Origin of the sequence: Peribacillus sp. NJ11 (genome assembly GCF_030348405.1) — a bacterium.
Taxonomy (GTDB): Bacteria; Bacillota; Bacilli; order Bacillales; family DSM-1321; genus Peribacillus.
Window position 1 is genome coordinate 2709782 of the sequence record NZ_JAUCFO010000001.1, and the last position, 57671, is coordinate 2767452.

The 57671-nt window shown below is 41.8% G+C and carries 56 protein-coding genes, 1 tRNA gene, 1 pseudogene, 1 riboswitch and 2 other annotated features (1 of these 61 cut by a window edge); of the genes and pseudogenes, 53 read left to right on the forward strand and 5 right to left on the reverse strand.

Annotated elements, in window-relative coordinates; all coding sequences use genetic code 11:
- The 5 genes from glcD to QUF86_RS13385 all read left to right on the forward strand — a co-directional run.
- Window positions 1-1389, forward strand: the 3' portion of a protein-coding gene (gene glcD / locus QUF86_RS13365; RefSeq protein WP_289334612.1) for a glycolate oxidase subunit GlcD. It extends 24 nt beyond the left edge of the window; 1389 of the gene's 1413 nt are visible here — the last part of the coding sequence; its start codon lies beyond the left edge, outside the window; its stop codon occupies window positions 1387-1389.
- Window positions 1386-2711, forward strand: a complete 1326-nt coding sequence (locus QUF86_RS13370) for a (Fe-S)-binding protein (protein ID WP_289334613.1) — start codon at window positions 1386-1388, stop codon at window positions 2709-2711. Before glcD ends, QUF86_RS13370 begins: the two co-directional genes overlap by 4 nt.
- Before the next feature lie 244 nt (window positions 2712-2955).
- The gene (locus tag QUF86_RS13375) at window positions 2956-3885 is read left to right on the forward strand and encodes a YsnF/AvaK domain-containing protein (RefSeq protein WP_289334614.1); all 930 of its coding nucleotides are present in this window, start codon (window positions 2956-2958) and stop codon (window positions 3883-3885) included.
- A 179-nt stretch (window positions 3886-4064) separates the two neighbouring features.
- The gene (locus tag QUF86_RS13380) at window positions 4065-4835 is read left to right on the forward strand and encodes a YflT domain-containing protein (protein WP_289334615.1); all 771 of its coding nucleotides are present in this window, start codon (window positions 4065-4067) and stop codon (window positions 4833-4835) included.
- 330 nt (window positions 4836-5165) lie between these two features.
- Window positions 5166-5558 carry a general stress protein gene (locus tag QUF86_RS13385; RefSeq protein WP_289315414.1) on the forward strand — a complete coding sequence of 131 codons (393 nt, stop codon included), beginning with the start codon at window positions 5166-5168 and terminating at the stop codon, window positions 5556-5558.
- Between the two features lie 33 nt (window positions 5559-5591).
- On the opposite strand, the gene sspI is transcribed toward QUF86_RS13385, so the two are convergent.
- The gene (gene sspI, locus QUF86_RS13390; RefSeq protein WP_057911488.1) at window positions 5592-5801 is read right to left on the reverse strand and encodes a small acid-soluble spore protein SspI; all 210 of its coding nucleotides are present in this window, start codon (window positions 5799-5801) and stop codon (window positions 5592-5594) included.
- A gap of 122 nt (window positions 5802-5923) precedes the next feature.
- Between sspI and QUF86_RS13395 the strand changes: the two genes are divergently transcribed.
- The 3 genes from QUF86_RS13395 to pheT all read left to right on the forward strand — a co-directional run bounded on the left by QUF86_RS13395 (window position 5924) and on the right by pheT (window position 10509).
- Window positions 5924-6682 (forward strand): TrmH family RNA methyltransferase, encoded by a 759-nt coding sequence (locus QUF86_RS13395; protein WP_289315415.1) that lies wholly within the window; start codon window positions 5924-5926, stop codon window positions 6680-6682.
- A 43-nt stretch (window positions 6683-6725) separates the two neighbouring features.
- Window positions 6726-6967 (forward strand) — a binding site (T-box leader).
- Window positions 6968-7025: 58 nt separating this feature from the next.
- Entirely contained in the window at window positions 7026-8066 is a 1041-nt protein-coding gene (gene pheS / locus QUF86_RS13400; protein ID WP_098370018.1) for a phenylalanine--tRNA ligase subunit alpha, read from the forward strand.
- Window positions 8067-8094: 28 nt separating this feature from the next.
- The gene (pheT, locus tag QUF86_RS13405) at window positions 8095-10509 is read left to right on the forward strand and encodes a phenylalanine--tRNA ligase subunit beta (RefSeq protein ID WP_289334616.1); all 2415 of its coding nucleotides are present in this window, start codon (window positions 8095-8097) and stop codon (window positions 10507-10509) included.
- Between the two features lie 41 nt (window positions 10510-10550).
- Here pheT and QUF86_RS13410 read toward each other — a convergent pair whose 3' ends face one another.
- Window positions 10551-10811: a hypothetical protein gene (locus tag QUF86_RS13410; RefSeq protein WP_289334617.1), complete on the reverse strand. Its 261-nt coding sequence runs from the start codon at window positions 10809-10811 to the stop codon at window positions 10551-10553.
- Window positions 10812-10896: 85 nt separating this feature from the next.
- Window positions 10897-11856 carry a ribonuclease HIII gene (gene rnhC / locus QUF86_RS13415; RefSeq protein WP_289334619.1) on the reverse strand — a complete coding sequence of 320 codons (960 nt, stop codon included), beginning with the start codon at window positions 11854-11856 and terminating at the stop codon, window positions 10897-10899.
- A 172-nt stretch (window positions 11857-12028) separates the two neighbouring features.
- Here rnhC and zapA point away from each other — a divergent pair, with 172 nt between their 5' ends.
- The 13 genes from zapA to QUF86_RS13480 all read left to right on the forward strand — a co-directional run bounded on the left by zapA (window position 12029) and on the right by QUF86_RS13480 (window position 27373).
- On the forward strand, window positions 12029-12289 hold the full coding sequence (zapA, locus tag QUF86_RS13420; protein WP_048678967.1) for a cell division protein ZapA: 261 nt from the start codon (window positions 12029-12031) through the stop codon (window positions 12287-12289).
- 4 nt (window positions 12290-12293) lie between these two features.
- Window positions 12294-12839, forward strand: coding sequence for a CvpA family protein (locus QUF86_RS13425; protein ID WP_289315420.1), 546 nt, complete (start codon window positions 12294-12296; stop codon window positions 12837-12839).
- Window positions 12840-13048: 209 nt separating this feature from the next.
- Complete coding sequence (polX, locus tag QUF86_RS13430; protein ID WP_289315421.1) at window positions 13049-14767, forward strand: DNA polymerase/3'-5' exonuclease PolX; 1719 nt, start codon at window positions 13049-13051, stop codon at window positions 14765-14767.
- A gap of 35 nt (window positions 14768-14802) precedes the next feature.
- A complete protein-coding gene (locus QUF86_RS13435; RefSeq protein WP_289315422.1) occupies window positions 14803-17157 on the forward strand; it encodes an endonuclease MutS2 in 2355 nt (784 codons plus the stop codon).
- A gap of 64 nt (window positions 17158-17221) precedes the next feature.
- A complete protein-coding gene (locus QUF86_RS13440; RefSeq protein ID WP_137019456.1) occupies window positions 17222-17629 on the forward strand; it encodes a DUF350 domain-containing protein in 408 nt (135 codons plus the stop codon).
- 467 nt (window positions 17630-18096) lie between these two features.
- Window positions 18097-19794 (forward strand): AMP-binding protein, encoded by a 1698-nt coding sequence (locus QUF86_RS13445; protein ID WP_289315423.1) that lies wholly within the window; start codon window positions 18097-18099, stop codon window positions 19792-19794.
- A gap of 201 nt (window positions 19795-19995) precedes the next feature.
- Window positions 19996-20583, forward strand: coding sequence for a fatty acid metabolism transcriptional regulator FadR (locus QUF86_RS13450; protein ID WP_289315424.1), 588 nt, complete (start codon window positions 19996-19998; stop codon window positions 20581-20583).
- 123 nt (window positions 20584-20706) lie between these two features.
- Window positions 20707-21480: an enoyl-CoA hydratase gene (locus tag QUF86_RS13455; RefSeq protein WP_289334620.1), complete on the forward strand. Its 774-nt coding sequence runs from the start codon at window positions 20707-20709 to the stop codon at window positions 21478-21480.
- Between the two features lie 111 nt (window positions 21481-21591).
- Window positions 21592-22365, forward strand: coding sequence for an electron transfer flavoprotein subunit beta/FixA family protein (locus QUF86_RS13460; protein ID WP_289315426.1), 774 nt, complete (start codon window positions 21592-21594; stop codon window positions 22363-22365).
- A 69-nt stretch (window positions 22366-22434) separates the two neighbouring features.
- Window positions 22435-23412, forward strand: a complete 978-nt coding sequence (locus tag QUF86_RS13465; RefSeq protein WP_289315427.1) for an electron transfer flavoprotein subunit alpha/FixB family protein — start codon at window positions 22435-22437, stop codon at window positions 23410-23412.
- Window positions 23413-23596: 184 nt separating this feature from the next.
- Complete coding sequence (trxA, locus tag QUF86_RS13470; RefSeq protein ID WP_289334621.1) at window positions 23597-23938, forward strand: thioredoxin; 342 nt, start codon at window positions 23597-23599, stop codon at window positions 23936-23938.
- Window positions 23939-24040: 102 nt separating this feature from the next.
- Window positions 24041-25813: an excinuclease ABC subunit UvrC gene (uvrC, locus tag QUF86_RS13475; protein WP_289315429.1), complete on the forward strand. Its 1773-nt coding sequence runs from the start codon at window positions 24041-24043 to the stop codon at window positions 25811-25813.
- Window positions 25814-25874: 61 nt separating this feature from the next.
- Window positions 25875-26051: riboswitch (Lysine riboswitch) on the forward strand.
- 89 nt (window positions 26052-26140) lie between these two features.
- Window positions 26141-27373, forward strand: a complete 1233-nt coding sequence (locus QUF86_RS13480; protein WP_289315430.1) for an aspartate kinase — start codon at window positions 26141-26143, stop codon at window positions 27371-27373.
- A 61-nt stretch (window positions 27374-27434) separates the two neighbouring features.
- Here QUF86_RS13480 and QUF86_RS13485 read toward each other — a convergent pair whose 3' ends face one another.
- Window positions 27435-27908, reverse strand: a complete 474-nt coding sequence (locus QUF86_RS13485) for a YslB family protein (protein WP_289315431.1) — start codon at window positions 27906-27908, stop codon at window positions 27435-27437.
- A gap of 384 nt (window positions 27909-28292) precedes the next feature.
- Between QUF86_RS13485 and QUF86_RS13490 the strand changes: the two genes are divergently transcribed.
- The 16 genes and pseudogenes from QUF86_RS13490 (at window position 28293) to QUF86_RS13565 (ending at window position 41672) form a co-directional block, all read left to right on the forward strand.
- Complete coding sequence (locus QUF86_RS13490; protein WP_289315432.1) at window positions 28293-28901, forward strand: succinate dehydrogenase cytochrome b558 subunit; 609 nt, start codon at window positions 28293-28295, stop codon at window positions 28899-28901.
- A gap of 70 nt (window positions 28902-28971) precedes the next feature.
- Complete coding sequence (gene sdhA / locus QUF86_RS13495) at window positions 28972-30723, forward strand: succinate dehydrogenase flavoprotein subunit (protein ID WP_289315433.1); 1752 nt, start codon at window positions 28972-28974, stop codon at window positions 30721-30723.
- 17 nt (window positions 30724-30740) lie between these two features.
- The gene (gene sdhB / locus QUF86_RS13500; protein ID WP_289315434.1) at window positions 30741-31514 is read left to right on the forward strand and encodes a succinate dehydrogenase iron-sulfur subunit; all 774 of its coding nucleotides are present in this window, start codon (window positions 30741-30743) and stop codon (window positions 31512-31514) included.
- 306 nt (window positions 31515-31820) lie between these two features.
- On the forward strand, window positions 31821-32285 hold the full coding sequence (locus tag QUF86_RS13505) for an acyl-CoA thioesterase (protein WP_289315435.1): 465 nt from the start codon (window positions 31821-31823) through the stop codon (window positions 32283-32285).
- A 123-nt stretch (window positions 32286-32408) separates the two neighbouring features.
- A complete protein-coding gene (locus tag QUF86_RS13510) occupies window positions 32409-32633 on the forward strand; it encodes a helix-turn-helix domain-containing protein (protein WP_028392149.1) in 225 nt (74 codons plus the stop codon).
- A 202-nt stretch (window positions 32634-32835) separates the two neighbouring features.
- Complete coding sequence (locus QUF86_RS13515; protein WP_289334622.1) at window positions 32836-33300, forward strand: MarR family winged helix-turn-helix transcriptional regulator; 465 nt, start codon at window positions 32836-32838, stop codon at window positions 33298-33300.
- 10 nt (window positions 33301-33310) lie between these two features.
- Window positions 33311-34114, forward strand: coding sequence for a glutamate racemase (gene racE, locus QUF86_RS13520; protein ID WP_289315437.1), 804 nt, complete (start codon window positions 33311-33313; stop codon window positions 34112-34114).
- Window positions 34115-34151: 37 nt separating this feature from the next.
- A pseudogene (locus QUF86_RS13525) lies at window positions 34152-34597 on the forward strand (dihydrofolate reductase family protein).
- Between the two features lie 118 nt (window positions 34598-34715).
- Window positions 34716-35795, forward strand: coding sequence for a GerMN domain-containing protein (locus QUF86_RS13530; RefSeq protein WP_289315438.1), 1080 nt, complete (start codon window positions 34716-34718; stop codon window positions 35793-35795).
- 187 nt (window positions 35796-35982) lie between these two features.
- Window positions 35983-37071 (forward strand): GerAB/ArcD/ProY family transporter, encoded by a 1089-nt coding sequence (locus QUF86_RS13535; RefSeq protein ID WP_289334623.1) that lies wholly within the window; start codon window positions 35983-35985, stop codon window positions 37069-37071.
- Window positions 37068-38543, forward strand: coding sequence for a spore germination protein (locus QUF86_RS13540; protein WP_289334624.1), 1476 nt, complete (start codon window positions 37068-37070; stop codon window positions 38541-38543). Before QUF86_RS13535 ends, QUF86_RS13540 begins: the two co-directional genes overlap by 4 nt.
- The gene (locus tag QUF86_RS13545; RefSeq protein ID WP_289334625.1) at window positions 38540-39661 is read left to right on the forward strand and encodes a Ger(x)C family spore germination protein; all 1122 of its coding nucleotides are present in this window, start codon (window positions 38540-38542) and stop codon (window positions 39659-39661) included. Before QUF86_RS13540 ends, QUF86_RS13545 begins: the two co-directional genes overlap by 4 nt.
- Window positions 39662-39878: 217 nt before the next feature.
- Complete coding sequence (locus QUF86_RS13550; RefSeq protein ID WP_289315442.1) at window positions 39879-40490, forward strand: XTP/dITP diphosphatase; 612 nt, start codon at window positions 39879-39881, stop codon at window positions 40488-40490.
- Window positions 40491-40492: 2 nt separating this feature from the next.
- Entirely contained in the window at window positions 40493-41005 is a 513-nt protein-coding gene (locus QUF86_RS13555; RefSeq protein ID WP_289334626.1) for a metallophosphoesterase family protein, read from the forward strand.
- Window positions 41006-41178: 173 nt separating this feature from the next.
- Window positions 41179-41252 (forward strand) — tRNA-Arg (locus QUF86_RS13560).
- Window positions 41253-41471: 219 nt separating this feature from the next.
- A complete protein-coding gene (locus QUF86_RS13565; protein ID WP_289315444.1) occupies window positions 41472-41672 on the forward strand; it encodes a hypothetical protein in 201 nt (66 codons plus the stop codon).
- Between the two features lie 94 nt (window positions 41673-41766).
- Here QUF86_RS13565 and QUF86_RS13570 read toward each other — a convergent pair whose 3' ends face one another.
- Window positions 41767-42027, reverse strand: a complete 261-nt coding sequence (locus QUF86_RS13570; protein ID WP_289334627.1) for a hypothetical protein — start codon at window positions 42025-42027, stop codon at window positions 41767-41769.
- Window positions 42028-42332: 305 nt separating this feature from the next.
- Here QUF86_RS13570 and QUF86_RS13575 point away from each other — a divergent pair, with 305 nt between their 5' ends.
- From QUF86_RS13575 to tig, 16 genes are all read left to right on the forward strand, one after another.
- The gene (locus tag QUF86_RS13575) at window positions 42333-43088 is read left to right on the forward strand and encodes a DUF2087 domain-containing protein (RefSeq protein WP_289336227.1); all 756 of its coding nucleotides are present in this window, start codon (window positions 42333-42335) and stop codon (window positions 43086-43088) included.
- Between the two features lie 18 nt (window positions 43089-43106).
- Window positions 43107-43463: a GIY-YIG nuclease family protein gene (locus tag QUF86_RS13580; RefSeq protein WP_289334628.1), complete on the forward strand. Its 357-nt coding sequence runs from the start codon at window positions 43107-43109 to the stop codon at window positions 43461-43463.
- Between the two features lie 150 nt (window positions 43464-43613).
- Window positions 43614-43892 (forward strand): 2TM domain-containing protein, encoded by a 279-nt coding sequence (locus tag QUF86_RS13585; protein ID WP_289334629.1) that lies wholly within the window; start codon window positions 43614-43616, stop codon window positions 43890-43892.
- A 182-nt stretch (window positions 43893-44074) separates the two neighbouring features.
- Window positions 44075-44248 carry a hypothetical protein gene (locus QUF86_RS13590; RefSeq protein ID WP_289315448.1) on the forward strand — a complete coding sequence of 58 codons (174 nt, stop codon included), beginning with the start codon at window positions 44075-44077 and terminating at the stop codon, window positions 44246-44248.
- A gap of 63 nt (window positions 44249-44311) precedes the next feature.
- Window positions 44312-44671: a YidH family protein gene (locus QUF86_RS13595; RefSeq protein ID WP_289334630.1), complete on the forward strand. Its 360-nt coding sequence runs from the start codon at window positions 44312-44314 to the stop codon at window positions 44669-44671.
- A gap of 442 nt (window positions 44672-45113) precedes the next feature.
- Window positions 45114-45389: a GNAT family N-acetyltransferase gene (locus QUF86_RS13600; protein WP_289315450.1), complete on the forward strand. Its 276-nt coding sequence runs from the start codon at window positions 45114-45116 to the stop codon at window positions 45387-45389.
- Between the two features lie 194 nt (window positions 45390-45583).
- The gene (locus tag QUF86_RS13605) at window positions 45584-46084 is read left to right on the forward strand and encodes a M15 family metallopeptidase (protein ID WP_289334631.1); all 501 of its coding nucleotides are present in this window, start codon (window positions 45584-45586) and stop codon (window positions 46082-46084) included.
- A 343-nt stretch (window positions 46085-46427) separates the two neighbouring features.
- Window positions 46428-46686: a binding site (T-box leader), on the forward strand.
- Between the two features lie 115 nt (window positions 46687-46801).
- Window positions 46802-48517 carry an acetolactate synthase large subunit gene (gene ilvB / locus QUF86_RS13610; protein ID WP_289334632.1) on the forward strand — a complete coding sequence of 572 codons (1716 nt, stop codon included), beginning with the start codon at window positions 46802-46804 and terminating at the stop codon, window positions 48515-48517.
- A gap of 3 nt (window positions 48518-48520) precedes the next feature.
- Window positions 48521-49033, forward strand: a complete 513-nt coding sequence (gene ilvN / locus QUF86_RS13615) for an acetolactate synthase small subunit (RefSeq protein ID WP_289334633.1) — start codon at window positions 48521-48523, stop codon at window positions 49031-49033.
- Window positions 49034-49101: 68 nt separating this feature from the next.
- Window positions 49102-50130, forward strand: a complete 1029-nt coding sequence (ilvC, locus tag QUF86_RS13620) for a ketol-acid reductoisomerase (protein ID WP_063575544.1) — start codon at window positions 49102-49104, stop codon at window positions 50128-50130.
- Window positions 50117-51652: a 2-isopropylmalate synthase gene (locus tag QUF86_RS13625; RefSeq protein WP_289315454.1), complete on the forward strand. Its 1536-nt coding sequence runs from the start codon at window positions 50117-50119 to the stop codon at window positions 51650-51652. Before ilvC ends, QUF86_RS13625 begins: the two co-directional genes overlap by 14 nt.
- A 15-nt stretch (window positions 51653-51667) precedes the next feature.
- Window positions 51668-52780, forward strand: a complete 1113-nt coding sequence (leuB, locus tag QUF86_RS13630; protein WP_289315455.1) for a 3-isopropylmalate dehydrogenase — start codon at window positions 51668-51670, stop codon at window positions 52778-52780.
- 70 nt (window positions 52781-52850) lie between these two features.
- Entirely contained in the window at window positions 52851-54260 is a 1410-nt protein-coding gene (leuC, locus tag QUF86_RS13635) for a 3-isopropylmalate dehydratase large subunit (protein ID WP_289315456.1), read from the forward strand.
- Between the two features lie 28 nt (window positions 54261-54288).
- Entirely contained in the window at window positions 54289-54888 is a 600-nt protein-coding gene (gene leuD, locus QUF86_RS13640; protein WP_289334634.1) for a 3-isopropylmalate dehydratase small subunit, read from the forward strand.
- Window positions 54889-55066: 178 nt separating this feature from the next.
- A complete protein-coding gene (locus QUF86_RS13645; protein ID WP_289334635.1) occupies window positions 55067-56101 on the forward strand; it encodes a tetratricopeptide repeat protein in 1035 nt (344 codons plus the stop codon).
- A gap of 185 nt (window positions 56102-56286) precedes the next feature.
- The gene (gene tig, locus QUF86_RS13650; protein WP_289334636.1) at window positions 56287-57579 is read left to right on the forward strand and encodes a trigger factor; all 1293 of its coding nucleotides are present in this window, start codon (window positions 56287-56289) and stop codon (window positions 57577-57579) included.
- Window positions 57580-57671: the final 92 nt, after the last annotated feature.

Here is a 57671-nt window from a genome sequence, read left to right on the forward strand (position 1 = left end):
CTACTTCTTACCATCGTCGGTCAGGAGAATTACGATGACTCGAAAGTTGAATGTCTTGTCTATTCATATGATGCCACGCCAGGGTTTCAAGCGATGCCGGATGCTGTCATTAAACCGGGCTGCACAGCTGAAGTCGCAGCCATCGTAAAAGTTTGCAATGAATACCATGTTCCGATCGTTCCACGCGGGTCGGGGACGAATTTGAGCGGAGGCACCTGCCCGACAGAGGGGGGGCTTGTCCTTTTATTCAATCGAATGAATTCATTACTCGAAATAGATGAGGAAAATTTAACGGCGACCGTACAACCTGGGCTCATCACATTGGACATGATTTCAGCAGTTGAAGGAAAGGGCTTGTTTTATCCGCCCGATCCAAGTTCGATGAAAATCTCTACGATTGGCGGCAACATTAATGAAAACTCTGGTGGACTGCGTGGGTTAAAGTACGGAGTCACCCGTGATTATGTCATCGGGCTTGAAGTGGTCCTTCCGAATGGGGACATCATCCGAACAGGGGGCAAGCTTGCCAAAGATGTAGCCGGATATGATTTAACGAAGCTTTTTGTCGGTTCAGAGGGGACGCTGGGCATTGTTACAGAAGCGATCTTAAAACTGATTCCAATCCCGGAAACCACAAAGACGATGCTAGCCCTATATCAAGATCTGGATGCTGCAGCCCAGTCAGTGGCCAAGATCATTTCAAATAAAATCATTCCCGTCACACTGGAATTTCTGGATCGGCCGACGTTGATCGTGGTTGAGGACTTCGCGAAAATCGGTTTGCCCACCAATGTGGAGGCGGTCCTGCTGATAGAACAGGATGGTCCGCCGGAAGTGGTGGAACGTGATATGAAAAGGATGGCCGATATCTGCCTAGAGGAAAAGGCGGTTTCCGTGGAAATTGCCGAAACGGAATCTGACGCGATTGCCTTGAAAACGGCAAGACGGACAGCCCTTTCCGCACTGGCACGCCTCAAGCCGACGACCATTTTGGAAGATGCCACCGTTCCCCGGTCGGAAATTGCCAAAATGGTTAGGGCGATTAATGAGATTGCAAGCAAGCATAACGTGGACATTTGCACTTTCGGTCATGCGGGTGATGGGAACCTGCATCCAACGTGCATTACCGACGCTCGTGACCATGATGAAATGGAGAGAGTGGAGCTCGCCTTTGCCGACATTTTTGCCGTGGCTATCGACCTTGGCGGGACGATTACCGGTGAACATGGTGTAGGAGCGATGAAGGCCCCTTATCTTGAATGGAAGCTGAAGAAAGAAGGGATTGCCGCCATGAGAGCGATTAAACAAGCATTCGATCCCAATAACATCATGAATCCCGGTAAAGTATTTGCCAAGGAAAGCAGGAAAAGGGTGGTGGTATCTTCATGACGACAGCTCAGGAAAGGGAAACCATTGCCCAACAATTCGCGGAAAAAATGAATGAAGATGAATTGTTTAATTGTATGCGCTGCGGTTTTTGCTTACCCCATTGCCCGACATACATGGAATCGGGGTTAAAGGAATCCCATTCACCAAGAGGCAGGATTGCACTTATGAAAGCGGTGGCCGATGGTGTGATTGCACCCGATGAGGATGTTGAACGTTCTTTGAGTCTCTGTCTCGGCTGCAGGGCTTGTGAGCCTGTCTGTCCTTCAGGTGTGAAATATGGACATCTTCTAGAAGAAGCAAGGGATATCATCCATCAGAATAAGAAACACAGTCTCCCTGTAAAAACGATTCGCAAGGCCGTTTTTAGTGGATTATTCCCGCATCAGGAGCGGATGCAGGCCATGACGAGTTTGCTGGGCTTCTATCAGAGATCGGGACTCCAATATGTGGCCCGTAAAACGGGAGTCCTGAACATGCTTCCTGATAATTTGGCAACCATGGAAAAAGTGCTGCCGAAGGTCCCAAAAAAATCAGAAATGAAAAATAGGCCAACTGAGCTGCCTGCAATCGGAACAGCACTCAAAAAGGTGGCTTTCTTTTCCGGCTGCTTGATGGATACGATGTTTTTGGAAACGAACAAGGCTACACTAAAGCTTCTTCAGCTGGCTGGATGTGAAATCGTTATTCCGAAATCCCAGGCTTGTTGCGGGGCACTGCATGGGCACAGTGGTGAAAAAGAAGGGGCAAAGCAACTGGCCAGGCGTAATATTGAAGCTTTTGAAGCGGACGAAGTGGATTATATTATTACAAATGCCGGCGGTTGCGGAGCTTTTCTCATAGACTATGACCATTTGCTCCAAGATGAACCGGAATGGAACGACCGGGCAATCGCATTTAAAAATAAGTTGAAAGATATAAGCGAGATCCTTGTGGACTTGCGTTTTCAGGAAAAAGTCCGTCTGAAACTGCCAGCACAATCAGTAACCTTTCAGGATTCCTGTCACTTACGGAATGTGATGAATACCTCCATGGCTCCGCGAATTCTCCTTCAATCGATAGAAGGAATCGACTTCAGGGAAATGAAGGATGCGGATCGGTGCTGCGGCTCGGCAGGGATTTATAATATTGTTGAATCAGAGATGTCCATGAATATCCTCGACACTAAAATGGAGCACACTAAATCGACACAGGCCGATATCGTTGTCACGGCAAATCCTGGCTGTCTGTTACAAATGCAATTGGGGATCGAGAGGGAAAACCTGGGGGCATGTACCAAAGCGGTGCATATAGTGGACCTGCTAGTGGAGGCCGTGGATTTATAATAGAAGAAAAAAGATTAGATGAAAATAATGAAATGGGATTATTCGGATAAATATTACATTTTTAAAAATGGGGGAACCCTTATAATACTTGGATTTCATTTGAAAAATTGTTCTGTGCTGAGAACAAATTGTAATGATATAACATAAATGAAATATTGATTTCTCGTTTACTTAGGTGTATGGCGGGTAGAGTTTATATATAGCATCACTAAACCAGTCAACAAAACCTAAGGAGGAATGTAAAATGAATAAAACAGTATATGGAGTATATGAATCAAATGCAGAAGTGATCCAAGCAATCAATGCACTTAAGGCCAAGGGCTTTGAAGGGGACGATATTACGGTCGTCGCAGACAAGGAAGAAACATTGGATTTCACGAACCAGCAACGCGAAACGGATGTTCATACAATGACGAATGTTCCTAACGACGAATCATTCATGGACAAGGTGGCACGCTTCCTCATGCCGGAAGATACGGCAGACCTTTCAACAAGATTGGCGAATGCTGGTCTTTCGAATAGTGAAGCGGCTGAACATGTCTTTGATGTAGAAAACGGAAAAGTCCTGGTTCTGGTCGAAGAAGGTGAAGGGCACCTGGGGACGGCAAGAGATAAATTCACGACAGGAACAATGGACACTGCCGGTACAAGGCTGGATACGAACTCCGCCAACCCGCTTTATAACGGGACTGAAAAAACCGATGCACTGAATAAAGAAGATGTTTATGGAGTGAACGGGCAAGGCCGTGAATTGCCTGAAGATGAAAGGACGCTTAAACTTCGGGAAGAACAACTGAACATTGACAAAGAAAGAGTTCAGACAGGTGAAGTGGTCATTAATAAAGAAGTCAATGAACAACATAAAACGTTAAATGTTCCTGTTGAACACGAAGAAGTGACGGTCGATCATAGATCGGTTTCAGGACGTGAAGAGAATCTGGAAACTGGAAGCATTGAAGATGGGGAAACACTACGTATCCCAGTAGTTGAAGAAAAATTGGAAGTTTCGAAAAAACCTGTTGTCACAGATGAAATTGTCATCAGGAAACATGCTGTACAAGAAACGGAACAAGTTCAGGATACCCTTAAAAAGGAAGATATCAAGCTTGATAGTACAGATGAATCGATCGTAAATGAGAAAAAGGCAACTGAACGAAGAAGCGACCGCTTCTAAGAAGTGATGGGAATGGCCTGCAGTTTTTAAAACTGCAGGCTTCTTTCTATTTTAAAGCCTGATAGAGGTTCGAACTTAGGGGAGGAGAACCTTTGAATGGGCCATTTTTTGTTTAATTAGCACCCATCGGGGTATAAATACAGATAAGAAGAAATATCGGAATAATAGGAGGAAGATGCATGGGAAAAACATTATATGGTGTTTTTAATTCGGAAGAAGAAGTAATCCAGGCTATACAATCCTTCAAGGAAAAAGGAGTCCATGAGGGAGAAATAACCGTAATGGCTGATAAGAAAGAAGAGTTGGGTTTCGTCAATGAAAAGCGGGATCCGGATGTAGACGTCGTTACTAACTCGAACGACGATTCCTTCATTGATAAGATGAAACACTTTTTCCTGAACGAGGGTTCTGGAGATATAAGGAACCGACTAGGTGACTTAGGGCTTGCCGATAGTGAAGCCACCGCTTATATAAACGAAGTGGAAGCTGGAAAATTCCTGATTCTTTTAGATGAATCGGAAACTTTATCACAACGAGAAGGCGTAACTTCCAACGGCATGCAGGGTGCAGACGAACTACCTGCAGAGAATCCGCTTAAAACAGGGGTGGTGAACAATCCGGACCCGAACCTTTTTCCTGAAACAACTGCGAATGCATTTCAAACAAGGGAAGTGGAAGCACAGCCAGGAAGAAGCGAAGAACTTCACGGAAATTCTGCCAACATCTTTGATAAGGAAGAGCTGGATACGAAGCGAGCCCAAGAAAGGGAAATCAGGGGGAACTCCACCGAAAAGTATAAGGAACAAAGGCCAGGGGATCATAAGTCTCTGGATCCTCAAGGAGCACTGGATCGGACCTTAAGCCCGAATGCTAATAATGGGCAGCAAGAGAAAGAGGACATTTTGAAGGATGAATACATTAAAAATCGAATTAATACCGATAATCTATAATACGCAAAATAGCAGCCTGCACAAGGCTGTTATTTCAGTTTGTAGACAAAAGGGATTCTAAAAAGTGGAACGGGTATGCGAGACCCCGCAGGCGCAAAGGCGCCGAGGGCGGACCGCCCGCGGAAAGTCAGTGCCTGGAGGCAACGTTCGAATTGTACAAACCCTTAAAAAACTGTAGATAATTTTAATCTGAAACCTTTTAGGCAAAGGGTTCCCTCGTTTATTAGTCAGGAATTCTCAATAGACTATTTGCTTGTTTATTGATAAAGCCGCAAGGTATAATTACAAAGGAATTTTATTATAAGTAAAGTAACAAGGAGGGGGAAAAACATGGAAAAAAACATATATGGTGTTTTTGACTCTAATCCGGAACTACTTGCTGCAATTCAAGATTTACAAGCAAAAGGCGTGACTGGCTCCCAAATGACAGTAGCAGCTGATATAAAAAATGATGTGCAGCTTGGAAATGAACATACGGATATCCTGATCATCGCCAATCAGGATAAGGAGGATACTCTTTTTTTAAAAATCTTCCACTACTTCACTGATGAAGGGTCTGGGGATTTACGCAGCTTTTTCACGAAATACGGCTACTCTTTTGCTGAGACAAAAGCGATGCTTAAAGAAGTGGGCGCTAAGAAATTCATTCTTCTTATCGATGAAGAAGTCTCTATCGAAGAATTGAAGGCTGGCGCCGGTAAAGTGGTACCAATGAAGAAGTAAGCTAACTAAAAAAATAACAGCCTTTGAGGGCTGTTATTTTTTTAATCCTGCTTCGAGGGCAGTGATCATTTCCTGTTTTTCCTGTTCAGATGAATTTTGCCAGATGACCTCGAATAATACTCCCAATCCAGGAAGCATTTTTTCCTCGCCATTCTGTATGGCATCGACAATCGTGTCTTCTAGCTGCTCTTGCGAATTTCCAGATACATTTTGGATAATCGCATTACGTAGGTTTAAATTCACAATTATTCCTCCTCTAACACATAATGACTGACATTAATAGCATTTCACAAACTCGCATGCAATATGTATGTGAATTGCGTTATAATAGGAAAATCAGTGTTAAGTTAAAGGAGCGTTTACCCTTGAAATATATCGAATCGGTAAAAAACCCGCAAGTGAAGCAATGGAAAAAGCTATTGACGAAAAAAGAACGAGATAAAACAGGCAAATATTTAGTCGAGGGTTTTCACCTAGTTGAAGAAGCCTTAAAAGAAGATATCGTCATGGAAGTGATCGTCAATGAAGAAACTGAAATGCCAGCCCATTTTAAGCTGGAAGGTACAGAAGTCATCTATGTGAAAAATGATATTATGAAAGCGATATGCGATACCGAAGCCCCACAGGGAATTGCAGCTGTTTGTGAACAGAAATCAACGAGCATGACGTCCATTAATCCGGATAAACTATTGTTGATCGATGCCGTCCAGGATCCGGGGAATATTGGAACGATGATCAGGACAGCGGATGCAGCTGGAATCGATGCGGTCATTCTTGGCGAAGGGTGTGCCGACTTGTATAATCCCAAAGTGGTACGTTCGACACAAGGGAGCCTATTCCATATGCCTGTCATAAAAGGGAACCTTTCCGAAATCATCGATGAGCTGAAGCAAATCGGCACACCGGTCTATGGCACGGCATTAGAAGGCGCATCCCCATTTGAAGAAGTGGAAAAGTCTTCCCGATTTGCCCTGCTGGTCGGCAATGAAGGCCAAGGAGTATCGAAGGAATTACTGGAGAAAACGACTAAAAACCTTTATATTCCCATCTACGGAAAAAGCGAATCTCTGAATGTGGGGATCGCTGCCGGGATTTTAATGTACCATTTACGAAAATCGATTTGAAACGGCCGTGGAATTATAATATAATAAAACAGAATTTTATATTGAAACAACGATGACAAAGAGTAGTAACTTAAGTTATCCATATCCAGGGAAAAAATGCCTTGACTGAAAGCATTTTTATGGCACTGCTTAAGGGAATTCACCTTTCGAGTTGGCATTGGGAAGACAGAATGTCCGAAAAATGTTCCGGTGAAGAGCCGTTATTTTTAATGAAGTGAGTGCAGAAGTTTATTTGTTCATGCACTAATAAGGGTGGTACCGCGATACATAAACCTCGTCCCTTTAGGGATTGGGGTTTTTTTGTGTTCATTTTTACAAAAGGAAAATAAAGGAGGAAGACATGATGCAGGAACGTTTACTAGAACTGCAGGAAGAAGCGTTGCAAAAAGTTGCCGCCGCTTCCGAATTAAAGGAACTGAATGAAGTACGTGTCGCTTATTTAGGGAAAAAAGGACCAATCACTGAGGTATTGCGCGGCATGGGTAAATTATCTGCCGAAGAACGTCCGAAAATCGGGGCACTAGCCAATGATGTTCGGGAAGCGATCGCAACAAAGATCGAGGAGAAACAAAAAGCACTTGAAACTGCGGCGGTCAATGCTAAGCTAGCAACTGAAACGATTGACGTCACACTTCCAGGACGTCCGGTTAACAAGGGGAATCTTCACCCATTAACACGTGTCGTGGAGGAAATCGAAGACTTATTCATCGGTATGGGTTATACGGTTGCGGAAGGTCCCGAAGTTGAAAGCGACTACTACAACTTCGAGGCACTTAACTTGCCAAAAAGCCATCCGGCACGTGATATGCAGGACTCCTTCTACATCACGGATGAAATCCTGATGCGTACGCACACTTCACCGGTTCAAGCCAGAACGATGGAAAAACATAAAGGTCAAGGTCCTGTTAAAATCATCTGCCCGGGTAAAGTATATCGCCGTGATAACGATGATGCGACACACTCCCATCAATTCCAGCAAATTGAGGGCTTGGTCATCGATGAGAACATCAGCATGAGCGACCTGAAAGGAACGCTTGACGTATTTGCGAAAAAAGTATTCGGGCAAGACCGTGAAATCCGTCTTCGTCCAAGTTTCTTCCCATTTACGGAGCCTTCCGTCGAAGTGGATATTTCTTGTAAAATTTGCGGTGGTAAAGGCTGCAGCGTATGTAAACAAACAGGCTGGATCGAAGTGCTTGGAGGCGGAATCGTTCATCCGAACGTCCTTGAAATGGCTGGCTTCGATTCCAAGAAATACTCTGGATTCGCATTTGGAATTGGCGTGGAACGGATTGCCATGTTGAAATACGGTGTGGACGATATCCGTCATTTCTATACGAATGATGTTCGATTCTTAAAACAATTCAACCATCACGAAGCATAAATTTTTATTTTAAAAAGGAGGACCTACCATGTTTGTGTCATATAAATGGTTACAAGATTATGTTGACCTTTCAGGCATCAATGCGACGGAGCTAGCAGACAAAATCACGAAAAGCGGCATTGAGGTTGAAGGGGTAGAAAAGAAAAGTGAAGGGCTTAAAGGAGTCGTCATCGGGCATGTCATTGAACGTGAACAGCATCCAAATGCGGATAAGTTGAATAAATGCCAAGTTGATATCGGGGCTGAAAATCCCGTTCAAATCATCTGTGGGGCACCGAATGTCGATAAAGGCCAAAAAGTTGCAGTCGCTACTGTTGGCGCAGTCCTTCCAGGTAATTTCAAAATCAAGAAAGCGAAACTTCGCGGAGAAGAATCGCACGGGATGATTTGCTCGCTTCAAGAATTGGGCTTCGAATCTAAGCTCGTGTCCAAGGATTATGCTACAGGCATCTTCGTCTTCCCTAATGATGTGGAAGTGGGGAATGATGCATTGGAGGAACTCGGATTAAGTGATGAAGTGCTGGAACTTGGACTGACTCCCAACCGTTCTGATGCATTAAGCATGCTTGGTGTTGCATACGAAGTGGGTGCCATTCTAGGCCGGGAAGTGAAATGGCCGGTTGTCGAGAAAGAAGAGGCAGCTGAAAAAGCTTCTGATTATATCAGTGTCAAAGTGGAAGCGAAAGAAGATAACCCGATATACATTGCAAAAATCATTAAAGATGTTAAAGTCGGACCCTCACCGCTTTGGATGCAGACTCGGCTAATGTCTGCAGGTATCCGACCTCATAATAATGTGGTCGATATCACGAACTACATTTTGCTTGAATATGGTCAACCGCTACATGCCTTTGATTATGACCGCTTTGGTTCAAAGGAAATCGTCATCCGCAGAGCGAAAGATGCAGAAAAAATCGTAACGTTGGATGAAGCTGAACGCACTTTGACACCAGACCATTTAGTGATCACAAATGGCAGCGAGCCTGTTGCAATAGCTGGTGTAATGGGCGGAGCGGATTCCGAAGTGAAAAATGATACAACGAACATCATTATTGAAAGTGCATATTTTGCAGGTACAGTAGTTCGTAAAGCTTCTAAAGACCATGGCTTACGCAGTGAAGCAAGTGCCCGTTTTGAAAAAGGCGTCGATCCGGCCCGTGTACGTGAAGCTGGAGAACGTGCAGCACAATTGATTGCACAATATGCTGGCGGAACAGTCTTACAAGGAACGGCAGAAGTGGATGAATTGACAATGGAACCTGCGGTCATTAGCATCACACTTGAAAAAATCAACACACTTCTTGGAACAAGCATGACCGTGTCAGTTGTGGAGTCCATCTTCAAACGCCTTCAATTCGGCGTCGAACTTGACAATGAAACGTTCACCATCACTGTCCCGACGCGCCGTGGTGATATTACGATTGAAGCTGATTTAGTTGAAGAGGCTGCACGTTTATATGGATATGATAACATTCCCGCTACACTGCCGATCGGTTCTTCTACTCCAGGCCAATTGACTGACTATCAAATTAAACGGCGGAAAGCACGCCGTACACTTGAAGGCGCAGGCCTTTATCAAGCGGTGACCTATTCACTGACAAGCCAGGAAAAAGCGTCCCAATTCGCATTGGAAGCTAGAGAATCCATTCGTTTAGCAATGCCAATGAGTGAAGAACGGAGCCAATTGCGTTTGAGCATCGTTCCTCAATTGCTGGAAGTCGTGAAATATAACAATGCCCGCCAAATTGATTCACTAGCCCTGTATGAAATCGGTTCGGTTTTCTTTAAGCAGGACGAACAAGAACTACCTGAAGAAAAAGAACATATTGCTGGAGCCATTACAGGCCTATGGGAGTCGCACCTATGGCAAGGTGAAAAGAAACCAGTGGATTTCTTTGTAGCCAAAGGCGTGATCGAAGCGTTATTCGATACACTTGGATTAGCTGATCAAATCAGTTACCGCCAAGCGGAAATCAACGACATGCATCCAGGACGGACAGCGGAAGTACTTTTGAATGGTGATGTGATTGGCTTTATCGGCCAAGTGCACCCAACCGTCCAAAAAGACTTGGATATTAAAGAAACATACATTTTCGAACTTTCCTTAAAAGCATTGGCCGAAGCCGAAGTAGCGCCGATTGCCTACAAAACCATTCCGCGCTATCCATCAACAACACGCGATATCGCGCTCGTTGTGGACCAAGCTACGAAAGCCGGGGACATTCAGGATATTATTGAAGAAGCTGGTGGCAAACTACTGAAAGAAGTAAGCATCTTCGACTTATACGAGGGTGACAGAATGGAGGAAGGCAAGAAATCCATTGCCTACTCACTGAAATACTTCGATCCGGAACGTACCCTAACGGACGAGGACATTACAAAAGCACATGAAAAAGTGCTTGAAGCCGTCAAAGAAAAAGCTGGCGCAGAACTAAGAGGATAAAACCAAAAAGACAGCTCCCTGAATCCAGGGAAGCTGTCTTTTTATGAACTTACGAGAAAAACGCCTAAATTCAGTAAAATGTGCAAATTCACGAGTAAAGTGCGGAAACTCACGAGTAAAACGCGTAAACTCACGAGTAAAACGCGTAAACTCACGAGAAAAGTGCGTAAACTCACGAGTAAATCACGTAAACTCACGAGAAAAACGCGCAAACTCACGAGTAAATCACGTAAACTCACGAGAAAAACGCGCAAACTCACGAGTAAATCACGTAAACTCACGAGTAAAAAGCGCAAACTCACAAGAAAATGCGCACATTCACGAGTAAATCAAGTTCTTCATTAAACAAAAAAAGGCGGCTGTACCCGGAAGGTCAGCCGCTTTCCCTTATTTATGATATTTCTGTTGATATAATCGCTTCGCTTTTTCTGTATTGGCGAAGTGGGTTTTCGTGAATTCGTTTAATGAATCGATTCCTTTCTCATGAATCAATCTTGCGGCCGCTTCATCGACTGCAAAGCCGGCACCTTTAGGGATTTTGAATCCGGCTTTTTCACTCAGCAAGTCAAAGCGTTTGACGAATGCATATCGGGCCAGGATGGAAGCGGCTGCCACTCCAAGGTGTATGCCTTCCGCTTTTGTGCATAAATAGGTGGCATTGGCTTGAAATAGTTCTTGGCCTTTTAGGTAATTGAAAAATACATCTGGTTGAGCGAATTGATCAATAAGGACCGCTTCCGCTTCTTCCGGCTGGATTTTTTGCATGAGATTCTTGATCGCCTGGTTATGGAGGATTGCCTTCATTTTTCCTTGTGACATTCCCTTTGCCTGCAGCGTATTATATTTCGGGTTGTCGCATGTGAGCAGGCTGAATGGCACCACATCCTTAATCTGTTTGGCAATTTCGATGATTTGTGGATCCTTCAGATTTTTGGAATCCTGGACACCAAGTTCCTTCAACAGGGCGAGTTGCTCCTTTTTTGCATATACGGCCACTACGGTGATCGGACCGAAATAGTCTCCTGTTCCGACTTCATCGGAACCAATCACTGACATGGTTCCGATATTTGAAGGTGGTGAATAGCGGTGGACGTTTACTGATGCAGATGAAGCCGTTTTTTTCTTTGGGGCCGCAGCAGTGGTATTTTGTTGCCATTTTACCGCTTCCTGTTCGGCATTCTTACCCTGAAAGAGTACCTTTCCGGATTTATAGGCGGTCACCGTACATAGCGGCGGTTTTGCGGAAAAGATGCTCCCCGGCGGCAGCTTGGCGGCCAAGGATGAAGAATAATGGGATTTCATCGCCTTTATTTGTTCAGGGCTGATAAGTAAAACAACATGGGACATAATGGGTAAACTCCTAACTTCATTTTGTTTTTTAGGTAATCTTCTTCCTTAAGTCGTTTTTTTTTGACAAATTATTGTATTTTTTATGCAAGAAATGACGCTGTACTCTCTTTCGTGACGAAAAACTTCATGATATGATAGAATTAGGATTGTTTAGATTGGGGGCATCATTTTGTCAGACGATAAACGAAATAAAACAACAGTTGATATATACGGACAACCATACACAATCGTCGGTACAGAAAGCGCGAGTCATATGCGCCTGGTCGCTTCGATGGTTGACGAAAAAATGAGAGAGATCAGGATGAAAAATCCATATTTGGATACAAGTAAGCTAGCGGTACTAACGGCCGTGAATACGATCCACGAATATATAAAATTAAAAGATGAACTAGACCAGCTTCAACTGGAATTAAAGAGAGAGAAGGACTGAGTACATGCTTGATTTAGCAATTCTGGCCATTCTTTTAATCGGTTTATTAATCGGTTTAAAGCGTGGCTTCATTTTACAAACGGTTCATATGACTGGGTTCATAGTAGCCTTCATCGTCGCCTATGTATTTTACGGAGATCTTGCTCCCAATTTGAAATTGTGGATTCCGTTTCCTACTATGGGTGATTCCTCGACCATTAATATGTTTTTCGATACAGTCGGGCTGGACACGGCGTATTACAATGCGATTGCCTTTGCAATCATTTTCTTTGCTGCCAAGATTCTTTGGCAAATGATCGGATCCATGCTGAATTTCATTACCCATCTTCCGATTTTAAAACAGCTGAATCGCTGGGGTGGAGGGATATTGGGCTTTATCGAAGTCTATCTTATCATGTTTATTATATTATATATAGCTGCCATGCTGCCAATGGATTCCATCCAGAAACCATTAACGGGATCTTTTCTGGCAGAATCGATCGTGAAACATACACCGTTCCTTTCCGAGCAAGTGAAGGAACTTTGGTTTCATGATTTAAAACAATCTTAATGTCAGTATACGAGGGCCTGCCTCCCTTTCTCAAAGTCCTAGATTCCTATACTTTGAATGGGGGAGGCCCCTTTTTATGTAGCAGCATGTAACTTCCCCTGATTGAATCGAAAGTTAAGAATCGGACTGCTTGTACTTTAACTCCAAGAAAGGTATCTTTAAGAAAGTGAACATGGGACACCCTACTAATTTTTTCGGCGGTGAATGAAATGACGATTAATAAAAAAGATATCATTAAATTATTAGAAAAAATCGCAATATATATGGAATTAAAAGGAGAGAACCCGTTCAAGGTTTCAGCTTTCCGAAAGGCAGCAGGCGCCTTGGAAACGGATGACCGGAGCCTGACGGCCATCGAAGACTTTACCGCTTTAAATGGAATCGGGAAAGGAACGGCATCCGTCATCGAAGAGTATATGAATGAGGGGAAATCGACTGTACTTGAAGAGCTTCAGGAGCAGGTGCCAAAAGGTCTGATTCCGCTCTTGCAGCTTCAAGGTTTGGGCGGGAAGAAAATTGCCAAGCTTCATAAAGAGCTGCATGTAAACGATGTGAATGATCTTAAACTCGCCTGTGAAGAAGGCAGGGTCGCGGCGCTTGCCGGTTTCGGCAAAAAAACGGAAGAGAAGATCCTGTCTGCTATTGCCGAGGCAGGTTCAAGGCCTGATCGGCTGCCCCTTGCCTTCATGAGGCCGATTGCGGATGATATTGAAACGGCCCTTGCTAACATGGAATACATCATCCGTTCTTCCAGAGCCGGCAGCATCCGGCGTATGAGGGAAACGATCAAGGACCTCGATTTCATCATCTCGACAGATCATCCCGAAGAAGTTAAGGATCAACTGCTCGCATTAAAGGGCATAAAGCAAGTGATTGCAGCGGGTGATACAAAAGTATCGGTCGTGCTAGATTATGAATATGATATTTCCGTCGATTTCCGGATCGTGAAGGATAAGGAATTCATAACGACACTCCATCATTTTACCGGTTCGAAAGATCACAATGTGCGGATGCGCCAGCTGGCTAAAGATCGCGGTGAGAAAATCAGCGAATATGGGGTGGAAGTGGCTGAAACCGGTGAGGTATTGACGTTTGAAACGGAAGAACGTTTTTATAATCATTTTGGTCTTCCATTCATTCCCCCAGAACTGCGTGAAGACGGAACGGAAGTGGAGCATTATGATGCAAATGAACCTCTCATATCTTTGGAGGCCATCAAAGGTGACCTGCACATGCATACCACATGGAGTGATGGGGCTCATACCATTGAAGAAATGATTGAAGCGTGCCGTGCAAAAGGTTATCGATATATGGCCATAACCGATCATTCGCAATATTTGAAAGTTGCGAACGGCTTGACCGTGGAACGTTTACGTGAACAAAAACGGATCATCCATGAACTGAATGAAAAATACGATGATTTTACCGTTCTTTCGGGGATTGAAATGGATATACTTCCTGATGGGACACTTGATTATGACGATGAGCTGCTTGCAGAGATGGATTTGGTTATCGCATCGATCCACTCAAGCTTTTCACAGCCGCGGGAAACGATCATGGAGCGCTTAAAAACGGCTCTGAATAATCCGCATGTTGACATAATCGCCCATCCAACGGGAAGGATTATCGGCAGACGCGCCGGATATGATGTCGATATAGAGATGCTGATCGAACTGGCACGCGAAACGAATACCGCCTTGGAATTGAATGCGAATCCGAACCGATTGGATTTGGCACCTCCCCATCTGCGCAAGGCACAGGAAGCAGGCGTTCCGATTGTTATCAATACAGATGCCCACAGCATCGATATGCTTGATCATATGCCTGTTGGGGTCTCGTCGGCCAAAAAGGGCTGGATTAAAGAATCAACGGTTCTTAATGCAAGGGATACGGATGGATTATTAGCGTTTTTAAAGAGAAATGATTAACTATTTGCCCATAAATAAGGAGGAGCTTTAACTCCATGCATAATAAAGCTTTAAAGACATTGGAATTTCATAAAATAAAAGAACAATTAATCTCACACGCATCCTCTTCCATAGGAAAAGAGAAGGCACAGCACTTGATGCCTTCTACTGATTTTGAAGAGGTGTCGAGATGGCAGGAAGAAACAGATGAGTCAGCAAAAATCGTCCGCTTGAAAGGTAACTTGCCATTGGGCGGGATTTTTGATATCCGTCCTCATGCAAAAAGGGCACAGATTGGCGGAATGCTCTCACCTATGGAATTGATGGAACTTGCGAGTACGATTCGAGCCGGCAGGATTCTCAGCCGTTTCTTCGAAGAACTTGCAGAACAGGAAATTGAAGTTCCGCTTTTAGCCGAATATATCGATTCCCTTCATCCATTGATTGATTTGCAGCAGGAAATTACGTATGCAGTAAGCGAGCATGGCGAAGTGATGGATTCTGCTAGCGATAAGCTCCGTACCCTAAGAAACCAAATTCGGACGAACGAAAGCCGTGTCCGGGAAAAACTGGAAAGTATGATCCGTTCTTCCAATGCATCAAAGATGTTATCGGATGCCATCATCACCATCCGGAATGACCGTTTTGTCATCCCGGTAAAACAGGAATACCGCAGTGTGTATGGCGGGATCATTCATGATCAATCCTCATCTGGGCAGACATTGTTCATTGAACCGCAAGCAATCGTTCAACTGAATAATGTCCTGCAGGAAACCCGAGTGAAGGAAACGCAGGAAATAGAACGGATCTTGGTCGAACTTTCGGAAAAGGTAGGTGCGTTCACCCCTGAATTGCTTCATAATGTCAAAGTCCTTGCACAAATCGATTTTCTTGTCGCCAAGGCAAAGTATGCAAAAGCGATAAAAGGGTCCAAACCGATTCTGAATAATGAGGGACGCGTGAAATTATTCAAAGCGAAACACCCGCTCATTCCGAGTGATGTTGTCGTGGCCAATGACATTTTCCTTGGTGATGAATTTACGACAATTGTCATCACCGGACCGAATACAGGAGGTAAAACGGTTACCCTGAAAACGATTGGCCTCTGTACATTAATGGCCCAGTCAGGTCTGCAAATCCCTGCGCTTGATGGTTCCGAAACGGCAGTGTTTTCCTCTGTTTATGCCGATATTGGCGATGAACAGTCGATTGAACAAAGCTTAAGTACATTCTCTTCGCATATGGTCAATATTGTCGATATCCTTAAGAATGTCGATTATGATAGCCTAGTTTTATTCGATGAGCTTGGAGCGGGAACTGACCCTCAGGAAGGTGCCGCTTTGGCCATTTCCATTTTGGATGAAGTGTATAAGCGCGGTGCACGTGTGATTGCCACGACACATTACCCGGAATTAAAAGCTTATGGATATGATCGGGAAGGCGTCATTAATGCAAGTGTTGAATTTAATGTGGAAACCTTGAGTCCCACCTATAAACTTTTGATCGGTGTACCGGGACGGAGTAATGCGTTTGAAATTTCCAAGCGCCTTGGTTTGGAAGAAAGCGTGATAAGCAGCGCCCGCAGCCATATTGGTGAGGATACGAATAAAGTTGAGAATATGATAGCGTCCCTTGAAGATAGCCGCAAGAAGGCCGAAGAAGAGGAGCAGGAAGCCAAGAATCACCTGAAACAGGCGGAAATTCTTCATAAAGACCTTCAAAGGCAAATTGGTGAATACCATGAAGAACGGGATGCTATGGTTGAAAAGGCAGCAAAAGAGGCAGCGGCGATCGTTGAAAATGCACAAAAAGAAGCGGAAGCGATTATAGCTGACTTACGTAAACTGCGACTCGAAAAGCATGCCGATGTAAAAGAACATGAACTGATCGATGCCAAAAAACGGCTCGAAGAAGCAGCGCCTAAAGTGAAAAAAACATCAAATAAAGTGGCGAGGCCTCTGGATAAAAGCTTGAAACCTGGTGATGAAGTAAAGGTCGTAAGTTTTGGTCAAAAAGGTCATTTGATCGAGAAGGTATCAAGTAATGAATGGCAGGTTCAGATCGGCATCATGAAAATGAAGGTGAAGGAGTCTGACCTAGAATTCATCAAGGCCACGAAAGTAAAAGAAATAAAGCCGCTTACTACGATAAAAGGTCGCGATTATCATGTTAGCGTGGAACTTGACCTACGTGGTGAACGCTTTGAAAATGCAATATCAAGAGTGGAAAAGTACGTTGATGATGCTCTTTTGGCCGGTTATTCCAGTGTCTCCATCATTCATGGTAAAGGAACGGGCGCTCTCCGGTCCGGGGTCCAGGAATACTTGAAAAATCACCGCTCTGTCAAAAGGATTCGCTTCGGCGAAGCCGGTGAAGGCGGAACAGGTGTTACGGTGGTGGAATTTAAATAAAGGAAAGTGGTCATTCCGGCTAACTGCCAAGCCGGGTGGCTAGTTACCATTCGGGAGTTGGACCATGGAGAACATGTGGGAAAATGAATATGTATATATAGCTGCTCGTTACAGTGTCGTCATTCTTTGCATGATTGTTTTTTTAGCCATTTTTGAACTTGTCACAAAGTACAAGAACTGGGAGGAAATCAAACAGGGAAACCTTTCTGTCGCGTTGGCAACAGGTGGTAAAATATTTGGAATCGCCTATGTATTCCAACAGTCCATCCTCCATCAGAATTCGCTGCTTACCATGATTGGCTGGGGCGTATACGGATTTATCCTTCTGTTGATCGGTTATTTCATTTTTGAATTTATGACTCCTGGATTTAAAATAGATGAAGAGATACAAAAAGATAATCGGGCAGTAGGATTCCTATCGATGATCATTTCAATCGCATTATCTTTTGTCATCGGCGCAGGAATTTCTTAATGCCCTTCATGAGAGGGAGAAAACTGTGGAGAAGCTTGCAAAAGTCTTAATTGTTTGTTGCGGAATCTTTTTTCTGTTAGGAATTTTTTATATGATATTCTTCAATTGAAGCGGCCATTGTGCCGCTTCTTTTATTTGAATTCCATTTTAAAATAGGAGGTGGTGTGTAAAGTGAAACTTTCGAAACCAAGGCTATGCTGCAAATCTAATTCGTAACATATTGAAATGGGACAAAAAAAGCTTTTCTTCAAGTTTGTTTACAGTCTGTAAGGAGTAAAACACTCCTTTTTTTGTTTTCCTTTTTAAGTGTTTCCAATCCTCTCTTGTACTCTCGTAGGATATATGGACCACCTTAACGCTCATCATCAGCCTTTATGCTTATTTTTCTGAATTTAAGCAATTGTAAGAAAATCCCGATTGTATTATAATGATAAAGAGTATTGAGAATATTCAGAAGGAGGGGGCAAATGAGCAATAAGCCATGGCAAGCTATTTATCCAGAACAGATACCAGCGGTTTTGTCGTACGAAGATAAACCTCTTTATTCTTTTTTGAAGGAATCAGCCGAAGAATTCCCTGATAAAGTATCGATTCATTTCCAGGGAAAAGAATTAACTTTCCAGGAAGTATATGAATCTGCTTTAAAGTTCGCAGCGTATTTAAAAAGTATCGGTCTTCAAAAAGGAGAACGCGTTGCCGTCATGCTTCCGAACTGCCCTCAGGGTGTCATAAGCTTTTTTGGGATATTGATGGCTGGCGGTGTCGTGGTTCAAACGAATCCAACCTATACTGAACGTGAATTAGAGTATCAAATGAAAGATTCAGGAGCTAAAATAATTTTAGCGATGGATATTTTATTTCCCCGTGTCACTGCAGTCGCTTCAAGAACGGATATAGAACATATAATTGTAACCGCTATCAAGGAATATTTACCTTTTCCGAAAAATCTTATCTATCCTTTTATTCAAAAAAAGCAATACGGCATTGTCATCAATGTGGAGCATGCGGGCAATCATCATTTATTTTCCGAAATCATGAAACAAAAGGTCCCTGAAGAAGTCGCTGAGCCGATCGATGTGAATAATGACCTTGCACTTTTGCAATATACTGGCGGGACAACAGGCTTTCCCAAAGGGGTCATGCTTACCCATAAGAACTTGCTGGCAAATACAAAAATGTGCAATGCATGGCTTTATAAAAATAAGCGCGGTGAGGAAAGGATCCTTGCGATTCTCCCATTCTTCCATGTGTACGGTATGACGACAGTCTTGGTTCTTTCCGTCATGGAAGGGAACACCATGATCATCATGCCGAAGTTTGATGTTGAAGCGACGCTTAAAACCATCCAAAAACAGAAACCGACCATGTTTCCAGGAGCGCCAACGATGTATATCGGCCTCTTGAACCATCCGGATATCGCTAAGTATGACCTTTCTTCCATCAATGCCTGCATAAGCGGTTCTGCACCATTACCTTTAGAGGTTCAAGAGCAGTTTGAGAAAATTACCGGCGGGAAGCTGGTTGAAGGCTTTGGACTGTCGGAAACCTCACCGGTAACCCATGCTAATTTCATTTGGGATCAGCCGCGTGTAAAAGGAAGCATTGGATTGCCATGGCCAGATACCGACTCGGTGATTCTGTCCCTGGAAACGGGCGAAGAGCTACCTCCGAATGAAATTGGTGAGATTGCCATAAAAGGACCTCAGGTAATGCAAGGTTACTGGAACCGTCCGGATGAAACGGAAAGCACTTTTAAAGATGGCTGGCTACTAACAGGCGACCTGGGTTACATGGATGAGCGGGGGTTCTTTTATGTAGTCGAGAGGAAAAAGGATACAATCATTGCTGGTGGTTTCAATATATACCCACGTGAGGTGGAAGAGGTACTATACGAGCATGAGGCCGTACAGGAGGTTGTTGTGGCAGGTATCCCTGACCCATATCGCGGTGAGACCGTCAAAGCCTACGTCGTACTGAAAAAAAATGCCAGGGTGACTGAAGATGAATTGAATGATTTTGCTAGAAAAAGCCTGGCTTCCTATAAGGTGCCGCGCAGCTATGAATTTAGGGAGGAACTTCCTAAAACGACGATAGGAAAGATCCTGAGAAGAGTCCTTATCGAGGAAGAAAAGAAAAAAATATCGGAGGAAAGAAAAGAAGCGTAAACAAGCAACCCCTTCATACGGAGCAGCGGAATAGGGCTCCGTGTTTTGCAGAACGACTGGACAACCTATGGATTGGGGCTGTACAATGAACATAAGTGGAATGTCAGGACTCTTAGAAGTTTTTGCTTGACAGTAAAGGGTCGTCATTCTATGATAGAAATATGAATGATGATTCATTCATTTTCTGAAAGGGGACATCCAGTGAAACGCAACAGACCAAAGTATAACCAAATTATTGATGCGGCCGTTATCGTCATTGCCCAAAACGGTTACTATCAAGCCCAAGTATCCAAAATCGCCAAGCAGGCAGGCGTAGCGGATGGCACCATATATCTTTATTTTAAAAATAAAGAAGATATCTTAATATCATTATTCCATGAAAAGATGGGCTATTTTGTGGAACAGATCGAAGAAGAACTAAAAGGAAAGACCACAGCTTCGGATAAACTGCATGTGCTCATCCAAAAACATTTTCAAAACCTTTCAGAAGACGTGAATTTAGCAATTGTCACTCAGTTGGAATTAAGACAGTCGAATAAAGAATTACGCCTAAGGATTAATGATGTGTTAAGAGGATATTTAAATTTAATCGATCAGATCATTAAAGAAGGAAAAGAGAACGGCGAATTTTTGCCTGATTTAAATAATTTACTTGCCAGGCAGATGATTTTTGGAACGATTGACGAAACAGTGACGACTTGGGTCATGAATGAGCAAAAGTATTCGCTCCCAGACCTTGCACCAGACGTTCACCGCCTTCTAATTGGCGGCTGTGGCTTGAAAAGTTAACGATTTTAATCGAGGATGGCTAGCCATCCTCGAAAGAATCGGTTAATATGCTTTCCGGCTTACCGGGAAGTGATACATATAGAATTTTCAAAAAAGTTTGACTAGATGCCAGGAGGGATAGATATGGAATACCTTAAGCTTTCTGTCGAAAATCATGTAGCATTTATAACGATTGATCATGCACCAGCAAATGCGCTTTCCACGGCAATCATCGGAGAGCTGTCACAGGCCTTTGATCAAATTGAGCAAGACGAAGCCGTACGGGTTGTCCTTCTTCATGGTGAAGGAAGATTTTTCTCTGCAGGAGCAGACATTAAAGAGTTTACGGAAGTGACAAACGGTAAGGCTTTCGAGAAGCTGACCAAGAATGGTCAATCTGTATTCGAGAAAATCGAATCTTTTCCAAAGCCGGTCATTGCAGCCATCCATGGTGCGGCGCTTGGCGGAGGATTGGAGCTGGCCATGTCCTGTCACATCCGTTTGGTAACCGAAAAGGCTAAACTAGGTTTGCCTGAACTGCAGTTGGGCTTAATCCCTGGATTTGCTGGCACCCAGCGTCTTCCTCGTTATGTGGGTATGGCAAAGGCCGCTGAAATGCTGTTTACAAGTGAACCGATTACAGGTATCCAAGCTGTGCAATGCGGATTGGCCAACCATGCTTTCCTGGATGAAGAACTGATTCCAAAAGCGAAGGAACTAGCCAATAAAATTGCCAAGAAAAGCCCTCTGGCTTTAAAGGCGGCTATAGAATTATTAAATTATTCCAAGCATGATTCCTACTATAAAGGTGTGGAAAGGGAAGCCGACCTCTTTGGCAAAGCTTTCGATACTGCTGACGCAAAAGAAGGAATTGGCGCTTTCATGGAAAAAAGAGAAGCTGTATTCACAGGGAAATAAATAACTATTTTTATATATCATGCAGGATTTTGATGAAATTTGAAGAATACAATAATATATATCAATAAAATTCATAATCTTCAAAACTCAAATCATTCGGGAGGTATTATCGTGAACATTTATGTACTGCTGAAAAGAACATTTGATACAGAAGAAAAAATTACACTATCCAACGGGAAAATTAATGAGGATGGAGCAGAATTCATCATTAATCCATACGATGAATATGCTGTTGAAGAAGCAATCCAGGTGCGAGATGCACAAGGCGGCGAAGTAACGGTTATTTCTGTCGGAACCGAAGAGGCTGAAAAGCAATTACGCACAGCGCTTGCAATGGGGGCTGACAAAGCCGTATTGATAAATATTGAGGACGACATAGAAAATGGCGATCAATTCACGACTGCCAAAATTATAGGCGAATACTTAAAAGGTAAAAATGCCGATCTAATCATTGCAGGGAACGTTGCAATCGATGGCGGTTCTGGTCAAGTGGGTCCACGAGTTGCCGAGATTTTAGAAATTCCTTATATTACAACCATTACTAAACTGGACATTGCAAATGGAAATGTAAGCGTTATCCGGGATGTCGAAGGGGACTCTGAAACGATCGAAGCATCTCTTCCATTGTTAGTGACAGCTCAACAAGGGTTAAATGAGCCACGTTATCCTTCTTTGCCGGGAATCATGAAAGCGAAGAAAAAACCGCTTGAAGAATTGGAATTGGATGACCTGGATTTGGAAGAGGAAGATGTTGAAGCAAAAACAAAAACGATTGAAATCTACCTTCCTGCGAAAAAAGAAGCTGGAAAAGTATTGAACGGCGAAATCGGTGCCCAAGTCAGCGAACTTGTTCAATTATTACGCAGCGAAGCAAAAGTGATTTAATCGAAACGGTACTTTTAAAACAACAACACACGACAAATAGATAAAATAGAGCACAGGAGGTTTTTATAAATGGCTAGAAAGTTTCTTGTATTGGGCGAAGTTCGCGACGGTTCACTAAGAAATGTATCATTTGAAGCTATCGGTGCGGCTAAACTTGCTGCAGATGGCGGGGAAATCGTAGGTGTTTTAGTTGGTGACAGTGTTCAAAATTTCGGAAATGAATTGATCCAATATGGTGCAGACCGGGTTGTTGCAGTCGAAAATGATCTATTGAAACAATATACTTCAGATGGTTATGCGCAAGGCTTGCTTGCCGTCATCGAGCAGGAAAAGCCAGAAGGGATTTTCTTTGGACATACGGCTCTGGGAAAAGACCTTGCACCTAAATTGGCTGGAAAGCTTGAATCAGGATTGATTTCCGACGTTACATCCATTGAAGAAGAAGGCGGAAATATCGTTTTCACCCGCCCGATATATTCTGGTAAAGCATTTGAAAAGAAAATTGTTACAGATGGCGTGATATTCGCGACAATCCGTCCGAACAATATTGAACCGTTAGCGAAAGATGAGTCCCGCTCTGGTGATGTTTCTGCATTAAGTGTGGATATTAAGGATTTACGCACAATCATCAAAGATGTTGTTAGAAAAGCTAGTGAAGGGGTCGACCTTTCAGAAGCAAAAGTAATCATCGCAGGTGGCCGTGGCGTGAAAAGTGAAGATGGTTTTGAACCATTGAAGGAACTGGCACAAGTACTGGGCGGAGCGGTAGGTGCTTCCCGCGGTGCATGTGATGCGGACTATTGCGATTACTCTTTGCAAATCGGGCAAACGGGTAAAGTCGTTACACCAGACCTTTATATCGCCTGCGGTATTTCTGGAGCGATACAGCATTTAGCGGGGATGTCCAACTCCAAGGTTATCGTTGCCATCAACAAAGACCCTGAAGCTAACATATTCAATATAGCTGATTATGGAATTGTCGGGGATCTTTTCGAAGTCGTTCCATTACTTACGGAAGAATTCAAAAAACTAAAAGTTAACGCTTAAAAGAAATAAATTCTGATGAGGGGCAAGACATTTGGCATAAGCCGATACATGTCTTGCCCCTTCATTTTTTTTGGCTTTTAGGCAAGGTTTGAGCCTGCATATTTACTCTTTTTTTGGACATCCTACCACTGAAGCAAAATATTAGCATCGTTTCTAGCAATAATGGTATACTGACTTTAGTTATTTGAGTAATTTTGAGGAGGAAATATATATGGCTATTGTAAATGCAACTGACCAAACTTTCACAACAGATACTAGCGAAGGTGTAGTTCTTGTAGATTTTTGGGCACCATGGTGCGGACCTTGTAAAATGATCGCTCCTGTTCTTCAAGAGCTTGATACTGAAATTGGCGATACAGCGAAAATCGTAAAAGTGGATGTAGATGAAAACCAAGAAACAGCTGGGAAATTCGGTGTGATGAGCATCCCGACATTAATCGTCCTTAAAGACGGTGAAGTGGTGGATAAAGTTGTTGGTTTCCAACCTAAAGAAGCACTTGCTGAACTTATTGCAAAACACGCGTAATAGTAAGTTAGCTAAAAAAAGCTTCAAGTCTGCGGACTTGAAGCTTTTTTCGCTATCTTGATATATAATAATTGTAAAATGGGAGAACAGGAGGCTGAATGCATGAACCAACAAATAAAGAATAAACTTGCCCTTCTTCCCGATCAACCTGGTTGTTACTTAATGAAAGATCGTCAGGGAACGATCATATATGTAGGCAAAGCGAAAGTGTTGAAAAATCGTGTCCGTTCTTATTTCACGGGTTCTCATGATGGAAAAACATTTCGGCTTGTGAATGAGATAGAAGATTTCGAATACATCGTCACCTCTTCCAATATCGAGGCCCTTATTTTAGAGCTGAACTTAATCAAAAAACATGATCCAAAATATAATGTCATGCTTAAGGATGATAAGACGTACCCTTTCATCAAGCTTACGGCGGAACGTCATCCACGTCTAATCATTACGCGAAAAGTAAAAAAAGATAAAGGGAAATACTTCGGACCATATCCAAATGCTTTTGCAGCTAACGAAACGAAAAAATTGCTCGACCGCATCTATCCTCTTAGAAAATGCAATACCCTACCTGATCGCGTTTGTCTTTATTATCACCTTGGCCAGTGCCTGGCCCCATGTGTTTATGATGTTGAGGAACAGGAATATAAGAAAATGGTGGATGATATCAACCGCTTCTTGAACGGTGGACATACTGAGATAAAAAAAGAACTGACTGAAAAAATGCTGGAGGCATCGGAAAATCTCGATTTCGAGAGGGCCAAGGAGTTCCGTGACAAAATTGCCCACATCGATATTACGATGGAGAAGCAGAAAATGATGACGACTGATTTCATCGACAGGGATGTATTTGGGTTTGCCTATGATAAAGGCTGGATGTGCGTTCAGGTATTTTTTGTCCGACAGGGTAAATTGATAGAAAGAGATGTTTCACTTTTTCCTGTCTATGATGAACCGGAACAGGAACTACTTACATTCCTCGGTCAGTTTTACGAGATTACCAACCACTTTAAACCAAAGGAAATCTTGCTGCCTGAGTCAGTGGATGCCGAAATGGCCGAGGGGCTCCTTGGTGTCAAAACGATTCACCCGAAACGGGGATCGAAAAAAGACATGCTTAAATTAGCGAATAAAAATGCCTCCATCGCCCTTCAGGAAAAATTCTCCTTGATTGAACGGGATGAAGAAAGAACCATCAATGCGGTGGAAAACCTCGGGAACCAATTAGGCATCTACACCCCGCACCGAATTGAAGCTTTCGATAACTCCAATATTCAGGGAAGTGACCCTGTTTCCGCTTTAGTCGTGTTCATTGATGGGAAACCGGAAAAAAGGGAGTACCGTAAATATAAGATCAAGACGGTCCAGGGACCTGATGATTATGAATCGATGCGTGAAGTGGTCAGAAGAAGGTATTCACGAGTATTGAAAGAAGGGCTGCCACTTCCGGACTTAATCATCATCGATGGTGGAAAGGGCCATGTGGAAGCCGTTCGGGATATATTGGAGAATGAATTGGGCCTTGATATTCCACTATCAGGTCTCATAAAGGATGAAAAGCATAGGACCTCGCAGTTGATGATTGGAAATCCGCTTGAACTCGTACCACTTGATTCACGTAGCCAGGAATTTTACTTATTGCAAAGAATTCAGGATGAGGTGCATAGGTTCGCGATTACGTTTCATCGCCAGCTACGCGGGAAAAATGCGGTTCACTCCCAGCTAGATGATATTCCAGGTGTTGGGGAAAAGCGAAGGAAGCAATTGTTAAGGCATTTTGGGTCATTGAAGAAAATCAAAGAGGCAACGGCCGAGGAAATTATGGAAGCGGGCATGCCAAAAGGGGTAGCCGAGGGAATCGTAAGAAAATTACAAGAATAATCTTGCTACCGACTATTCCCTATGCTATGATTAAAAAGAATTTTTAACTAGACAACTTAAAAGTGCTGATAGAGGTGCGGAATTCAAGAGTAAAAACCTGGAGAAGTATGAGCTTCCATGAAAGGTTTTGAAAGGGGATGACGCCGAAGGAAGACAAGACTCATACCTTGTTTTTCTGGTCTGACATTTAATAAATGGCGGATTGTCAGGGTTAATACCCTGGAGAGCTATCTCACTGTGTTTACAGTATTAGATATGTGATCACAGCAATGAGATATTTCTCATTGCTTTTTTTATTGCCTAAAAAGGTAGAGAGGGTGCATTAGGATGGCATTAATCGTTCAAAAATTCGGCGGAACATCCGTCGGAAGCGTAGAAAAAATCAAAAATGTTGCCAATCGGGTAATCGAGGAAGTGGAGAATGGAAATGGTGTGGTAGTCGTTGTTTCAGCTATGGGGAAAACCACAGATCAATTGGTTTCCATGGCCCAAGATATTTCCGGAACCCCGAGCAAGAGGGAAATGGATATGCTATTGACGACGGGGGAACAAATCACGATATCCCTGTTAACGATGGCATTGATTGAAAAAGGACATGAAGCCATTTCGTACACAGGCTGGCAGGCAGGTATGCAAACGGAATCCGTTCATGGGAATGCCAGGATTTTAAACATCGATGCTACAAGGATTCAAGCCCAGCTCCAGGAAAAGAAAATTGTGGTCGTAGCCGGTTTCCAGGGGAGCGATGCAAATGGGGAAATCACTACCTTAGGGCGGGGTGGTTCCGATACGACGGCGGTTGCCATCGCTGCAGCGCTGAATGCGGATAGATGCGATATTTATACGGATGTAACGGGTGTTTTCACTACGGATCCACGCTACATAAAAGGTGCGCGAAAACTTCAATCCATTTCTTACGATGAGATGCTGGAACTAGCAAACCTGGGGGCGGGCGTCCTACATCCAAGGGCTGTCGAATATGCAAAGAATTATCAAATCCCGCTTGAAGTCCGTTCGAGCATGGAGAGAGAATCAGGAACGATCATAGAGGAGGAAGCAACTATGGAAGAAAACTTAATTGTACGGGGCATTGCTTTTGAAGACAGTATTACTAGGGTCACAATTTATGGTTTGCCCCAATCACTTGGTGCATTATCCACAATTTTCACGACACTTGCGAAAAACCGGATTAATGTGGACATCATCATTCAAAGCATGACTGCCGAGGATACGACCAATCTATCATTTTCCACAAAAAGTGAAGATACGGAAGCGGCATTGATCGTGCTGGAAAACAATAAAGAACGATTGGCATTCGACCGAATCGAAACGGAGGGTGGGTTGGCCAAAGTGTCCATCGTCGGATCTGGTATGGTATCCAATCCAGGAGTGGCTGCCGAGATGTTTGAAGTGATGGCCAATACAGGCATCCAAGTGAAAATGGTCAGCACATCGGAAATTAAAGTCTCGACTGTCGTCAATGAAAAGGAAATGGTGAAGGCGGTCGAATCTCTTCATGAAGCATTTAAACTTGGGCAGCATGCAAATGTGCTAGCTTGAGTGTAAGGAGTCCAATAAAAAAACAGACTTCCGGTAAAAAGGGTAAGTCTGTTTTAAGGGCTTAATAGATTGGATCTCTGGGATCCCATTGGATGGTGAATATCACTTTTTTTGCGCGGCGTTTGATTTCTTCCGTTGATTCGCTGAGGAATTTTTTTTGCAGTGTAAACTGCTCGGCAAGGAAACCGGCTTCAAGTTGGAAGTGACAATCAGGGTGTAAATCCAGGCGGCGGCTGATTATTTCACCCGTCAGGGATAATTCCATCTCGTGTTTCGTATACTTCATGATTTCCAGATTGCCCCATCCAGCGCTCTGGAAAAATTCAATCACTTCCTGATCGCCATTCAATGGGAATTTTCTTGCTAATTGTTTACCTGCCCAATAGAGGATTTGATTAGAGTCTTTTCCGAGAATATCGTTCAATAGAACTTCTCTGATTAATTCGTATCCGAAAGCTGGAACTTGGAATTCTTCAGTTTGAATTTCTTCAGCTTGAATCTCTTCTTCTATCGCAGCAGCAATATTTTTTTTCATAGTTTATCGCCTCTTTCTGTAAATCTATTATAAACGTATTTCTTTTGCAAATTATACTGTTTTTTATTTATTTAAATAACAATTGGGAAAAAATGAGAAATTATACCGAGATATTAATAGTTAAATTTGAAATTTCTTCAAAATATCATCTTGACAAACAAAAAATATCCAATTTAATCCAATAAAATCTATTCTGAAAAAGAGATTTCTTGTATCCGTTTTCTTGACGCACATAGAAGTCAGGAGTAAAATGGACATGTCACATAATTGTAAAGGAAGTATAGAGGAGTTTTTTTGACTCTATACTGTATTTTCACGCGGAGATAAAAGGTAGCCACCAGTTTATCTTTGCATGATTTTTCACAAATTAAGGGGGGGCACTTAGTGGCAAAAAATCGTGAGTTTGGGAATCGCAGGCTTCATTCACTTCTAGGAGTAATTCCAATTGGTCTATTCCTAATTTTTCATTTATCGGTAAACTTTATGGCAACAAAAGGAGAAGAGACTTTTAATGGGGCAGTTCATTTAATTGAGTATACGCCCGTGAAGATTTTGGTAGAATGGGTCGTCATCTATCTACCGCTCATTTTCCATGCTGTGTACGGAATTTATATTGCCTTTACAGCAAAAAACAATTTAGGCAGATTTAGTTTCTTCCGTAACTGGATGTTCATGTTGCAACGTCTAACTGGAATCATAACGTTGATTTTCCTTGTTTGGCATATATGGGCAACTAGAATTCAAGCAGCTATGGGTGCTGAAGTTAACTTTGACATGATGGCTGAAATTTTCTCTAGTCCATTTATGATTGTGTTCTATATTGTTGGTATTATCTCGGCAATTTTCCACTTTGCTAATGGATTATGGTCATTTGCAGTGAGCTGGGGTCTTACAGTTTCACCTAAATCGCAAAAAATCATGACTTACTTTACATTGATCGTTTTCGTTCTTCTTTCTTATATCGGAATTAGCGCAATTTTCGCTTTCGTATAAGAAGATAGAGTTCATTTATAAGTATTAGGAAAAACATAGCTTGGCTAATGGAAATAAGGGAGTGACAGAATTGGGTAAAGGTAAAATAGTTATCGTTGGTGGAGGTCTAGCTGGATTAATGGCTACGATCAAAGCAGCAGAGCTGGGACAACAGGTTGATTTATTTTCTTTAGTGCCTGTTAAACGCTCTCACTCAGTTTGTGCCCAAGGCGGAATCAATGGGGCAGTAAATACAAAAGGTGAAGGGGATTCTCCATATATCCACTTCGACGATACAGTTTATGGCGGAGATTTCTTGGCTAACCAACCGCCGGTTAAAGCGATGTGCGAAGCAGCACCATCTATCATCCATATGTTTGACCGTATGGGTGTTATGTTCAACCGTACTCCGGAAGGTCTTCTTGATTTCCGTCGTTTCGGTGGTACTCAACATAGCCGTACAGCATTTGCTGGTGCAACGACTGGTCAACAATTACTTTACGCATTGGACGAGCAGGTTCGCCGTTATGAAGTTGAAGGCCTTGTAACGAAATATGAAGGCTGGGAATTCCTTGGAGCTGTTATCGATGATGAACAAACAGCACGTGGTATCGTAGCTCAAAACCTGACTTCAATGGAAATCAAATCATTCCCTGGCGACGCAGTCATCATGGCGAGCGGTGGCCCTGGAATCATTTTCGGTAAATCAACTAACTCAATGATCAATACAGGCTCAGCAGCTTCCATCGTTTATCAACAAGGTGTAAATTATGCAAATGGTGAGTTCATTCAAATTCACCCGACTGCAATCCCTGGAGATGACAAACTTCGTCTAATGAGTGAATCCGCTCGTGGTGAAGGTGGACGTATCTGGACATATAAAGACGGAAAACCTTGGTATTTCCTTGAAGAAAAATACCCTGCTTATGGTAATCTAGTACCTCGTGATATCGCGACTCGTGAAATCTTCGACGTATGCATGAACATGAAGCTTGGCATTAATGGAGAAAACATGGTTTACCTGGATCTATCACATAAAGATCCTAAATTACTTGATATAAAACTTGGCGGAATCATTGAAATCTACGAGAAATTCATGGGTGAAGATCCACGTAAAGTTCCAATGAAAATTTTCCCTGCCGTTCACTATTCCATGGGCGGACTTTGGGTGGATTATGACCAAATGACTAACATCAAAGGTTTATTCGCTGCTGGTGAGTGTGACTACTCTCAACATGGCGGTAACCGTCTTGGTGCGAACTCACTTCTTTCTGCAATCTATGGTGGTTCAGTCGCTGGGCCGAATGCCGTTAAATATATTGAAGGTCTTGATAAAACTTCAGAATCCATTTCTTCTTCGTTGTTTGAAGGGTACGAAAAACAAGAACAGGAAAAATGGAATGAAGTCATGTCCCTTGATGGTAACGAAAATGCGTACGTTCTTCACAAAGAACTTGGTGAGTGGATGACACAGCATGTTACTGTAGTTCGTTACAATGACAAGCTGAAAGAAACGGATAACAAGATTCTTGAACTGATGGAACGTTACAAGAAAATTAACATCAATGACACGGCAAAATGGAGTAACCAAGGAGCTGCATTCACTAGACAGCTGCAAAATATGATGCAATTGGCTCGTGTAATCACAATTGGTGCGTTAAACCGTGACGAAAGCCGCGGAGCGCATTACAAACCTGATTTCCCAGAACGTAATGATGAGGAATTCATGAAAACAACTATGGCAACATTCAAAGGCATGGATCAAGCACCTGAATTCCATTATGAAGATATTGATGTATCACTGATCGCACCGCGTAAACGTGATTACACAACGAAACACTAAAGAGGGGGAGCAAAAAAATGGTTGAAACTAAATCTGAGACTAAAACAGTCCGTTTTATAATCACTCGTCAAGATACACCGGATTCAGCTCCTTATGATGAGGAATTCGAATTAGCGTATCGCCCGAATATGAACGTAATTTCCGCTCTAATGGAAATTCGTCGTAATCCGGTAACTGTACAAGGCAAGCACACTACAGCAATCGCTTGGGACATGAACTGTCTTGAAGAGGTTTGTGGTGCTTGTTCAATGGTTATCAATGGTAAACCAAGACAATCATGTACAGCTCTTATCGATCAATTGGAGCAACCGGTTCGTCTAGCTCCAATGCGTACATTCCCTATCGTTCGTGACCTACAAGTCGATCGCAGCCGTATGTTCGACTCATTGAAAAAGGTAAAAGCATGGATTCCAATCGATGGAACGTACAATCTTGGACCAGGACCGCGTATGCCAGAAAAGAAACGTCAATGGGCTTACGAGTTATCTAAATGTATGACTTGCGGTGTTTGTTTGGAGGCATGTCCGAACGTAAACAGCAATTCAGACTTCATGGGGCCACAACCATTATCACAAGTTCGTTTATTCAACGCACATCCAACGGGTGCAATGAACAAAGCTGAACGTTTAAATACAATCATGGGTGATGGAGGACTTGCAAACTGCGGTAACTCACAAAACTGTGTGCAGTCTTGCCCTAAAGGCATTCCATTAACAACTTCGATTGCAGCATTGAACCGTGATACTACGATCCAACAATTCCGTAACTTCTTCGGAAGCGACGAAGTTTAATAATGAAAATGAAAGAACCCGTATCTTAGGATATGGGTTCTTTTTGTTTTACATTCGTAGAGAATGGCAATTCCTTAAAAGATTGATAAATTTGCATGCACCCTGAAAAACCGGGATCGAAGTGTGATTGGTTTGGGCAAATGAGTTTGTTGTAACCCAACGTCCTTACGCAAAGGCTGAAGGATTTGATTAATAAAGTGAGCAATAAGCAAATTAACCTGCTTTCAATAGAAAATCCTTTTCAATATCGTTGTTTTCTTATAAAATGAGTGAATAGTCATTCAATTCAGAAAGGGTGTGCACAAGATGGGCAGGATATCATATATCGATAATATAACGGAGTGGATCAATGATTTTTCTTTTAAACATGAGATTAAGGTCCGTTTTTCAGAAACTGATATGTTTGGGCACTTGAATAACACGATTCCTTTTACTTATTTTGAGGAAGCTCGGATTGAGTATTTCAACAGTATGGGGTTCATGAAGGACTGGACCTCGGCTGAATGCAGTGAGATGCCGGTTGTTGCCAATTTACAGTGTGATTACCTGAAGCAGGTGTTCTTCAATGACCAATTGACGATTCATGTGAAAGCTGACCATATCGGAAACTCTTCAGTAGACATACATTATATGGGAACCAAACAAGATGGTTCAATTTGTTTAACGGGTAGGGGAACGATTGTCCAAGTTTCCAAAGCCACCGGAAAGCCGATACCTTGGACGGAAGAGATGAAGCGATCGATGTGGCAAACAGAGCTCGAACATTCCTGAAAATATTTTCATTTTAGACAAGTAAAAGAGTCACTCCCTTGCCCTGGCCGACATACTATATCTTGACTAAATAGACACCCACTCCGGGTTTTATGCTGGTGAAGGCAAGGAGGGTAACATTACTTGAAGGAGAACGAATTCACTCATAAGCCACTACTCACCAAAAGAGAAAAAGAAGTATTTGAGTTACTAGTACAAGACAAAACAACAAAAGAAATCGCAGGTGAATTGTTTATTAGCGAAAAAACAGTTCGAAACCATATTTCGAATGCGATGCAGAAGCTTGGAGTAAAAGGACGTTCGCAGGCAGTCATAGAACTCCTTCGTATGGGAGAACTTAAGCTTTAATGTGTTGACATTTAATACGTAAGCCTTATAAATATTTTCTCTCCCGTTCGTTGGCAGCATATAAGGAAGGCCAAAACAATTTGGTTGTTTTGACTTCTTTGGATGCTGCTTATTTTTATGAAGGGGGTTTCATTATGGATTCCGGATAATCATTCTTGAAAATCATTTCACTTTCATCCAAAATGGTAGTATGATAAGTTTCATGAAGTGGGGAGCTGTGTGTATGGATGAAGAGAAGCAGGTTGCATATGTAGCCGATATCGAGAGGGAATTGCGCTATGTATCGACATGGCTTAAGCAAAGGGGAAGAGAAATTCTCAAAGATTATAAAATCACCATTCCTCAATTCGTGGCTTTGCAATGGCTTTTTGAATCAGGCGACATGACGATTGGCGAATTGTCCACAAAGATGTTTCTCGCCTTCAGCACAACGACAGATCTGATTGACCGCATGGAGAAACATCAGCTTGTCCAGCGTGTCAAGGATGATAAGGACCGGCGCGTGGTTCGAATTCACCTTCTTGAAGAAGGTGAACGGATTATTGAAGAAGTGATTAATAAACGACAACAGTACTTGAGTGGGGTATTAGTCAATTTCAACGAATCTGACATCGTGTCCCTGCAAGGTATTCTAGCAAAACTACATCAAGAAATGAAAGAAAAATGAGGCGAGTTTTTTGAAACAACCGATAGGAATCATTGATTCAGGGGTAGGCGGCTTGACAGTAGCTAAAGAAGTCATGCGTCAGCTTCCAAATGAAAATATTATATACTTAGGTGATACAGCAAGATGCCCTTATGGGCCTAGGACCAAAAAAGATGTCCAGACCTTCACATGGCAAATGACGAGGTTTTTGATGAAGAAGGATATAAAAATGCTGATCATCGCCTGCAATACAGCGACTGCAGCTGTTTTGGATGAAATCAGGGCATTACTTCCGATTCCTGTATTAGGCGTCATTCATCCTGGGGCAAGGGCGGCGTTGAAAGTTTCCAATTCCTTGCATATTGGCATTATTGGTACGGAAGGCACAGTAAAAAGCAAAGCGTATGACGATGCACTTGCCTCCATCAATTCCGATGTGAAAGTAGATAGTTTAGCATGTCCGAAATTTGTCCCTATCGTAGAAAGCGGCGAGTTTCAAGGGAAGATAGTCAATAGGGTCGTGGCACAAACCTTGAGTCCGTTGAAGAAAACGAAGATCGACACATTAATCCTTGGCTGTACCCATTATCCACTGCTGGGGCCTGTAATCTCAACCTATATGGGGGATGAAGTGCAAGTCATTTCCTCTGGGGAAGAGACGGCCCGAGAGGCAAGTGTCATTTTGGATTACTATAAATTAATCAATAAAAGCAAGCTCCGTCCAGTTCATCGCTTTTATACAACCGGTTCAAGAGATATGTTCGGTTCCATCGCGGAGAGCTGGCTCGGTATTCATATCAATACAATCGAAACAATTAAAATTGATCACTTATAAGGCTTCCATATGGAAGCCTTTTTTCTGAAGGGAAAAAATGGGGAATCCTGCCGTTATGTATATAGCTACAAGCCTGGATGGATATATCGCTAGGGAAGATGGAAGCATAGATTGGCTTGAAGAGACAGAAGGGGACAATGGGTACGGCGATTTCTATAAAAATATCGATACGGTGATTATGGGAAATACGACATATCAACAGATTCATACAATGGCAGAAGAATTTCCCTATCAAGATAAAGCCTGCTATGTCTTTTCAAAGGGAAAGAAGAACATGTGGAGTTTGTGATTGGAGTTGTGGGTGATTTCATTGGAAAACTGAAAGGCGGATCAAGGATCTGGCTTGTAGGAGGTGCGGAGTTAGTGTCGGATTTCATGAAGAAATCGCTGGTGGATGAAGTGATCCTGTCCATCATACCGATTATCCTGGGGAATGGGATTCGTTTATTCCAAGCAGGAAGTCCCGAAATCCAAATAAGCTGACAAAGATGCAGCAGTACAGGTAAATTGCCCAGCTCCATTATCGGAGTGAAAAATAATTGGTCTATTTTCGCTTAGGGCTCGTATAAATAGGAGTACAAACTGTCCTAGGAGTGATTTTATGTCCAATAAATCAAAAGTAACAATGGCTGTGACCATTCTGGCATCTTCTTTTTGGCTTTCAGGCTGCGGATTATTTGGCGGTGAAGAGAAAAAGGAAATTGATCCACCAAAGGATGTTTCATTAGTCGAGGATGAATCTTCATTAAAAGAAACAGAAACGAATGGTGAAGAAAAGCCTGCAACAGATGGAGAAGAAGGCGCTGTTGAGTCGAAAACTGTGAAGACAGAGTTATATTTAATTGATAAAAGTGGGTATGTGGTTCCACAGACATTGGAACTTCCTAAATCGGAGGCCGTAGCTAAACAGGCTCTTGATTACCTTGTCGCTAACGGACCAGTCACGGATAAACTTCCTAATGGATTCAGGGCCGTCATTCCTGCCGATACCCAAATAAGCGTGAACATTAAAGAAGGAGTGGCTGTTGCGGACTTTTCGCCGGAGTTCAAAAACTATCAAAAAGAGGATGAACTCAAAATCCTTCAAGCCATTACATGGACTCTGACACAATTCGACTCGGTCGATAAAATCCAAATGAGAATAAATGGGGAAGATATTTCCGAAATGCCGGTCAATGGCACACCGATAGATGAGAATATCTCAAGGTCTTCAGGAATCAATATCGATACGAGTGATGTGGTCGACATTTCGAATTCCAAAGCACTGACCGTTTATTATGTAGGCGGTGACGAGGAGCACACCTATTATGTTCCGGTGACACGCAGGATCAGCGAAACGGTGTCTGATAATGTAACGGCAGTCATACAGGAATTAACGAAGAGTCCTTCGGGTTCTAACCTGCAAACAGGGTTCATGAGTGATGTAGCTTTACTTGACGAGCCTAAAGTGGCAGAAGGTAAGGTCAGCCTCAATTTTAACGAAAATATCCTTGGAAGCTTTAAAGAGAAAAAGGTATCACAAGAAGTACTTGATGCATTGGTCCTTTCGTTAACGGAACAGAAAGGAATTGAAAGCGTTGAAGTACAAGTGCAGGGCAGCGCCGATGTTCTTAATGAAGAAGGAAAGAAATTATCCGAACCAGTGGTCCGTCCAGAGAAAGTCAACACAGGTAGTTTTTAAAGAGCGATATTATATATAGTAATAGCACAATGAGGCAGCCTGCAGCTGCCTCTTATTTTTTTACCTGTATTAGTTGAAAACTAATACCCCCGCCAAGCAATTTCTCTTATCGTGAGAAGTTTTTACATAAATAAATTTTTAAAAGGGGAAATTACCTTTAATGATGTAATTAATGGGGGGGGATATTATGGATCAAAAGGTAATTCAGGCTTTACACATCTATGTTTTAATCATTATGAATACAGGATTCATGGTACATGTCCTGCTCATTCCCAATATCTTATCCGCATCTCAACGCGACGCATGGGTAAGTGTCATAATAAGTGTTGTTCCCTGTATCGTTTGGACGCTATTTATTTTTTATATTTATAAAAAACTAGATACAGAAGATATAATCTCTTTTCTGAAAAAATGGTCTACACCTTTTGTTACATATATTTTCACTATAGCATTTGGATTGTACTTTATAATTAACGCCTTCATTACCGTCAAATTTACTGTGATTTGGGCAAAAGCTAATTATACTCATGACATACCAAACATCGTAGTCGTCAGCATATTCACTTTTATTTGTATTTTTGCAAGTTATAAAGGAATACGCACTATAAGTACTTTGGCTTTCCTATTTCTTCCGTTGGTCACTTTTTTGGGGATATTTGTGGGGCTGGGGAATACGAGTAATAAGAATTACGAATTATTGTTCCCGATATTTGAAAGCGGGTATCACAATACTCTAAATGGAATTCTGTATACGAGTGCAGGATATTTAGAAATTATCGTTTTTTTATTTTTAACTCCTTACTTGAAAAATAAGCTAAAAGCCAAGTGGCTTATACTGGTTGGTATTATCTTAATCATGCTGACGTTAGGGCCCCTCATGGGAGCGATTGCAGAATTTGGTTCTGTGGAAGCAGCGAAAATGAGGAATCCAGCTTATGAACAGTGGAAGTTGTTAAGGTTTGGCTATTATATTACTCGACTCGATTTCCTTTCCATTTTCCAATGGCTTTCAGGTTCCGTGATTCGAATTAGTTTATGTTTATTTATAGGCTATAAATTAATCTCAAATTCAAAACATCAGAAGTGGATACTGCTTTCGCTATATTTGTTAATTGTTTTTGGAGCGCTAATCCATTGGGATGCTACTTCCTTTTTTTATTTTATATACAAATATTTCTTTCCAATCAGTAGTCTGTTTCTTTTAAGTGCCGCAATTATACTGTTATTTCTTGTTATAAAAAAGGGAAAAGGTAAAGGGAAAGGTGAAACATTATGAAGAAGGGAAAATGGAATGGAACTCCTTCTTGCATTGACCAAATCCAAAAATGGTTCGAACATTCTTCTGATGTTGTTTTAAGAACAAAAACTTTTGATAATGAAGGTCGTTATTTGTTGGGATTTTTATATGCGCCAAACCTAGTGGATATGCAATTTATCAATGAAGTGATACTGCCTACAATATCAAAAGCGGTTCAAGAAAATGGCGAATTAACAATTGATCAATTAAGCAATATTATGGAGATCAGTACGCTTAAAAAGGGCTCCGATTTAAAAGAGGGAGTAGAAAGCATTCTTTTTTCAGGAGACCTAATCATTATTAATGAATCTTCTAATGAAATTTACTATACCCCATTAGCTAATTCCCCTAAGCGTAGTCCGGAAGAATCCAATATAGAATCTTCCATTAGGGGACCTAGAGATGGATTTGTTGAGAATATATCGGATAACATGTCTTTAATTCGCCAAAGGTTAAAAACGGCATCACTTAAATGTATAGAATATACAATCGGGAAAAGAAGTAAAACTAAAATATTGCTACTTTATATAGATGACATTATTAATCCCTCGATTCTTTTTGATATTAAACAACGATTGGATTCATTAAAGGTTGATATCATAGTCAGCAGTTACCAGGTTGAAGAACTCCTATATGATAATCAATTTTCCATCTTCCCCTTAATGGATTACGTTGGTCGACCGGATTATGTTGTTGAATCCTTGAATCAAGGGCGCTTTGCCATCCTGGTAGACGGGAATCCCACATGCTTAATCGGGCCAACGAGTATTAATCAGTTACTGTATTCTGCTGATGACGCACATGCAAGCTTTTTTTACATTAGTTTCATGCGCATCATTCGTGTAGTCGCCTTATTTGTAACGGTTACGTTACCGGGGTTTTTTATAGCGTTAGTTTCCTATCAATTCGATCAAATTCCCTTTTCGCTTCTTGCAACGATTTCAATCACTAGACAGGGATTACCCATACCTGCTTCTTTGGAGGCATTCATGATGATCATATTGTTTGAACTATTTAAAGAAGCTGGTCTTCGCCTGCCGAAAGCTGTAGGTCCGACGGTTTCTGTGTTGGGTGGATTGATTATAGGTGATGCAGCGATTCGGGCAGGGCTTACTTCACCCTCCATGCTCGTAATAATAGCTGTTACAGTTCTTTCGAGCTATACCTTAATCAATCAGAATATTGCTGGGAATATCGTTATTATAAGGTTATTCATATTTGCATGTTCAGCGTTTTTAGGCTTGTTTGGATTCTTTATGGGAATATTCCTTATCTTGATTGTTGTGGTTTCCTTGGAAAGTTTCGGCCAGCCTTTTGTGAATCCACTTTCCAAACCAAATAAATCGGATATGTTAAAAGTCTTATTTAAGCTTCCGTATGGGATGTTAAGGCAGCGGAATCAAGCTATACGGTCCAGTGATAATGAACCGCAAAAGGAGTCGAACAAATGAGAAAGCTATTTGCAGTCATGATTATTGGCTGTCAACTTTTACTGACGACAGGATGCTGGGGAATGAAGGAAATTCAAGCTCAAACATATGGATCCGCTCTTGGGATCGATTATAAAGAGGGTGAATTCATCTTATACTTTCAAGCATTAAATTTTGCGGATATAGCAAAACAAGAAGGGGCAACTGCATTACAACAAAAATCTTCTGTTGTCATTGGGAAAGGTAAAGGGGAAAGTATCGAAGAAGCATATACTGAATTAGAACAAAATGCAGCATTACCACTTTATATCGGGCATATTAACTCCTTCATTTTAAGTGAGAATGTAATCAAAAAGAAAATGAAGGATTTCATTGAATATGTAGGGAAAGAGCCCTTATTGCGATACAATTCTTGGCTGTTTGTTACAAACGAGGATATTAAAAAGGTGTTTGACAGTGATAGTTTCTTTAATCTTCCTAACTTATTCACGATCATTCAAAGGCCAGAGACCGTTATTAATGAGAACTATTTTATTTCCCCGTTAAAATTCAGTGAACTGGTTTCGGAATTTTATCAACCGGTTGGTTCCATTTTAATTCCCTCTATGGTCATAAATGAGCATCATTATTCAGAGGACGGGAAAGAAAAAAAGATACCATCGTTGAATGGCGGCTATGTATTATCAAAACAACAATACAAAGGGTTCGTAAGTAAACAAGATTTGATCGGTTTAAAATGGGTTGAAAACAAGGCGACAGTAATGTTTTTTTCTCTGGACAAACAAAAGGTAAGTGTTGAAATCATGGATCCCAAAACAAACATCATAGTATTGGAACAACAAAAGAAACCTTTGTATGATTTAGAGGTTAGAGCAAATGGAATATTGAAACAAAATATAGATAACTTGGATATGGGAAAAATCGAAAAAAAAGTAGAAATAAAAGTTAAGCAAGATATTTTGAAGACATTGGAGACGGGGGGGGAAATCAATACAGACCTTTTTAACATAAGTGAAAAGGCATACAGATACCATGTCAATAAGTGGGATAATAAAATTATAAATTCCTTTGATAAGACTTCAATAAATAACATAAAAGTTAATATCCATATTGAACATAGTGAAAATTACAAACGTTAGTTTATAAGTTTCGGGTTATTGCAGATGAGGGAGTTGTGTTAGACTTAACTTATCAGGAAAATTCAGCGGCCGTTGTTGATTATGAAAGGCAGCGCTGAATTCATCCGTTTGGCACTGGAGAAGAAGTGGCTTTTACATATAACAAGTTACAGCAAATTCTTGCTTAGCCCCAAAAGGGCTCTCATGCCGATAAAATAAAAAAGGGTGAAATGAAAAAATGAAGACAGTAATCATTGCAACGAAAAATAAAGGGAAAGCCAAGGAATTCGAAAGCTTGTTCTCTGCTAAAGGATATGAAGTCAAAACGCTTCTCGATGTACCGGATGCACCGGATGTGGAGGAAACAGGTACAACCTTTGAAGAAAATGCAATCCTGAAAGCAGAGGCCATAGCCCATCAGCTAGGCCACTTTGTCATTGCGGATGATTCCGGATTGATTGTAGATGCATTGGATGGCCGTCCGGGCGTATATTCTGCCCGCTATGCTGGAGAGTCCAAGAGTGATGAAGCGAACACGGAAAAAGTCCTCGGGGAACTGGAAGGCGTCCCGGAAGAGGAAAGAACAGCGAGATTCTATTGCGCCTTGGCCCTCGCGTCACCCAACCAGGAAACGATTACGGTTTCGGGAACGATGGAAGGTTTGATTACAGAACAGCCTTCAGGAACGAATGGATTTGGTTATGATCCAATCTTTTTTGTTAAAGAACAGGGTAAAACAAACGCCGAATTGACAAAAGAGGAAAAAAACCAAATCAGCCACCGTGCCCACGCATTGAGGGCCCTAGATGAAAAACTTGATTTATTTCTAAAAAGGGAAGAAGGAATGTGACGATGAAAGTGCTAATAATGAGTGACAGTCATGGCCTAACTCATGAAATAAGCATGATAATCGACCGTCATAAACAAGAAGTTGCTGCCATGATCCATTGTGGTGATTCAGAGTTGGAAAGAAATGATCCTCACATGGCAGATTTCTTAGCTGTTCGTGGGAATTGTGATCATGATTCGGCATATCCGACTGACATTGTGGAGAACATCGCAGGCAAGCGTTTCTTCATTACGCATGGACATCTCTATAACATAAAGATGACCCTGATGAATTTATCTTATAAAAGTGAAGAGGCCGAAGCGGATATTATTTGCTTTGGTCACTCCCACGCTGCAGGTTCCGAATCGATTGACGGCAAGCTCTTCATCAACCCGGGAAGCATACGCCAGCCGCGTGGACGAAAAGAGAAAACCTATGCCATTTTGGAAATGGGAACAGGCAAACTTGAAATCACCTATTATGACCTTGAAGGAAAAATCGTTGAAGAATTAAGAAATGCTTATCAAATGGAATGAATTCATGTATAATGAACAGGAAGCGTTTTTCCCCGCTTCCTGGTACATAAAAAAAGAAAAAAACTTTTTATGAAAAACCGTTGACTTTCTTTTGATATCCTACTATAATAAGAAGTGTCCTAAGGGAACAGTTAAGGTAATACATAAGTTTTACCGCAACTTATATCATAAATGTCTCAGTAGCTCAGCTGGATAGAGCAACGCCCTTCTAAGGCGTCGGTCGGGAGTTCGAATCTCTCCTGGGACACTAACTTAAAAAAGCCAAAACCTTTAAAGGTTTTGGCTTTTTTTTCTTTTTGCTTTACGTGAACGAAAATATGGGATGAATATAGAAAGAATGCCTTTCGATTTGCATCCTTTGAACCATTATTGTCCCGTTTTGACGATAAGAAGTTTTTTATTTCATATTTATCGCAGGTGGATGCTCTTTTTATGTCGAACTTGTTATAAATAAGGAGTTGTTTAAATGAATAAAGATAGATTGTTCAAGTTCATTCAAACTTCCACTCGGGGCAATTTCTTCTCAGTCGAAATATCCGAAGATGGAACTAAAGTAGTCCAATTAGCCAAAGAGTTAGAAAAAGAAGGAAGAATCAAGTTGAGGGAATGCACACGAAAAGATCAAGGTGTTTATCTGGAAGGAATACTTAAGTTTGTGCCTAGCTAATACTTAATGAGCTTTAACGAAGGACTTATACTACGAATTCCATATGCTCCATGGAAAAAAGGCATCCAACATTGGATGCCTTTTTCTATTTTAATCAAGTCCTATTTAATGTTTGAAGATTTTTTTTAATGGTTTCACGGTTTTTGATTATTGCCGTCTTCAATTCTTCAACGGGTGAACTTTTATCATCTTCTTCACTAAGTTGCTGCACACTTGATTGGTTTTGTATAAGTATTTCAATCGTATCCCGTAATTCTGGCAGTGATACCTTGAATTGTTCAGATAAATGATGTAATGCCTTATGTAAATCGGGGTTATGGATTGAAGAAACAATCCCTTCATGTTCATCTTTCAATGTTAATCCTCCTCTAAGCTTATTCGCGCTTATATAGCATATTATTGAGGATAGATAATTATACAATGAAGGCTCTATTTCGACATGGGAAATTACACTCATTATTCAATGGATTATATCGGCATAGTGCCATGGAATCATGAACTTGGTTGAAGTCAGTAAAAGCTCAATCCCCCGACTCCTTGCTTGCAATGCCTGAATACTTTAGTGAAATTATAAATAAATCAGAAAAAACATTGACATATAGCAAACAAATTAATAATATGTTTATTATATTATAAACTTTATGGGGAAGTGTTTGTTTGATGAAGGACGCTGAAATGTTTTGGAGTGCATCTCAGGATGAGCTTAAACAAGGGTATAGCGAAGAAGGGCATCAATATATTTGTTTACTATGCGGAAATGCAATTGAAAAGGGGATAGTATACCCGAAAGATGGGGTTCTTTATGAAGCTGAGAGGTATATGCGAATTCATATTGAACATGCACACAACTCCGTTTTTGAATACTTGATTGATCTCGATAAAAAACTTACAGGGCTTACTGATCACCAAAATCGTCTCCTTCGCCTTTTTTATCAAGGGAAGAATGATGCTGAGGTTCAGGAGGAAATGGGAATTGGGAGTCCTTCCACAATTCGGAACCATCGCTTTGTGTTAAAAGAGAAAGAGCGTCAGGCTAAGTTGTTTTTAGCACTGATGGAACTTTTGAAAGATAAAGATGAACATGCACAGGCATTTATCCCCCTTCATCAAAAAGCAAGGATGGTCGATGATCGTTATAACGTTACCGAGGATGAAAAGATGGCTGTACTGAAAAAGTATTTCCCTAAAGGCAGTAAGGATGCATTAAAGTCTTTCCCGCCAAAGGAAAAACAAAGGCTGATCATTCTCCAAGAAATTATGAACCGTTTTGAGAATGAGCGAAAATACGAAGAAAAGGAAATCAATCAAATATTGGGTGCCGTTTATCATGATCATGTTCTTTTGAGGAGATATTTAATAGAATATGGATTCTTGGATAGAAAGCCTGATGGGAGCCAATATTGGCTGAAGAAATGATGACTGGAGGCAAGGAAGATGGATCGTAAAAAAGAATTGAAGCAATTATATAAAGAAACGAAAGTTGAAGCGGGTGTATACCAAATAAGAAATACGGTAAATAATAAAGTCTTTATCGGGAGCACCAGAAATTTAAAGACGTTGAAGGGGAAACAATTTGAATTGGAAATGGGAACAAACACCAATAAAGTGCTGCAAGGTGAGTGGAATCAATATGGGAAAGAGGCTTTTTCTTTTGAAGTACTGGAGGTAATGAAGCCGAAAGAAACAGGATTTTTCGATGCTAAACGGGAATTGAAAAAACTTGAAGAATTGTGGATCGAAAAAATACAGCCATATGAAGAACGGGGATACAATAGAATGAAATCCAACTGACTTTTTGCAGTTAATCTTTAGAACTTCTTCCGTAATTCCAGCTCTCGATTTAGCGTTTGCGCATCTCATCCCTTTATGGAAATGGGATAAATGAGGTATTATTGAATAGGATGGTAATATATTCAAGTATTTAGCTGAGGAGGTGCTGGGATGGAAAATGAAAATGGATATCTAAGGGCGAAAAAAAGGGTGGAAAACCTTAAGGCGTTCTACATCCATTTAACGGTGTATGTATTGGTGAACGTAATGCTTTTTGCCATTAACCTATTAACGGATCCTAGTTATTGGTGGTTCCTTTATCCCCTTGGAGGGTGGGGGATTGGAGTTCTGATACACGGAATTACTACCCTTGCAGATGGAAACTTCGGGACTGAGTGGGAAGAAAGAAAGATAAAAGAATACATGGAAAAGGATAAAAAGAACGGCTGAATTTGGATATTTTCAAAACCGGGAGTCATTTATGGCTCTTTTTTTATGTGGAAAGATAATTATAATATCTCACTTGTTGTTAGTTTTTAAATGGTTTAAGCTAGTAATGCGGGACCTGTTTGTAAAACAGAGGGGGAACCTGTGAAGGACCTTCACTAAATAATTAATAATAGGAGTTGCTAATGAAAAAAATAGGATGGGCCATAACGGGGATAGGGGCAATCATTGCACTGGGTGCCTTGCTTTATCCTCTGAATGTCATTAATAAAACACTATGTATATATTTTTTGCTTGGCGGTGCAGGGCTAATGTTTGTCGGGTCTATGATCAGGGCCTTTTCGCTTCTTAAGAGATGACTGATTAAAGAGTCTTTTAGTTACATAAATGATTGATCAAAAACGTTCAATTAGGGTGATGACATGGAGAAAAACCAATTGAAATATGCCCAGCAGCATCTGGCTAATGAACGCACCTTTTTAGCGTGGATAAGAACGGTGATTGCGATAGTGGGGGTTGGTTTTCTCACGACGAGCCTGCATTTTACGATAGGTGTGCATCGGGATGCCCGGATTGACTTGATCAGTATCATACTGGGGATGTTTACATGTGCTTTGGGCCTTGTGATTACAGTACTGGCGACGTTCGGGTATCTGCAGAAGAAGCAACAAATCATTGAAGGGACGTTCCGGCCCTCGAGTGCACACGTAATTCTTATCGCTGTTTTTATGGTCATATTGTTATTGATGATCATTTTATATTTTGTTTTCATAAAAGTTTAAAAAACTGTCCTATCCTAAATAGGTCAGTTTTTTAGTTTCTACTATAATATACTTATTCTTACGTCATTACGGTAAGATTTCTTCCATTAATTAAAATGCAATCAAAAAACAGAAGCATGACATACTCTGAATTTCATTATGGTCATGAAGGAGTAATAAAAACCTTGTAATAAAAATCATGCAGTATCGTACACCTCAGCCTTAGTGAAATCTAGGGTTTTCAGGAATGATATATCATCGGTCAGGAATAATCGATCAAGATTTCCTTATCATGTCTTATGCCTTCCTGAAAATATTATTTATCAGCCGTTTTTTATTTGTAAATAAACTTCACATCAACAATGCTGGCTTTCACTCCATTGAATTTTGATCACGTTTTAAATATTTGTTTAATTTCCATTTTGTGAGATATGATAAAGGAAACTAAAAGGAGGTCAACAAGATGGTGGATATCAAAAAAGGTGAAAGTTCTTTTTTTGTCGAAGAATCTGGCGAGAAGCTAGCGGAAATCACATTCTTTAAATCAGGTGATGATGTAATCACGGTCGATCATACCGTAGTTTCTGACAAGCTTCGCGGACAAAAGGTAGGAAATGCCCTTGTTGAAAAGGTAATAGGGTTCGCACGTGAGGAAAAACTGAAAATTGTTCCGGTATGTTCGTTCGTTCAAAAACAGTTTGAAAAAAATGCTGAATATGAGGATGTTTTGGCTAAATGAACCAGAGGGCTGGACACAGTGGGATGATATATTTCACCTGTGTTCGGCCCTTTTGCATTCAGGCAGGGGGTGTAAATGGATATGAAAGGATTTTTTCATCAATCAGCCCCCTTCAAGTTCTTCCAGTTTAATAATATATAAAGCGCCTTTCCGTCTAGGGCATTTTTCGCATTAAATATAGGGGAGGTGCCAGGATGGCTATCAAATTACAAACCCTATTGAATCGCGCAAAGGAAAATATGGGAAGCGGTATGAACCCGGTCGTGAACGAAGCGATACTTGAAGTGGTTAAATTGGCTTATGAAGTGGGGATATTTGTTCAAATCACGGCTGGTTATCGAAGTTTCTTGGAACAAAAAGAATTGTATGAACAAGGCAGAACGAACAAATCAAAACCAATCGTGACTTATGCGAGAGCGGGCCAATCCTTGCACAACTATGGACTTGCTGTAGATTTTGTCATTATCAGTGATGACGCTAAGCGGACATTGTGGACAGAGGACGAAAAGTGGACAAGGGTGGCAGCCATAGCGAAATCCCTGGGATTTGTTTGGGGTGGGGATTTTGAATTGTACCGGGATTTTCCGCATCTTGGAATGTCGGGAGGTTTATCCACGAGAGATCTTCAAAAGGGATTGAGGCCGAATCTTGTATCAAAAGTTACGTTTCCAAACCCTTGTCACAAAGGAGATTGACAGTGGGAAATGAAGCTTAAAGGAAAAATGGATGTTTCCACATGGAGAAAACATTACAAGTGACTTGAATAGTATGGGTAATACATGGATGGATACGTAAGTGGAGTTCCGATAATAAGTTATAAAAAATAAATGGTGTACCTAACGTTTTAAAAATTAAAAATTGAAATAACTTTATTTTATAGAATGTGGTAATGATAGGTATGTAAGCGTATACAACAAATCTTTCAATTTAGAATTATCAAAAAATTCTCAAAAACCTGTTGACTACTACCGGAAATACGCGTAAGATAATCACAAATACAAGACATCAAACATAAGCGATACGAAAAATAGAATAATGCGAAAAGCATTGAAGAGGATAAGTAGTCTTTTTAAAAGTCATTTACAGAGAGCCGGGTTGCTGAGAACCGGTATTGTCCCGAAAGATGAACTCACCTTGGAGTTTCAGCTTGAACGTCAGACTAGTAGGGCTGAACGGGTGCGTACCAGTACCCGTTACCAAAACAGAGAATAGTGTAAACTATTCAAAGTGCGCATGGAGTTTCATGCGAAAAAGGGTGGTACCGTGGAGTGGCTCATCAAGCCTTTTCACCCCTTTAACTTGCTAAGTGCAAGTACATTTGGGGTGAAAAGGCTTTTTTGTATGCGTAAAAAGCTGAAAATTCTGAATCTTGAGAAAATACTTAGAAGAAAAGCGAAGGAGGTCTTTACGAAATGACACAAAAATCAGTGGTAGCTGATCGGAAAAGTGGAAAGACACATTATAGTGGTGCCGAATTTCTGCTGGATGCATTGAAAAAGGAAAATGTTGAAGTCATCTTTGGTTATCCAGGTGGTTCCGTATTGCCGATTTATGACAAGCTTTACAGTTCAGAGCTTTTTCATATTTTGACAAGACACGAACAAGGTGCCATCCATGCAGCGGAAGGATACGCCAGAATTACCGGCAAGCCGGGGGTTGTCATAGTCACTTCCGGACCAGGGGCAACGAACATTGTGACCGGTTTGGCCGATGCAATGATCGACTCTTTGCCGCTTGTGGTAATTTCGGGTCAGGTAGCCACCAGTGTAATTGGTACAGATGCTTTCCAGGAAGCTGATGTACTGGGGATTACTACACCTATTACAAAACATAACTATCAGGTGAGAAAGCCGGAAGACCTCCCGCGCATTATAAAAGAAGCTTTTTATATCGCTTCAAGCGGCCGGCCCGGCCCAGTATTAATCGATATACCTAAAGATATGGCCATTTTAGAAGGTGTATCGACGGATGTGGAACCAGAAATGGATCTCCCTGGTTATCAGCCGACGACCAAGCCTAATTACTTGCAAATCAGAAAGCTTGTTGAAGCTGTAAGTGGAGCGAAAAGACCGGTCATTCTTGCAGGGGCAGGTGTCCTGCATGCAAAGGCGTCCAATCTATTAAAGGACTATGTTGAGCAGCAAGGCATTCCAGTCGTCCACACTTTATTGGGTCTTGGAGGTTTTCCGGCGGAACATCCTCTCTTTATCGGAATGGGTGGCATGCATGGCTGTTTTGCAGGAAACATGGCGTTATCGAAATGTGATCTATTAATCAATATCGGTGCCAGGTTCGATGATCGATTGACTGGGAATCTAGCGAAGTTCGCACAGCATGCAACAGTGGCCCATATCGATATTGATCCAGCAGAAATAGGTAAAAATGTACCGACGAAAATTCCAGTCGTCGGAAGTGCTAAGGAAGCATTGACGGAGTTGATTGCACAAAATGGCAAGAAGCCGGAAATTGATGAATGGACCACACAGCTGGCTGCATGGAATGAAGAATTCCCATTGCGTTATACACATGAAGAAGGCGTCCTGAAACCTCAGCGGGTCATCCAGATGCTTCATGAAAAAACGAATGGGGAGGCCATTGTTACGACGGATGTTGGACAGCATCAAATGTGGGCAGCACAATACTATCCGTTTAACAAACCGAATTCATGGGTCACTTCCGGTGGACTGGGGACGATGGGCTTTGGCTTACCTTCGGCTCTCGGAGCGCAACTTGCGAATCCGAAAGCGACGGTGCTTTCGATATCGGGAGATGGAGGATTCCAGATGTGCCTCCAAGAACTTTCGGTCATAGCCGAATTGAATCTGCCGATCAAAATCATCATCGTCAATAATGGGGCACTCGGGATGGTAAGGCAGTGGCAGGAACTCTTTCATGATAAACGTTTCTCACACAGTATTTTTCAATCGCATCCGGACTTCGTGAAATTGGCCGATGCGTATGGAATTCCGGGATACAAAGTGACGACGGAGGAAGAAGCAAGCAACTGCCTGGATGTAGCGTTGAAAACTGATGGTCCCGTGTTGATCGATTTCCGGGTAAAGCAAAATGAAAATGTCTTTCCGATGGTAGCACAAGGAAAAGGGCTTGATGAAATGGAAGGAGTTTAATCAATGAAGGGAATTCTTAGCCTCACCGTGAACAACCGTCCAGGCGTCCTGAATCGGATTACGAACCTGTTCACGAAAAGAAATTATAACATTGAAAGCATGGCTGTCGGGCCCTCCGAGCAGGCCGGCATTTCAAGGATGACCTTTGTGGTCGATGTTGATGACGAAGCTGTCGTTGAACAGATCACCAAGCAATTGAATAAGCAGATCGATGTATTGAAAGTAAATGATATTACGAATCAATCGATTGTGGCCAGGGAACTTGCACTCATTAAAATATTGGTGACTACACAGACCCGAGCCGAGATTTATTCAGTCATCGAACCCTTCCGAGCATCAGTTATTGATGTCAGTAAAGATAGCCTGACAGTTCAAATCACAGGGGAATCGGATAAAATCGAAGCCTTCATTGAACTGATCAAGCCATATGGCATTAAGGAATTGGCAAGGACAGGGACTGCCGCCATCCCGCGTGGAATGCAAATAGTACACGCTAAGAGCGCGACAATCGTATAAACAAAAAACAAAAAACAAAAAAACAAAAAAACAAAAAACTATGAAAAGAAAAGGGAGATGTAATTATTATGGCAAAAGTATATTATAACGCAGAGGCAAACGAGAATTTTTTCAACAATAAAAAGGTAGCGGTTATCGGATATGGTTCACAAGGACACGCACACGCACAAAACCTACGTGACAGCGGTGTAGAAGTAATCATCGGAATCAGGAAAGGTAAATCCTTCGATAAAGCCGTGGAAGACGGGTTCAATGTTTACACAGTTAAAGAAGCCGCTGAACAAGCAGACGTAATCATGAACCTTTTACCGGATGAAACTCAGCCGAAAGTATACCAAGAAGAAATCAAACCGGTCTTGCGTGCTGGTCAAGCGTTAATGTTCGCACACGGATTCAATGTCCATTTCAATCAAATCGTTCCTCCGGCAGACGTAGATGTTTTATTAGTCGCTCCAAAAGGTCCTGGACATCTTGTTCGCCGTACATATGAACAAGGTGCAGGAGTGCCGGCATTGTTTGCCATCTATCAAAATGTTACGGGGGAAGCAAGAGAATTGGCACTTGCGTACGCTCGGGGGATCGGATCTTTAAGAGCTGGCGGTTTGGAAACTACTTTCCAGGAAGAAACGGAAACGGATCTATTTGGAGAGCAAGCCGTACTTTGCGGCGGATTGACTGCCCTTGTGAAAGCTGGATTCGAAACCTTGACAGAAGCTGGATATCAACCGGAAGTAGCATATTTCGAGTGTTTACATGAACTTAAATTAATCATCGACCTTATGTATGAAGGCGGTATGGAAAACATGCGCTATTCCATTTCTGACACAGCTCAATGGGGAGATTTCGTTTCTGGACCACGCGTTGTGACGGAAACTACGAAAGAGGCCATGAAAGCGATCTTGAAAGACATCCAAGACGGTGAGTTCGCTAAAGGATGGATTTTGGAAAACCAAGCGAACCGTCCAGTCTTCAATGCTATCAATAATCGTGAAAACCAACATCAAATCGAAGTGGTGGGTCGTGAATTAAGAAAAATGATGCCATTCGTAAAACCTCAACAAAAAGAGAAAGAAGTGGTAGCCGTTGCGAAAAATTAATATATTTGAAACCACACTTCGAGATGGGGAGCAATCCGCCGGTGTAAATTTGAATTTTACCGAAAAGCTTGAAATTGCTTATCAGCTTGAAAGATTGGGTGTTGATATTATCGAAGCCGGTTTTCCGGCAGCATCCAAAGGGGATTTTAACTCCGTACAGGAAATCGCGCGCAAAATTAAAAACAGCTCTGTTACGGGGCTGGCGCGTGCTGTAAAAGGAGATATTGATGCAGCTTGGGATTCATTGAGGATCGGTGCAGAACCAAGGTTGCATACGTTCATCGCCACTTCGCCCATTCATCGTGAATATAAGTTGAAAATGTCGAAACAGCAAGTGATTGAAAAGTCCGTTGAGATGGTCAAGTACGGGGCAGCACGTTTCCCGATCGTACAATGGTCTGCAGAAGATGCCAGTCGAACAGAGCTTGACTATTTGGCTGAAATCGTTGAAGCGGTCATTCAAGCTGGTGCCAAGGTCATTAATATTCCAGATACTGTAGGATACGCAGCTCCAATCGAATACGGAAACATTTTCCGGTACCTTCGTGAACATGTTCCTTCTATTGATAAGGTTAGCTTATCTGCACACTGCCATGACGATCTTGGTATGGCAACCGCCAATTCATTGGCCGCCATCGAAGGCGGGGCTACACAAGTCGAAGGTACAATCAATGGCATTGGTGAACGTGCCGGAAATGTGGCACTTGAAGAAGTGGCTATGGCACTCTACATCCGTAAAGATTTCTATCAAGCGGAAACGGGCCTTGTATTGAATGAAATTAAAAGAACCAGTGATTTGGTCAGCCGACTTACCGGAATGCAAGTTCCTGCTAATAAAGCCATAATTGGTGCCAATGCATACGCACATGAATCTGGCATTCACCAAGATGGCATGTTAAAAGAAAAAACGACATACGAAATCATTTCACCTGAACTCGTCGGAGTTTCGTCCAATTCACTTGTTTTAGGGAAGCATTCAGGACGTCATGCTTTCAAAGAAAGATTACAAGAGTTGAATTTTTCGGTTACGGATGAGGAAATGAACTCATTATTCGTTCAATTCAAGGAATTGGCCGATAATAAAAAGACTATGACGGATGAGGATATCGTGGCACTAGTGCTTGAAGAGAAAGCGACGGATATCAGTTTCTATGACCTGATTTCCTTACAGATTTCCCACGGTACACATCAGACGGCAACAGCGACGGTTACACTGAAAAAAGGCGATAATGAAGAGATTCAGGAAGCGGCAACAGGTGCAGGAAGTGTTGAAGCCCTTTATAACACGCTTGAAAGATGTTTGGGTAGCGAAATCAACTTGCTGGACTATCGGATTCAATCGGTAGGTGGCGGAATGGATGCACTTGCCCAAGTTTTTGTGAAAATTGATTTTAATGGTGTGGAAACAAGCGGCCGCGGTCTGGATCAGGACGTCTTGGAAGCATCCGCAAAAGCGTATTTGAACGCTGTGAACCGAGTGATCATCATGAAGGAACTGGAAGAAAAAGCAGTATTACAATAGGAAGGGGAGATTTCGATGAAAAGGAATATTGCGGTGCTTCAAGGAGATGGCATCGGTAGAGAAGTAACAAGAGGCGCTGTAGAAATCCTCGAAGCCGTTGCCCAAAGATATGGACACGATTTTGAATTTCAATATGGTGAGATTGGCGGCGGGGCCATCGATAACACGGGTTCGCCCCTGCCGGATGAAACAGTGGAGATTTGTAAAAACAGCGATGCGGTATTGTTAGGGGCCGTAGGAGGACCTAAGTGGGATGCCCAGCCTGCGCACCTAAGACCGGAACGAGGTTTGTTGAAAATCCGAAAAGATTTGAATCTTTATGCTAACATCCGTCCAATCAGCTACTATTCCAGCTTGTCGGAATCTTCTCCTCTTAAAAAGGAATTCATTGAAGATGTGGATTTCGTGATTGTCAGGGAACTAACTGGCGGCCTTTATTTCGGAAAGCCAAGTGAACGAGTTGAAAAAGAGGGGAAAGAGGCGGTTGTCGATACTCTTTTCTATCAGAAAAGCGAAATGAAGCGCATTATTGAACTTGCTTTTGCATTAGCATCGGATCGCAAGAAAAAAGTAACATCCGTGGATAAAGCGAATGTTCTTGAATCCAGCAGGATGTGGCGTGAAACGGCTGAAGAAATCGCCAAGGACTATCCGGATGTAACCCTTGAACACATGCTTGTGGATAATGCAGCCATGCAACTGATCAAAAACCCGAAACAATTTGATATTATCGTGACGGAGAATATGTTCGGTGATATTTTAAGCGATGAAGCATCCGTGTTGACTGGTTCGCTTGGAATGCTACCATCCGCCTCTATATCAACCAAAGGGCCAAACCTATATGAACCGATTCATGGCTCAGCTCCGGATATCGCGGGCAAAAACTTAGCTAACCCAATCGGGACCATTTTATCAGCGGCGTCCATGCTGCGTTTATCCTTTGGCCTGGAAGATGAGGCACATGCCGTTGAGCAGGCAGTGGAAGCGGTCCTTGATTATGGTTTGAGAACAGGTGATATCGCAAATGGCCAACCGAATATTACGTCTACTTCAGAGATGATTGCAGAAATAAAAGCAAATCTTTTAGACCAGGAAGCCATTTCCAACATCATGGGAGCTTACGCATAAACTTCTTTCACGGCCTAACATTAGGCCGTGTTTTTTAAAAAAATACAAGATTGATCGAGGTGGGATAAAGATGGGAAAGTCGATAATAGAGAAAATATGGGATCGCCATATTGTGAATGAAGAGGAAAATAAACCGGATTTAATTTATATAGACCTTCAATATATTCATGAAGTGACCTCTCCGCAAGCATTTGAAGGATTGAGATTAAAAGGACGTACAGTCAGGAGGCCCGACCGTACTTTTGCGACAATGGATCATAATGTGCCAACCGTTAATCGTTATTTCATCGAGGATGATATTGCAAGGAAACAATTAGAGGCACTTGACCAAAACTGTAAGGAGTTCGGTATCCGCCTTGCTGATTTAGACAGCCCGGAACAAGGGATCGTTCACGTTATCGGACCGGAATTGGGTCTTACACAGCCAGGGATGACGATTGTCTGCGGTGACAGTCATACTTCCACACATGGTGCGTTTGGGTCGATTGCGTTTGGAATCGGTACGAGTGAGGTTGAGCATGTTTTAGCCACACAAACCCTATGGCAAACAAAACCCAAAACATTAAAGCTTGAGGTTAATGGCAAGCTTGGTCACGGCGTGATGGCGAAAGATGTCATTTTATATGTGATTTCTAAATTCGGCGTCGATTTCGGCACGGGACACATCATTGAGTATTGTGGGGAAGTTTTCCGGGATATGTCGATGGAAGAGAGAATGACGGTGTGCAATATGTCGATCGAAGGCGGGGCAAGAGCGGGGCTGGTAGCTCCCGATGAAACAACTTTCTCTTATTTGAAAGGTCGTAAGTATTTGCCAAAAGGAGAAGAGTTCGAGCGATGTGTACAAGACTGGAAGTCACTTTCCAGTGATGAGGATGCTGTATACGACCAGGAAATCATTCTTGATGGTAGCCTGATCTCGCCAATGGTCAGCTGGGGTACAAATCCTGGAATGGCTAGCGGAGTGGACGGTAAAGTACCTACCTTCGCGGAAGATATCATGGATCCAAAGGAATTGAATCGTGCACTTGAGTATATGGGTCTTGAGGAAGGCATGCCGATTACGGATATTCCCGTTCAGCATGTATTCATAGGATCGTGTACCAATTCACGCATTGAGGACTTACGGCAGGCTGCAGAAATGATCGAAGGCCAGACTGTTCAAAAAGGAGTTCGGGCGATGGTCGTTCCCGGTTCACAGAGTGTTAAAAGGCAAGCGGAAGATGAAGGGTTGGATGAGATCTTCAAATCTGCGGGCTTTGAATGGCGCGAATCAGGTTGCAGCATGTGCTTGAGCATGAACCCTGATGTGGTTCCAGCCGGTGAGCATTGTGCCTCCACCAGTAATCGGAACTTTGAAGGAAGGCAAGGAGCTGGTGCCAGGACACATCTAGTTAGTCCGGCAATGGCTGCCGCGGCCGCCATTCATGGGAAATTTGTCGATATTAGGAATTTGAAAACGACTGAACAAGTCCATTAAGAATACGAATTAACCGGAGGTGCAGAGAATGGAACCCATTACTATATATAAAGGAAGAGCGGCGGTACTTGACCGTAAAAACGTGGATACGGACCAAATCATTCCAAAGCAATTTTTAAAACGAATTGAGCGAAGTGGATTTGGTGAATTTTTATTCTATAACTGGCGTTTTGATGAAAATGGAAAAGAACGTCCTGAGTTTGAATTGAATCAGCCCCATAATCAAAACACGTCCATTTTAATAGCCGGTGAAAATTTCGGCTGCGGTTCTTCACGTGAGCATGCCCCATGGTCCTTGAAAGACTACGGATTCGATATCATCATCGCACCGTCCTATGCTGATATCTTTAAAAGTAATTGCATGAAGAATGGCATGGTCCCCATTGCTTTAACCCAAGCTGAAGTGAAGTATTTAATGGAGAGAGTGGCGGCACCTGACTATGAGTTAACGATTGACCTTCCCAATCAGACATTGAAAGATGGTCAAGGGTTTGAAACAAGTTTTGAAATTCATCCATATTGGAAGGAAATGCTCATTAAAGGTTGGGATGAAATTTCCATAACCCTTCAATATGATAAAAAGATTTCCGCCTATGAATCACAAAAAAAGGTTGTATCGAGCATTTAATTGAAGATGGGCATTTTCCCGTCCTCCTTTCATATTTGAAAGGGGGACGGGATTTTTTTATGGGGGAAAGCTTGAAATGGACGGAAAAGGCATTTATTCTCCCATATAAAATTTTGTGTTTCCTGCTATTACATGCTAAACTGTTTTTCAAAAAGCGAACGGTGAGGCGGAAAATAGGATGGATAATGAGAACAACCAAAAGAAGTCTGGAGAAACCAAGATTATCGCCTTTCCAAATCTCGGTGAAAGGCTGATTGTAAAAGGGCTGGATGAGCTTGGAAACAGAAACTTTAAAGCGGCTGCACAGCTTTTCAGCCAAGCCAGGGAATATGAGCCCGAAAATGATGAGGTTTGCATGGGGCTAGTGGTCTCTCTAGTCGAACTTGAGCACTATGAGGAGTCAAAAGAGTTATGTATAGAGATGCTGAATAAAGGCATCGGCGACTATTTTCAACTTATCAATATCTATTTGATGGTCCTGCTGCAATTGGGCGAACATCAGGAAATGGTCACGACGATCGAACTGCTATTTGAAGAGAGCCAAATTCCCTTTGATAAAGAGGAACATTTCGAAAAGATGCTTCAGTTCAGCAAAAGGGCCCTTGAGGATAAAAAAGAGGAAAAGGAAAGGCAAAATCAGCAGCTTGCAGAAGAATTGCAAGAGGATGATCTCTTTGAAGGGAAAACAGATAATGAAATGTTCTTGGTCATTTCAAAACTCACGAATATCAACATTCGACCATTCATCCCGCAAATCGAACAATTTCTACAAAGAGACGAGGGACACCCTTTCTTTAAAACGATGCTCCTTAACATCCTTATTGACCAGGAATATGCCGAGGAAGTGACACTAAGGAAATTAAATCAATCGAAGTCGGTCATACCAAGGGAATTGAAAAGTTTGAAGGAGACGGACTTCTATAAGACGGTAACCGGCCTGACAGAAGAGGAAATCAGTCAGGAAAACCCGAGCTTATTTGAAATGGTCCATAGTTTGATCGAACGTCATTCCTTTCTGTTATATCCTTTTGAACCCGGACCTGAAAACTTGCCGGCTTGGGCAGCTGCCTACCATGCATTAGCGGAGGAATACATGACTGGGGAAGTTTTCGGGAGGGACTTAGCGGACCTTTATCTGGCTGATGAAGAAACAGTTGCGGATATTCTATCCTATTTAAAAGAAATTGAGGAAATTTCTTATCCCATTATTTAAGCTATTGCTGTTGTAACAGATTAAACCTGTGGTATAATGTAGTGGTTGTAATGTATAAATCGTCGAGTTTTGACGATTTCCCAATATTTTTTTGGGTATATTTGAAGGATGACTTGTTAACACTTGCAAAGCATATTCATCCAATGCTTATTATTGAAGTATATAGATTTTTTGGAGGGAAACACATGTCTGTAAAATGGGAAAAACAAGAAGGTAATCAAGGCGTACTAACAATTGAAGTTGACGCTGCAAAAGTAAACGAAGGTTTAGACGCAGCTTTCAAAAAAGTAGTGAAACAAGTAAACGTACCTGGCTTCCGTAAAGGTAAAATGCCACGTCAAATGTTCGAAAAGAAATTCGGCGTAGAATCACTATACCAAGATGCGCTTGATATCATTCTTCCAGATGCTTATGCAAATGCTGTCGAAGAAGCTGGAATTCAGCCTGTAGATCGTCCAGAAATCGACATCGAGAAAATGGAAAAAGGCGAAAACCTGATCTTCACTGCAACAGTAACGGTTAAGCCTGAAGTTAAATTGGGAGATTACAAAGGTGTTGAAGTTGAAAAATTCAATACTGAAGTAACTGACGAAGATGTTGAAAACGAATTGAAAACATTACAAGAGCGTCAAGCTGAGCTTGTTGTTAAAGAAGAAGGACAAGCTGTTGAAGGCGATACAGTCGTTCTTGACTTTGAAGGATTCGTTGATGGTGAAGCATTCGAAGGCGGAGCTTCAGAAAACCATTCATTGGAAATCGGTTCGAACTCTTTCATTCCAGGATTTGAAGAGCAACTTGTTGGTCTTGAAACTGGCGCTGAAAAAGATATCGAAGTTACTTTCCCTGAAGAATACCATGCTGCTGAACTTGCAGGTAAACCAGCTGTATTCAAAGTGAAAATTCACGAAATCAAAACAAAACAACTTCCTGAGTTGGATGATGAGTTCGCGAAAGATGTCGACGACGAAGTTGAAACTTTGGCTGAACTTAAAGAAAAAACAAAACATAAATTAGAGCATGACAAAAAACACGAAGAAGAAAACTTCATCCAAAACACTGTAATTGGTAAAGCTGTTGAAGGTGCGGAAATGGACGTTCCTGAAGCAATGATTTCAAATGAAGTGGACCGCATGATGAATGAGTTCTCTCAACGCATTCAATCTCAAGGACTTAATTTGGAACTTTACTACCAATTCTCAGGTCAAGACGAAGAAGCTTTAAAAGCACAAATGAAAGAAGAAGCTGAAGGGCAAGTTCGTACGAGCCTTACTCTTGAAGCAATTGCTGAAGTTGAAAAACTTGAAGCGACTGACGAAGATGTGGAAGCTGAACTTGGACAAATGGCTACAATGTACAACATGGAAATTGATGCGATCAAACAAGCTCTTGGAAACTTAGAAGGAATCAAAGGCGATCTTAAAATTAAGAAAGCTATTGACTTCTTGGTAGAAAACAGCAAAACAGTTGACGCAAAATAATTTTTATAAATAAGTAGATTTAAATATTTCCTTTAAAAAAACAAGGCGCGAGTAATCGTGCCTTGTTTTATACATATTGAGAATTAGTGGAA

Excerpts from the sequence above, each read along its gene's own strand:
- QUF86_RS13530 (WP_289315438.1), top strand. The coding sequence starts at position 34,716 with ATGTCCAATAAATCAAAAGTAACAATGGCTGTGACCATTCTGGCATCT.
- QUF86_RS13600 (WP_289315450.1), top strand. The coding sequence starts at position 45,114 with ATGGTGGATATCAAAAAAGGTGAAAGTTCTTTTTTTGTCGAAGAATCT.
- polX (WP_289315421.1), top strand. The coding sequence starts at position 13,049 with ATGACGATTAATAAAAAAGATATCATTAAATTATTAGAAAAAATCGCA.
- QUF86_RS13585 (WP_289334629.1), top strand. The coding sequence starts at position 43,614 with ATGGAAAATGAAAATGGATATCTAAGGGCGAAAAAAAGGGTGGAAAAC.
- QUF86_RS13465 (WP_289315427.1), top strand. The coding sequence starts at position 22,435 with ATGGCTAGAAAGTTTCTTGTATTGGGCGAAGTTCGCGACGGTTCACTA.
- QUF86_RS13590 (WP_289315448.1), top strand. The coding sequence starts at position 44,075 with ATGAAAAAAATAGGATGGGCCATAACGGGGATAGGGGCAATCATTGCA.
- QUF86_RS13595 (WP_289334630.1), top strand. The coding sequence starts at position 44,312 with ATGGAGAAAAACCAATTGAAATATGCCCAGCAGCATCTGGCTAATGAA.
- QUF86_RS13575 (WP_289336227.1), top strand. The coding sequence starts at position 42,333 with ATGAAGGACGCTGAAATGTTTTGGAGTGCATCTCAGGATGAGCTTAAA.
- ilvN (WP_289334633.1), top strand. The coding sequence starts at position 48,521 with ATGAAGGGAATTCTTAGCCTCACCGTGAACAACCGTCCAGGCGTCCTG.
- pheS (WP_098370018.1), top strand. The coding sequence starts at position 7,026 with ATGCAGGAACGTTTACTAGAACTGCAGGAAGAAGCGTTGCAAAAAGTT.
- QUF86_RS13375 (WP_289334614.1), top strand. The coding sequence starts at position 2,956 with ATGAATAAAACAGTATATGGAGTATATGAATCAAATGCAGAAGTGATC.
- QUF86_RS13485 (WP_289315431.1), bottom strand. The coding sequence starts at position 27,908 with ATGAAAAAAAATATTGCTGCTGCGATAGAAGAAGAGATTCAAGCTGAA.
- QUF86_RS13555 (WP_289334626.1), top strand. The coding sequence starts at position 40,493 with ATGAAAGTGCTAATAATGAGTGACAGTCATGGCCTAACTCATGAAATA.
- QUF86_RS13445 (WP_289315423.1), top strand. The coding sequence starts at position 18,097 with ATGAGCAATAAGCCATGGCAAGCTATTTATCCAGAACAGATACCAGCG.
- QUF86_RS13480 (WP_289315430.1), top strand. The coding sequence starts at position 26,141 with ATGGCATTAATCGTTCAAAAATTCGGCGGAACATCCGTCGGAAGCGTA.
- QUF86_RS13545 (WP_289334625.1), top strand. The coding sequence starts at position 38,540 with ATGAGAAAGCTATTTGCAGTCATGATTATTGGCTGTCAACTTTTACTG.
- QUF86_RS13645 (WP_289334635.1), top strand. The coding sequence starts at position 55,067 with ATGGATAATGAGAACAACCAAAAGAAGTCTGGAGAAACCAAGATTATC.
- sdhB (WP_289315434.1), top strand. The coding sequence starts at position 30,741 with ATGGTTGAAACTAAATCTGAGACTAAAACAGTCCGTTTTATAATCACT.
- leuB (WP_289315455.1), top strand. The coding sequence starts at position 51,668 with ATGAAAAGGAATATTGCGGTGCTTCAAGGAGATGGCATCGGTAGAGAA.
- QUF86_RS13515 (WP_289334622.1), top strand. The coding sequence starts at position 32,836 with ATGAAGTGGGGAGCTGTGTGTATGGATGAAGAGAAGCAGGTTGCATAT.
- QUF86_RS13440 (WP_137019456.1), top strand. The coding sequence starts at position 17,222 with ATGGAGAACATGTGGGAAAATGAATATGTATATATAGCTGCTCGTTAC.
- pheT (WP_289334616.1), top strand. The coding sequence starts at position 8,095 with ATGTTTGTGTCATATAAATGGTTACAAGATTATGTTGACCTTTCAGGC.
- QUF86_RS13385 (WP_289315414.1), top strand. The coding sequence starts at position 5,166 with ATGGAAAAAAACATATATGGTGTTTTTGACTCTAATCCGGAACTACTT.
- QUF86_RS13370 (WP_289334613.1), top strand. The coding sequence starts at position 1,386 with ATGACGACAGCTCAGGAAAGGGAAACCATTGCCCAACAATTCGCGGAA.
- QUF86_RS13550 (WP_289315442.1), top strand. The coding sequence starts at position 39,879 with ATGAAGACAGTAATCATTGCAACGAAAAATAAAGGGAAAGCCAAGGAA.
- QUF86_RS13580 (WP_289334628.1), top strand. The coding sequence starts at position 43,107 with ATGGATCGTAAAAAAGAATTGAAGCAATTATATAAAGAAACGAAAGTT.
- QUF86_RS13380 (WP_289334615.1), top strand. The coding sequence starts at position 4,065 with ATGGGAAAAACATTATATGGTGTTTTTAATTCGGAAGAAGAAGTAATC.
- uvrC (WP_289315429.1), top strand. The coding sequence starts at position 24,041 with ATGAACCAACAAATAAAGAATAAACTTGCCCTTCTTCCCGATCAACCT.
- QUF86_RS13425 (WP_289315420.1), top strand. The coding sequence starts at position 12,294 with ATGCTTGATTTAGCAATTCTGGCCATTCTTTTAATCGGTTTATTAATC.
- QUF86_RS13505 (WP_289315435.1), top strand. The coding sequence starts at position 31,821 with ATGGGCAGGATATCATATATCGATAATATAACGGAGTGGATCAATGAT.
- QUF86_RS13535 (WP_289334623.1), top strand. The coding sequence starts at position 35,983 with ATGGATCAAAAGGTAATTCAGGCTTTACACATCTATGTTTTAATCATT.
- leuC (WP_289315456.1), top strand. The coding sequence starts at position 52,851 with ATGGGAAAGTCGATAATAGAGAAAATATGGGATCGCCATATTGTGAAT.
- QUF86_RS13605 (WP_289334631.1), top strand. The coding sequence starts at position 45,584 with ATGGCTATCAAATTACAAACCCTATTGAATCGCGCAAAGGAAAATATG.
- rnhC (WP_289334619.1), bottom strand. The coding sequence starts at position 11,856 with ATGTCCCATGTTGTTTTACTTATCAGCCCTGAACAAATAAAGGCGATG.
- QUF86_RS13540 (WP_289334624.1), top strand. The coding sequence starts at position 37,068 with ATGAAGAAGGGAAAATGGAATGGAACTCCTTCTTGCATTGACCAAATC.
- ilvC (WP_063575544.1), top strand. The coding sequence starts at position 49,102 with ATGGCAAAAGTATATTATAACGCAGAGGCAAACGAGAATTTTTTCAAC.
- QUF86_RS13565 (WP_289315444.1), top strand. The coding sequence starts at position 41,472 with ATGAATAAAGATAGATTGTTCAAGTTCATTCAAACTTCCACTCGGGGC.
- QUF86_RS13455 (WP_289334620.1), top strand. The coding sequence starts at position 20,707 with ATGGAATACCTTAAGCTTTCTGTCGAAAATCATGTAGCATTTATAACG.
- tig (WP_289334636.1), top strand. The coding sequence starts at position 56,287 with ATGTCTGTAAAATGGGAAAAACAAGAAGGTAATCAAGGCGTACTAACA.
- QUF86_RS13435 (WP_289315422.1), top strand. The coding sequence starts at position 14,803 with ATGCATAATAAAGCTTTAAAGACATTGGAATTTCATAAAATAAAAGAA.
- leuD (WP_289334634.1), top strand. The coding sequence starts at position 54,289 with ATGGAACCCATTACTATATATAAAGGAAGAGCGGCGGTACTTGACCGT.
- ilvB (WP_289334632.1), top strand. The coding sequence starts at position 46,802 with ATGACACAAAAATCAGTGGTAGCTGATCGGAAAAGTGGAAAGACACAT.